A 53738-nucleotide genomic window follows, 5' to 3' on the forward strand; every position below is an offset into this window, starting at 1 on the left:
GGAGGAGCGGAGAGGGTGTGGGTGGGGTGTTCATGGTTGTTATTCTCGTCTTCCTGTGGTGGCATTTTATCTCCCCCCCCCAAACCCCACCCCCCCCCCCCCCCGGGGTGGTTCCCCCCCGCGTCTGCATTTATCCGAGGTGGATGTGGGGAGTGTCTTCGGTGCCGCTGAAGGTCTTGCGGTCGATCCTGATGAGGAGCAACGCAATCGGTGCTATCAGTATCGCCACACCGGCAGCCCACAGGAACACCAGTGAGTAGCCCGAGGTCAGCGCGGCCAGCGTCCCGCCACCCACCGCGGCGGTGGCTGCGGCTGCGATGGTGCTGAAGAGGGCGATGCCCAACGATCCACCGATCTGTTGTGACGCATTGACCAGTGCGCTCGCTACGCCGGCATCGTCCTTGTCCACTCCGAAAAGGGCCAGGTTCTGCATAGGAACGAAGACCATGCCCAGGCCGACGCCCATCAGCACCAGCGCGGGCAGCATGTTGACGGCGTACGTGCCCTCGGGTGTCACCTGGGTGAGCCACAGCATGGCTGCGGCCATGAAGACCGGGCCCAGGGCGCTGGGGATCCTCGCTCCCAGCTTGGGGAGGTTTTTCGCCACGAGGCCCGCGGTGACGATCAGCACCACCGTCATGGGCAGGGATGCGATGCCGGCCGCAAACGGTGCGAAGCCCAAGACGATCTGCAGGTAGAAATTGATGAACAGGATTCCACCAATCAGTACCGCTCCCGCCAGGAATGATGCCAGGAAGGCTGCTGCCCGGTTGCGTTCCGTGGCGACGCGCAGCGGCAGTAGTGGGTTCTTGACCTTACGCTCGACGGCGACGAAAAGTACCAGCAGCAGCACACCCAGGGCAATGAATCCCCATGACTCAATAGCACTCCAGCCGTGTTCGGCATTGGCGAAGCCGTAAACCAGGGAGCCCAAGCCCAGTGCGGCAAGAACGACGCCGGGCCAGTCGTATTTGGTGGAACCCCCGGCTTTGCTTTCGCTCACCAAAGCCCAGACGCCCACGAGGGCGATGATGGCGATGGGGATGTTGACGAAGAAGCACCAGCGCCAGGAAACGAACTCGGTGAGGAAGCCGCCGAGCAAGACTCCTGCAGCCGCACCCACCCCGCTGATGGAGCCAAAGATGGCAAACGCGGTTCCGCGGTCCTTGCCGCCGGGAAAAGCAACGGTCAGGAGCGCCAGCGCCGCGGGTGCGAGCAGCGCTGCGAAGATGCCCTGGAGCGCACGTGCTCCGATCAGTTCCCAGGGCTGCTGTGCCAGTCCGCCGATCAGTGAGGCGATGGCGAAGCCTGCCGAGGCGGTGATGAAGGTCCGCTTCCGTCCCCAGAAGTCCGCGATGCGCCCGCCCAGCAGCAGGAATGCGCCGAAGACCAGGGCGTAGGCGGTGACCACCCACGCCCTGGTGGAGTCGCTGATGCCCATCTCCATCTGGAGGCGGGGAAGTGCGAGGTTCACGATGGTGCCGTCGAGGACAACCATGAACTGCGCCAAGGCCAGGAAGGGGAGGGCTCGCCACCCGATGCCCTTTTTGTTGTGCTGGCCTTGATTGCTGCCTTGGCCCAAAGAGTCCGGAGAGCCCGAAGTCCCGAGTAGTTGTGATGCCACGCGTCACCCATTCTGATAAGTAGTAATACTTATGAAAGTATAAGTACTTTGGCCGGCAGGTGTAAGCCGCAAGGGAGTGACGTTGGTCCTAGTGTTGTTCGGGTGCCTGCGGCTGAGGCTGATCCGGGGCGCGTTCCGGCACGCGTTCAGGCATACGTTCAGGTTCCGCGAGGATTGAAGCGAGCCGCTCCAAGGCAGGCAGGCTGGCCGCGATCTGCTCGCGTTCTTCGGGGGACAGGCGCTCGCTGGCTTTCGTCAGAGCATCAGCCCATGCGCCTTCGAGGAGCGATTTGATGCGTTTCGATTCGTCCGTGGGATGGAGGGAGACGTATCGCTTATCCGCGGCATCCTTGACCCGCGTCACCAGTCCGGCCGCCACGAGCTCGCGCAACTGGACACTGACATTGCTCAGTTGCCGCCCCAGGCGTGCGGCCACCTCGGCTACCGTAACTCCGGGGTGGCTTTCGATGACCCTGAGGATCTCAAGTACGCCGTTGGATATGGGGCGGAGGCCTGTTTCGTTGAGTGACTTACGGCGGATGTCAGACGAGATATCGATCATGCAGACGGCCAACGCCACATGGTTCACTGGCTTTTCTCCCATCCGTCAAGCATAGGTGGGTGCTGCAAGTCTACCGCGGAGTCGCGGCCATGGGCCGGTGCACCGCCTGACGATGCGCTAAGTATCGCTGTCCTGGCACCGGGGAGAGCGGTATAGTCGGCGCATGATCTCCCTGCGTCGATTTACTTGCCCCCGACCGGTCTCCGGTCGCGAGGGCTGTTTGGCGCGCGCCTAGGTCCTGGCACTGGAGTGAGTCGGGGGAGGAAGCCTCCACCCATTCCAATCCAAGGACCAGCAATGCCTATTTATCTCAGCCCTATAGAGCTACACGACGCCATGAGCATCCGGGACCTCTCCAACCCGCAGTTTAGGGGGCGGTCCGATTGCTAGGCTGGAGTCATGACCCGTCGCCTCGCCGCCCTGTCCGCCGTCCCCCTGATGTTGCTGCTCGTCGGCTGCGGAGCCGTGGAGGAAGCAGCCACAAACGCAGCCAGCGACGCCGCATCGAAGGTGGCTACGGCCGCCGCCGATGAAGTGACCAAGCAGGTCTGCGCCGTAGTCCAGGACGGATTGGTCAGCGTTCAGGACAAGCAGTTGCTGGCCGGCTTGGTTTCCACCGCGAGTGCTGCTGGCGTCCCCGCAGAAATCACGACGCCGTTGAACCGGATTGCGGAAGCAGGAGACGAGGTCCCGGCCGAGTCGGTTCAGGCGCTCAAGGATGCCTGCGCACCGTAACAGGAGTTCACCGGTCCGGGACGCATCAGCGGTCCAGGATGCCGGATGCCCCTGCAAACTATCCCACCTGTACTGAGCTAAATCCTTCTATACTAAGCAACCTTATGATATTTTCGGGTTGACTGGAATTGAGCAGACGGTTCCGGTCACGACAACCAGGATCTTGAGCCGTTTGCCAATAGAGGAGAACTCATGACATCCACCAACAGCCCCGCCCGAGCGCGATCAACCATCCAACGAGCAGCACAGATTGTGGGAGCAGTATTTCTCCTCGTTGGAGTGCTGGGATTCATCCCTGGAATCACCTCGAATTACGAGTCACTGTCCTTCGCGGGACATGATTCAGAAGCACTCTTGTTGGGAATCTTCCAAGTTTCCATCCTGCATAACATCGTGCACCTGCTCTTTGGTGTTGCAGGCATTCTCATGGCCCGTACGCCAGGACAGGCCCGCAACTACCTCATTGCTGGTGGCGCCGTGTACCTGGTGCTTTGGATCTACGGTCTGGTCATCGATCAGGAGTCCAGCGCGAACTTCGTGCCGGTCAACAATGCCGATAACTGGCTGCACCTCATTTTGAGCGTTGGCATGCTGGCGCTCGGCCTGGCGCTCAGCCGACGGACCACCACTACCCGTACGGGATCCGTTACTGGAAGGTGACAGGCGCCGCGTCTCCCGCCCTTGTTCGCCCCACTCACCGTTGTACGGGTTGTGCAGCAAACGAGTGCGGGTCTCGTAGCCAGGGCGGCGCACAAACGCTAGCGCCCGGCCAGCACTGTCCGTGTCCGCACTGTAATCGCAGCACCGAGTACCAGGGCCGCAGCAATGGCGGCCGCGATCGCCGTCGGGAATGATTCGGGTGCGTCGGCGCTTCGACCGACCGTAATCCACACGAGACCCCACGCAATGGCGGCTGCGAGGGCAAGTCGCCCGTGGCCCTTGATGGCCAACGCGATGCCCACCACCGCCACTACCACCAGAACAGCCACGGACCAGACTTCCGGACGCAACCCGAAGCCCCCAAACCCTGAGGCCTTCAAAGCAGCAGCGATGTTGGCGCACACGGCCACGCTGGTCCACCCGAAGTACAACCCGAGAGTTCCATCGACCACAACTGCCTCAACCCCTGAGGATGTCCGGCTCTGGCTGTAGCGGAGGAACGCCAACACCAGCGTCACCAGCAATGCCAGGATCACCAGGACGCTCAACGCAAGGAGGCCGGCCTGCACGGACAGAATCCACGCAGCATTGAGGATCATTGAGGCAGCAACTATCCACCCGAGCGAACGCTGCCGGGGATTGGAACGCTGTGACGGCAGCCATTGCCAGACCGTGAAAGCGGCAAGCCCGGCATAAACCACGGACCAGATGGAGAACGCGGGTGTGGCCGGGGCCAGAAGTGTTGAGTCGGCAGCCAACGCTCCGCCGGCTGCCTGGGCTATCGGCGTGCCACCGAAGACTCCGACGCCGATCATCGAACCAACAATGCAGACCACCAAGCTCACGGTGACCGCGATCTGCCGCTTCAAATCTGAGCTTCGAGTTGCCATTTGCTGAGCCTCTTTCCTTGTGGGATGTGCGGTGTCATGCATTCGCGCGGTACGTGACTTAGTATCAAAATGCTAGTGAAACGAGCTTTACGCTTATCGAAGGAACACCGGATGGACGCGGAAGGCCACGCAAAGGGCTATTGGTACGGCAAAGACCCAGGTCAGAAGGCCATTGCCATTGATGTCCTGAACGCGTTGCGGGATTACCGCGCCTCCGAGCAAGCGATGCGCCGCAGGACCCGTTCGTCCATGGGGATGGGTGAGAAAGACCTGCTGGCCCTGCGCTATTTGTTTGAAGCCGAGGCCGCAGGCAAAGTGATGAAACCGAAGGACCTGGGCGACAAACTCGGCATAACGTCGGCATCCATGACAACATTGATCGACCGTTTGGTGGAGTCCGGCCACATTCGACGTGAGCCCCATCCCACTGACCGCAGGGCTCTGATCCTGAAGGCAACTCCCGGCTCGGACCAGGAAGTGAGGCACACCCTGGGCGGGATGCACCGCCGGATGCTGGACGCTGCGTGTGCCTTGAGCCCGGACGAGTCGCAGGTGGTGGTGAACTTCCTGCAGCATATGCGCGAAGCGTTGGACACCATCGATGAGGAACCTGAGGCCCCCGAGCACACGCCGCCTTCATCACGTGAGCGTCCATTGCAGGATGAAAATGAGCGTCACCAGGAATCCTGAACCGTAGTTAAGCCAGATGAACCGTCGCCACGCCACATTGGTGCGCGCCGCCGTCGTATCCGTGACGTTCCAGTAAGGGGCGCAGTTGATGATGTACGGGACGGCGATGATGGCCGCGAGCGGCCCCGGCCACGGCGTTGCCAGCATCGCGAGGCCGGCAACAGTCCAGAGTCCGACGGCGAGCCTCACCGTCCGGTGGGCACCGATGACGGTTGCTATGGAGCCGATACCGGACTGCCGGTCGGGTTCGATGTCCTGGACGGCGCCGAAGGCGTGGGCTGCCATTCCCCACAGGAAGAATGCGGCCAGCAGGATCAGCAGACCGGGCGTCACGTTAGCGCCGGCCAGCGCCAACCCCACGACGGCGGGACTCACGAAGTGCGTGCTGGACGTCAGCGAGTCCAAGACCGGGCGTTCCTTGAAGCGAAGCCCGGCGACCGAGTAAGCCACCACGGCGAAGGCGCTGACGGTCAGGCTGATCCATGCGGCAGGCCCGCCCGCCGATGCCAACAGCAGCAGGAACGGAACGTTGGTGATAGCGGCGAGCCACAGCATGGGCCGGTGAAGATGCGGCTGGAGGAGCGCGCCTTCAATGCCGCCCTTGCGCGGGTTATTGAGGTCCGACTCGTAGTCGAAAACATCATTGATGCCGTACATGGCGAGGTTGTAGGGGATCAGGAAGTAAAACGTGCCCACGATCAACACCCAGTCGATTTCCCGGGTGGTGAGGAGCATGGCTGCGGCGAAGGGGTAGGCGGTGTTGATCCAGCTCACGGGTCGGGACGCGAGCAGGGCCTGGGGGACGAGGCGCTTGAGCTCAGGTGACGAACTGGACCCGGCACCCTTTCTCTTGCGTGTCAGCCACATCCACAGGCCAGGCAGCGCCACGACCCCCGCCAGCGGATAAGCGAAATCCTCGATCGGCGCCAAGCCAATTTTGACGCCGAGAATGTGTGAAGCGTCGTAGTGGAAGAGTTCCATTCCGATCATGACGGAGTCGAACACGGCTGTCAGGACCGCAAGGACCCCGAATGCAAGGCCCACAGCCTTCCAGTGTTTGCCGGCCTCGCCGGGCCGGGCGCCCCGATGCGCGAAGATCACGCCGGCAATGGCCGCCGCGGCGATGAAGGCGAGTGCGAGCCACAGGTACGTCATACGTTCTCACGCTCCCGCTGCTTCTCACTGCGAGCGGCGGGAATCCGGTCAAGCAGCCGCCGGGCTCCGGTATACAGGACCATGGTGCACAGCACCAGGAACAGCAGGAACACGGGTTCCTCGATGGGTAGTTCGGGTGCCAGCAGCAGCCCGGTGGCAATGGTCCCTTCGCCGCGCAGGAAAATCCCCAGGCCGATTCCGGCCACGTCCCAAGCAAGCAGGAACAGCACCCCGACGGCGGTCACGATTGCCGCTGCCTGTGCGTCCCGCCAGAAGAACAGGCGGAAACGGTGATCGAGCAGGAGCATGCAGGTGATGCCAAGCAACAAGGAGACCAAGTAGAGAACGCCCATCAGCCAATCCTGCTAGCAACAGGCCTCACAGTGGTAGGGCCGGTACTGTGATCGCCGCGGATCCGTTTCAGGACCAGTTCGGCACTGATGAGGCACATGGGCACGCCAACGCCCGGAGCTGTCGTGGCTCCGGCGTAGTAGAGGCCGCGAACACGCTTGGAGGCGTTCTGGGCACGGAACATGGCGCTCTGCCGGAGCGTGTGCGCAGGGCCCAGCATTCCTCCGCGCCAGGAGTTGTAATCGCGGGCGAAGTCGGCCGGTCCGATGGTGTGCCGAACCACCACGCGTTCGCGGAGATCCGGGATATTGGCCCACTGGGCGACCTGGTCGATGGCGGCGTCGGCGGTTTGTTCGATCAGCACATCGCCGCTGCCATCGGGCCCGCCGGCTCCCAGTGAGGGGTCGGCGGGGATGGGAACCAGGACGAACAGATTCTCGTGGTCCCGTGGTGCGACTCCGGCATCAGTGGCGCTGGGTTTGCAGACATAGATTGACGCGGGATCCGGAATGCTCGGATTGTCACCGAAAATCGAGGCGAAGTTTGCTTCCCAATCGCGGGTGAAGAACAGGGAGTGGTGAGGCAGGTCCGGCAGGGAGCCCTTCACGCCCAACATCACCAGGACTGCACCGGGCCCACTGGTGCGGCCCTGCCAGTACTTCTTGTTGTAGCTGCGGTCCCTGACGCCGAGGAGCTGTGTTTCGGTGTGGTGCAGGTCGGCGCCGGAGACCACTTGATCGGCAACGCTGTAGTGCTCCGCTCCCGAGTTGTCGCGCCACTTGACTCCGGTGACTTCCCGGCTGTCCTTGCCGGTAAGTCCTGCGGGAAGCTTCAGGCCGTCAAAACGCCCCGGTTTCTTGGTGTGCGTGGCTTCGCGGGTAGTGATCTTCAGGGCTTCGGCCCCTGTGTGGATCCTGACGCCGGCGTCGATGGCCAAGGCTTCCAGGCGTTCAACAAGGGCCCAAAAACCGCCCATGGGATACTGCACGCCGTCTCCCAGGTCCAAAGCACTCATCAGGTGGTACATGGCGGGAGCATCGGAAGGGCTGGTACCCAGGAAAACGGCCGGATAGCCAAGCACCTGCCGCAGCACCGGATGTTGGAACCGCCGGGAAACGTATTTATCCAAGGGCGTCAGGAGCAGCTGTGCGAGCTTCGGGAGGCTGCGCACAACCTCCGGCTGAAGCAGCGCCTGCAGTCTGGTGAACGGGTTGTAAAGGAAGAAACGTTCAGCCATCTCCGTAGTGTGCCGGGCGGAGGCGAGGTAGGTCTTGAGCTCCTTTGAGCTCCCGGGCTCCACGCGTTCGAAGGTCTCCAAAACCTGCTCGCTGCCGAGCGGGACGGTCAGCGGCTCCGGCCGCACGCCGTCGTGGTTTGGTTCGCTGAAGATACGGTACGCAGGGCTGAGCGTGCGCAGATCCAACTGTTCAGCGGTGCTGGTGCCTAGCAGGTTGAAGAAGTGATCAAAGACGCCGGGCATCAGGTACCAGGAGGGGCCCGTGTCCCAGCGGAAGCCGTCCCGCTCGAGGCTGCCGGCTCGGCCGCCCACCCGCTCGCGCTGTTCGAGGAGCTGGACCTCGTGTCCTTCGTGGGCGAGGAGTGCGGCGGTGGCAAGCCCAGCGATGCCACCGCCGATCACTACTGTCCGGGTCATCGGTGCAGCTCCATCCATGTTGAGGCGACGGCGCGGGCCGCGAGCCCGGCTTTCACGGCGTCCGGTACGCGTACCCGGGAGCGGTAGAGATCATCCACGGTGGTGTGTTCGATCCTGTCCGTGAGTGCCTGGAACAACGCCAACGCACTCCGGACAGCGGCCCGGGCATCACGCGGCAGCATGGGAATGACGGCGCTGGCATCGGCCAGTTGCGCTCGGATGGTGTTGACCCACTCCATGCGGTCGCGGTCCTCAAGATGGTCCGAGGTCCCAAGGTAGCTGCGGCCCAGGCGGGTGGTGTCATCGGCCAGGTCCCTGAGGAAGTTGATGTTCTGGAAAGCAGCGCCCAACCTGCTGGCACCGTGTTCCAAAGCCGCGGCGTCGCCGTCGCGGATGTTTTCGTCCCGCATGAAGACGCGCAGGCACATCAACCCCACCACCTCGGCGGAACCGTGGACGTAGCCGTCGTGCGCGTCGGCGTCGAAGCGGAGGGGAGTATCCGCAGCGGGGTCGGGAAACGCACTGTGCTCGAGAAACTCAGTGCGCTCGCCGAGGTCCATGCGCATGGAGGCAAAGAACGGATCGATCAGCGAGGCGTCGATCCCGGCGGTTCGGGCCGTCTGGGCGAAGGCGTGGATGATGAGGTCGCTGCTGTAGCCGAGTTTGACGGCCCGGTGTGTCTCATCAATGAAGTGCGTCAGGGCGTCGCACTGCTGCTGGTAGCTCAGGCCGGCTTCCGCCGTCACTCCGTCCACGAGTTCGTCGGCCACCCGCACCAGGGCATAGATGTTGCGGACGTGCTGGCGGTGCCTGGGTCCCAGCAGCCGGCAAGCCAATCCAAAAGAGGTGGAGTAGGCGGAGATGACCTGGTTGGCGGCGCGTTCGGCCGTCCGGGTGAAATGCTTGAACGAGGTATCTGTGGCGACGCTCATGATTGCCGTCCTTCAAGCTGTCCTGCGAGGTCAAGCAGGACGTTGCGCACGCCCGCCGGAATGGTGGTGGTCAGCTGACTGTTGAATGCCTGCATTTGTTCTTCGATGAGGCCTTGGACGAAGGCTTCGGCCCCGCAAGCGCTGAGATGCCGCCGGACATGCGCGCCGTCGTCGACGCTGAGCTCAGGTTTTCCGAAGAAGGACTCGATGTCCGGCCAGGCGTTTGTGGTCCGTGCATGGGCGATGATGGCCGTTTCCTTGCCCTCGCGTAGGTCCGAAAAGGGATCCTTGCCGTGGCGGCGAGGATCCCCGAAAGTGGACAGGAGGTCGTCTTGGAGTTGGAAGGCGAGCCCCAGATGCCTGCCGGCTGTTGCGAGCGCATTCTCGACGGCGAAGTCGGCACCAGCCAGCGCAGCGGCGGCACGTAGCGGGAGTTCGAAGGTATATGTGGCGGTTTTGTAGCCACACATCACCAGGATCGTCCGGAGGTCCGGGGCAATGACGCCGTCGCCAAGTCCCACATCCAGCTGTTCACCGGCCACGGTCTCGTTGATGGTGTGTTCCAGGAGGTCGAGTAACCGCAGCCGCAGCTCGTGGGGGAGATCCGCCCGGGCAAAGGACTGGTGCGTCGCAGCGAGGAGCATGTCGCCCATCAGGATTCCGCCGGTTTGAGCCCAGTGGAGGTCGCTTCCGGCGCGGGTTCCGTCAGTGCCGTCCCTGCGGGCGGTTTCGCTGGCTTCGGCGAGGAGGGAGCCGATCAGGTTCGGGTGTCCGCGGCGGACGAGGTCGCCGTCGATCACGTCATCGTGCAGCAGGAAGGCATAGTGCAGGAGTTCGATGGCGGCGGCGATGCTGATGGCGGTCTCGCGCCGTCGTGTTTCCGCAGGACCATGTTCATGATGGCGCTGGCGGAGTGCGTCGTATGCTTCCATGAGCAGCAGCGGCCGGACGAACTTGCCGCCCAGGACATTCTTGCCTGCGAGCGCCCATAACCGGGCGAAATCGGCACCGTAGGCCGTTGCGGCGCTGGCTCTCTTGCCGATGAGTCCGCTTAGTTCGTTTTCGATCGCGGAGCAGAGGTCCGTGCGGCTGCGGACGGCGCTTGAGGTGATGGTCATGCTTCAGCGCCAGCTTGGAGCGGCAAGGCGTTCGCCTCGAGGAGCTCCGGGAATTGGAGTCCGAGCCAGGGGCTGAAAGCGGACGGCGTGTGCTGCAATGCATCCGCGAGGAGTGCCGGCGAAATCCAAGCCCAGTCCGCCACTTCGGAGGGATTCGGTTTCAGTGCCCCCGTGATGCGCGCTATGTACACGGGGCAAATCTCATTCTCGACGATCCCCCTTGGATCTACCGCCCTGTAACGGAAGTGGGGGAGGACCAGTTCGATCATGGTGGCGTCCACTCCAAGTTCGAACCGGGCGCGCCTGAGCACGGCATCCTCGAACTCTTCACCGGGCCCCGGGTGCCCGCAGAAGCTGTTGGTCCAGACTCCGGGCCACGTTTTCTTCTCGGGTGAACGGCGGGTCAGGAGGACTTCCCCGGCATCGTTGAGGAGGTAACAGGAAAAGGCCAGGTGGAGGGGCGTGTCCAGTGTGTGGACATCCGCTTTGGGAGCCTCCCCAATGGGCATTCCGGCGTCGTCAAGGAGGACCACCATCTCTGTCGCGTTCATGTTGCGCCTTCCTCCACACCCTTGTTTCTGTCCAAGACTTGAATATTGCTAGACAAGCTAGAAGAAAGGCTACCATGTAGGAAGTTAGGTGTAACATACCAATCATGTCCAGTCCTGAAGAGATACCTGAAGAAGCCGGGACTCCGGTTTCCGCTGGCATCTACGACTTGGACGCCAACGATCCCCATCAGGAACTTGTGGATCGATCCGGCCTCTCAGAAGCCGATGTCCAGCAAATAAGCCACCTGATGGCAGCGTTGGGAAGACTGCGCGACGCCGAACAGCGGCTTTCCGACGCTTCACTCCGGTACATGAAACTCAATCAGTCCGACATGCGTGCCCTGCACTATCTGATTGTCTGTGCCAACCATGGCGTGATTGCCACCCCCGGTGCAATAGCCTCCCGGCTCAATATTTCGACGGCGTCAACCACCAAGCTGCTCGACCGGCTGGAACGCGCCGGCCATGTGACCCGACATGCCCACCCCTCCGACCGCCGCGCACTCGCCATTGCGATTACTCCCGAAACGCACCGGGCCGCCATGAGAACTGTTGGGCGGCAGCAGGCCAATCGGTTCCTCGCGGCGGTCAGGCTCAGCCCTTCCGAGCGGGAATCGGTGATTCGGTTCCTTGATGACATGGCACAGGAAATTGAAGTTTCCAATGAAGCCTGGGCCGGTTCAGGGACGTAGCCCGGTTCAGGGAGCTAGGCCCGGTTCGGGGAGCTGGGCCCGGCGCTATACCCGGTGACGCGCTAGTACAGGAAGATCGGCAACCAGTCCCGGTTGTGCGCATGCACCAGCGCGAGGAACAGCACCAAGTCGAAGAGCAAGTGCACGGACACCACGTATGAGAACGATTTGGTGAGCTTGAAGGTGTAGGCCTGCAGCAACGCGAACGGGAACGTCAAGAGCGGACCCCACGACTGGTAGCCGATCTCCCAGAGGAATGATGAAAAAACCACCGCTTGCAGGAGGTTGGCCAGCCAGTCCGGAAAGTGTTGGCGCAGCAAGGTGAAGGTGGTGCAGATGAAAAACAGTTCATCCCAGATTCCCACGGCGTTAACACCCAGGAAGAGCCGCCAGAAGATCTCGGGATCGGAAGCGTCCGGCCAGTTTTGGTAGGCTCCCGTTCCGATCAGGTACACCGGCAGGATGAAGTACCCGAGGGCAACGACGCCGATCAGGTACAGCTTCGCTGCCAAAGGCCATTTGCGGCCTGTGTTGACGGGAAACCTGATGATGTCTTCGCGGTAGGCGAACCGTGACACCAGCCAGGGCACCAGCACAGCCAATGCCAGGGCGCCGCCCATGAGGGCCATGTGCTCTGTGCTGAGGTCGGCGTTGAGGGGTACCAAGCTGATGATGGTCACGCCGGCCGCGATCAACGCAAGGTGTCGCATTAGCCGGTGGTCGATGAAGGCGGCCGTCGCCACGCTTGCAACCAGCAAGCCATAGCCGAGCAGCCCATTGCCCAGCACAAAGAGCGGCACGCCGGACAGGGAAAGCAATGCCGCGGGCAGAAGCTTCCAACTGAGTGCGGTCCTGGGTGATTCCGTTGAAATGGATGTCACCCCTCCAGCATGCCAGGGCATGACGGCCCATGACATGTTTTCCGTCGTCAGGATGTCATCGTTGTACCTCGGGTGCTCTCATTCCTCTGTAAGATTCGTGACAGGGCCCACACCCTTTGGTGGAGGCCATGTAATGGCTGGCTTGGCCAGTGGGGGACACACAAAGGAATAATTAATGGCTCAAGACGCGGGCTCTTTTAAACCGGAAAGCGGCAGCTCACCGAAGGACGGCGCTGCGGCGAATAACGCTGCGGCCTTGCCTGCCGGCGAAGACCTGACCATGCGGGAGCAGGTGCTGGACATTATCGAATCCATCCTGGCTGATAACGATGCCCGGAGCGAAAGCGCACGGAAGAACCTTCGCGCGTTGCTCGATGCCCGTCCCGACGATCCCGAGCGTGCGTTGTTGGAGCACCTCCTCAAGACCCGCAAGACGCCTGGCTCAGCGGTCAAGGTTCCGGTTCAGCGTGAACCGGCCAGCCTGCACCTGGAGTCTCCGGATACGGCCCGGACCGTGTCGGTCCCTGTCAGCCACGAAGTCCGCGAAGGCATCCAGTCGATCCTCGCGGACAAGCTCCTGCTCACAGCCTTCCAGCCTGTCCATGCGCTGCCTGGCGGCGAGGTGGTGGGCGTGGAGGCGCTGACCAGGTTCGTCGGCGAGGATGGGGCCGGAGCCGATGTGTGGTTCAACGAGGCTGCGGCGGCCGGCTTGGGCACGGAGCTTGAGATCGCGGCACTTCATTGCGCACTGACGGCCGCACACGATGTCCCGGACAACATGTCCGTGGCGTTGAACCTCACCCCTGCAACGTCCAGCGACCCTCGTGTGCGGAACCTGCTGGCCGCGGCGGCGCTGGCCCCGGACAGGATCATTGTTGAACTGACGGGCAGCTTGGAATCCGTGGAGGGACAAACCGGCGACGACGGCCTGGGGCCCCTGCGCGCCCTCGGCTTGCGGCTGGCCATCAGTGCGTCCGGAGCGGCTTTGGTTTCCATGGAGCGGATTGAACAACTGCGCCCGGACATCATCAAGCTGGATCGCCACTTGATTGAAGGAATCGAAAGCAGCGACGGCCAAAAAAGCCGGGCCAGGGCCATCGTGGAGCTTGCGCGGGAGATCGGCGCGGACATCATCGCAGAAGGCATCGAAACAGCTGCAGAGCTTGATGAGGTCACCGCGCTGAAGGTCACGGCAGCGCAGGGATACCTCCTGGGGCGCCCCTCCGTCCACCCCCTGGATTGGTCGGCATGGAGCATCCGCGCGCAGACCGAAGCCCAGCCCGCAGGCTAGGCAACTGCCGGGCATTTGGGTGACTCGCGTAAAGTAGCATGCGGGGGTTTTTCGGTCCCATGAAAATTGGGGATTGCTGAGGCAAGGACCCACCTAGCCAGGAAGTTCTTCGTTGATGGACAGTTTCTTCAGTATGCTCGCGGAAATTCGCGGTAAAACAATCCCAGCGAGGTTGGCGTCAGGCATGAACTCCCCGCGAGGCCTCTTGTGGGGCTTCGTGGTGATTCACCTGGTGTTCCTGGTCTTTGGGGCCATTCTCTCGTTGCGTGGCGAAGCCTTCAGCGACACCTTTATCTACCGTGAATGGGCCCTGGCGGGATTCGATGAAGCGAACCTGACCGGAGGACCGAGCCCTTGGGTCTACCCCATTCTGGCCCTGATTCCCATGGGCTTGGCAGCAGTGGCCGGTCCTGGCCCTTTCTTCTTCCTGTGGGTCTTGCTCACGACGCTCCTTAACGGCTGGGCGGTGCTCAAGCTCACCGACCGCGGACGTCGGCAGGAAGCAATCCCGGCCGCTTGGTGGTGGCTGGTCTTCGTCTTCCTCATGGGCTGGTTGGGCTTCGCCCGCGTTGACGGACTGACTGCCCCCATTGTCCTGGTGGCCCTGGTTTACGGCGTCACGCGGCCCTTCGTCGCATCTGTCCTGCTGAGCGTCGCCACCTGGGTGAAGGTATGGCCTGCTGCTGTCATGCTGGCCCTGTTCGCTGTGGTCAGGAAACGCCTGCATGTTGTTGCGGCAGGAATTGCGACGACGGCGGTAGTGATCGGGTTGGCTGCGGCAGTTGGTGCCGTCCCCAAGTTGCTGAACTTCCTGACGCAACAGGGTGACCGTGGAATGCAGCTCGAAGCGACCTTCACCACCCCCTGGTTGTGGTTGTCGGTCCTTGGGGTGGGGGATTCCCGCATGTACATGAACACGGACATCAACTCCATGCAGGTGGACGGACCCGGCACTGCGTTCATGTCGGTGCTGATGCAGCCGCTCCTGCTGCTGGCAGCGGCCGCCGTCGCTGGTTTGACCTTCTGGGCCTTGCACCAAGGCAAGCTCAACGGCGGGGTGGACCGGACGGAACTTCTGCTTTCAGGAGCCCTCACGCTGGTCACCGCCTTCATCGTTTTCAACAAGGTTGGGTCGCCGCAGTTCATGGTGTGGCTCGCGCCTGCCGTAGCTGTGGGACTGGCGCACAACTGGAAAGAGTGGCGCGTTCCGGCCACCATGCTGATAGTGATCGCGGTTGCCACCTACTTCATCTACCCGCTCTTCTACGATGCCTTGAGCCACAACAATCCTTGGATGGCCCTGGTCCTCACCATCCGTAACGTCCTGCTGGTGGTCCTCTTCTTCTGGTCGGCTCGTCGCCTGTATTCGCTGGGCCGTAAGCCCTCCATGGTCACCGCGCCAGCGGGCAAGGAGCACTAAGATTTCCGCGACGTTCTTCGACCAGCTGGTCCGTATCCGCAGCCGTGTCCTGCCTCCCGCAGCAGTGGCGTGGTTCGCCCGCCCCTCCAGCGTGTGGTGGGGATTCGCCGTGGTCCATTTCTACTTCCTGTGCTGGATGGCGTCCTTCTTCCTCAGCGGCAACACCTTCAGTGACACTGAGCAATACCGTCAGTGGGCCATGGAGGGCTATAACCCGGAAAACCTCACCGGAAAGATCAGCCCCTGGGTTTATCCGGTGCTGGCCCAGATTCCCATCTTCCTGGCGGGCATAGCCGGTCCGGAGCTGTACTTGTTGGTGTGGACCCTGATGATCACGGCCCTCAACGCGCTGGGCCTTTGGTACCTGACGCGTGGCCCACGGCGGTTCACGGGGATTGCGCCCGCATGGTGGTGGCTGTTCTTCACCCTTTTCATGGGCTACCTCAGCTTTGCCCGCGTTGAAGGCATCACCACCTCCATTGTGTTGATCGCCTTGATTTGCGCCGCCCAAAGGCCGGTTGTTGCCTCCGTCCTGCTGAGCATCGCAACGTGGATCAAAGTATGGCCCGCAGCGGTGCTGGTGCCCATCATCATCGCTTCCCGCAACCGGCTGCAGATGATTGCTGCCGGGGTGGGCGTCACCGCCGTCGTAGGTTTCGGAACCTACCTCGCTGGCGGCTTCAGCCACATCCTGGACTTCCTGATCAACCAGGGGGAGCGCGGTATGCAGCTGGAAGCCACCTTCTCCACGCCCTGGGTGTGGCTGAGTGTCTTCAACATCGCCGGATCCAAGATGGCCGACAACACAGCCATCAACTCCACGGAGGTCTATGGGCCGGGTGCCGAAATTGCGGCCTTCCTGATGCAGCCGCTGCTGATCGTTGCAGCGATCGCAGCCGCCATCCTCCTGGTCCGTGCACTCAAGCGCGGAGCGGAGCGCGAGGAACTGTTCCTCGAAGGTGCCTTGATGATGACAACGGCGTTCATCGTGTTCAACAAGGTGGGCTCGCCGCAGTTCATCATCTGGCTGTCACCGGTGATCATCGCGGGACTGACGCACGACTGGAACCGTTGGAAGGTACCGGCCGCCCTGCTGATGGGGATCGCCATGACCACTTTCGTGATCTATCCGCTGTTCTACACCCCGCTCATCCACGCCCACCCCGTCATGGCCGCTGTGCTGACCACCCGGAATGTCCTGCTGGTGGTACTGCTGTGGTGGTCCGTGAAGCGGACTGTTGAATTGGGGCGGCGCGTGCCTGTCAGTCCGAGGGCGCTTTAGCGGATAGTCGGAGGACGGTGGAGCAGGCGACGGTCGGTCTGCCCCACCCAGCGCGACAGCTTGCCTTGGACCAGCAGCCTGCGGGTATGTATATCCAGGAACACCAGGTAGAACGCGAACAGCAGCGCGATGGCAAAGGCCAGTGAGGACAGGTCCACGGAGACTTCCACGAAGGACCACACTGACAACTGGTCTTGCGCACCAAACACCACAAAGAATGTCACGCCGACGTAAAGGCACCGCATCTGCCAGTCGTCCCGAATCCCTGTTACGGCCAGGAAGGGGACGAACCAGAGGATGTACCAAGGCTGGATGATGGGGGAGAGCAGCACCATGGCGGCGAACGCAAGGGCCATGCGCCGCACCACACGGGAATGGTCTCCCCGGAACATCAGCACGAGGACCAGGGCCACGGCGCCCCACTTCATGACCGCTCGAAGGATGTCCGCCATCGCATTGCCTGGCAGCCCCAGGGCGTTACCGAGGAACTCGATCTGCTGGCCAAGGAATCCCGACGGCGAGTAGCCGGTGAACCCCGGGGTGGGGTCCGTGATGGCCCACGCCCAGCCCAGGCCCAGGCCGTAAGGGAGGCCGCTGATCACCAGAATGGCGAAACTGATGCTCGCGGTGGCGGCCCAGATTCCAAACTTCCGCGGCCAAGACGCCCCGGCACCGGCCCACATCAGCCCAATGAAGGGCAGGAGCAAAACGGTGGCCGGTTTGATTCCGATGGAAAGTGTTACCAGCAGGATGCCCAGTAACGGCCGCTTGGTGGCTGCGAAGTAGGTTCCTGCAACGGCGAAGCCCACCATGATGGCGTCATTGTGGGCGCTGGCTACGAAGCTGATCAGGAAGAGCGGGTTGGCCACGGCGATCCAGAGCGCCCGGGCACCGTTGATCCCGTGAAGCTCTGCGAGTTTGGGGACGTACACAACGCACAACAGCACCCCGCCGGCGGCCAGGAGCCGGAACAGCAGCACTGAGACGTCAGGCTGGGCGCCCGTAATGGCCACCACGGCGTGGGCCATCCACAGGAAGTAGGGTCCGTACGGAGTCCGGGCTTCCGCCCAAGCCGGGTCCGCACCCAAGGCGAACCAGTTGTTCAAAGCCGAGATGCCGACGTCGTAAGGGTCTTGGCCCTCCATCATCAGCCTGCCCTGGCCTATATACGCGTAGACGTCACGCGAATAGACGGGCACGGCGAACAGCAAAGGAAGGGACCAGGCTGCGATCGCGGCGACGATCGGTTTGAGGGAGTTGCCCTCCCAACTGCCCATTCGTTGGCCCAGCCTCAGCCAGGACCGAACCAGCAACATTGCGCCAACTGTCAAGAGGACAGCGGAGATCGTGACGCCCCAACCCTCAGTGCGCAGGGCGATGACTATGGGGTGCCGGATCATCGGGGATCCGTTGGCGATCCATCCGATGCCAATGGACCCGGCAAACATGAACAGCGAACCAAGGAACCCCTGCAAAATGGCCGGGTAAGCTACGGGCTTTGTCGCAGGAACTGTTGGTTGCGGGGCCTTCGTAGCAGTGGAGGAAGGCGGGTCGGTGGCTGCTGAAGTGCCGGGACGCGGACTGGGGGTACTACCTGCCGTCATGACTGGTCGGTTCCCCCACTCACGGTATGGCGCTCCTAAGAAATAAACGCGGATTGATGCCGAAGAGCTTGTACTTGCGGCAAGTGAAATTTTAGCGTCGATCCTGCCAACACCACTACAGGCGCGGCAAAGGGTGACGGACTCCATAGCCACGCCATGTAATAGCCGGGGGCTTCATCCCCGTTCCGGGCTATTACGGGGGTCTTGGCCTATATATGCCCCGGGAGGCATACTCGCTCCGAAGACGGGGCCGGGCTCCGGCCGCTTAGGGTGCCGGCCGTCGTCGGCGTTTCGCTGCGTCAAGCGCCGCACAACCCATGGGAAGAGATGCTCCCTGGCCCAAATGATGTCGCCCACCCGCGCCTCACGCCAACTGCGCTCGGGTAAGGGTTTGGGTGTCAAAGGCTCCAGAGTGTGCGGGACGTTAAGGGTATCGAGAACCATCATGGCGATGGTGTGTTGACCAAGCGGGGAGAAGTGAAGCCTGTCCGGATCCCACATCCGGGGGTCCGTGAGTTGGCGCAGTGCCCAGAGATCGGCGATCACGGCGTCATGGCGGGCGGCGACCACCCGGATGTTCTCGTTGTAGATGGCTACCTTCCCCCGGGTGCGGCCCAGCACCGGGGTTGCGCCCCAGTCCGGGCCTGTAAACAGCACGATGGTGGCGCCGGTGGATGCCAGTTTTTCCACTGCCGCATCCAGCTCGAGGGCAAGCTTGTCCGGATCACTCCTATGGAAGAGCACGTCATTACCGCCGCCGTTAAGGGTGATCAGATCAGGTTGCAGCTCGATTGCCGGCTCCACCTGCTCTTCGAGAATCTGGTGAAGCAGCTTTCCGCTGATGGCCAGGTTGGCGTAGGCGAAATCCTCGTGCCCGGCGCTCAATTCTTCGGCGACCCGGTCCGCCCAGCCGCGGAGGCCGCCGGGGCTCCGCGGCTCGGGATCGCCCAAGCCCTCAGTGAACGAGTCGCCCAACGCCACATAGCGGCTCCACGGGTGCAGGCCAGCCCGGAAGCTACCGGAACCACCCTGCGCGCTGGCACCGGGAGCGTTCATGCCTCCATAGTGCGCTTACTGAACGCCGAGCACCATGGGTGGTGTTCGGATGCCCGTTTTGGTTGTCACTCCCATCGCCTACCATGGCAAACACCGTCGAAGGAGAAAATATATGGGCGCCATGGATGAGCTGGTCAATCCCACTGTGGTCACCCAACTGCAATCCATACTCGTGGGCGTTGAGCCCGGCCTCGAACTGCCAACGCTGGAGCGCTCACGTAACTCCCTTGACGGACAACGCCTCCGGCAGCGGGTTGACATTGTCAGGGATGCGCTCCTCCAGGACCTGCCGGCAGGCTACCTCGCTGTTCAGGAGATCGTGCTCGATGCTCTTGATGACCCTCGCTTTGCGGGCTGGATGCTCTGGCCAGTCACCGAAGTCGTGACCGGCAGGGCACTACAATCCGGGTCGCTCACCCACTTTGATGCCGCTCTTACGGTCCTGTCCCGCCTGACGAGCAGGTTAACGGGAGAGTTCGCTGTCCGTGACCTCATAGCCGCCCGGCCGGAACGAGCCATCGCCACAATGCAAACCTGGACGAATCACGACGACGAAAACGTCCGCCGGCTCGCTACCGAGGGCTCCCGCGCCTACTTGCCGTGGGCCAAGAGAAGCTCACATCCCGCCGGATTCTCCCGGGTGAGACCGTCACCGTCGCAAAGGCACACTCCTTCCGCCCGATAACAACCCGTACCTACTACCCGGGCCAGCATTACGTGGTAGTCCAGGCAAATGGCGTCGCGTCGGCGCCTGCCCACTTCGTCGTTAACAAGAGCGAGCCCAGCTAGACCCACCTTCCGCCGCAGGTCCTCACGTGCTTCAGGTGCCCATCAGCCGCTGCATCTGCTCGCCCGCATCACTACCCGGCGCTGGCGTATAGACAACGATATGGAGGTCCGGCCTGTCCGAGGGTGAAACCTGGTGATGCTCAAGCTGCAGCACGCCAACCGCCGGGTGGTGGAACTGGCGCTCGCGTGATTCGAAGCCCAGGATGTCGTATCGGTCCCAGCTTTCCTGGAACTCCGGACTGGATTCCTTGAGCCGATCCACCTGGTACGCCACGTCCGGATCGCCAAGCCGTTGCCCGGTTTCGGCCCTGAACTCCGCCAAAAAGCGCTTGCTCGTGACGTCCCAGTCCGGAAGTAGGTCGCGGATGTAGGGGTCTGTGAAGACCAACCACAACAGGTTCCTGTCGGCGGCGTCGAACGTTCCGATGTTGGGGTACAGCGCCTCGTATGCGCGATTCCAGCCGGCTATGCCCCAGTCGGGGGAGAGCGCGTAGGAAGGGTTCGGGTCCAAGGCATCCAAGAGCCGCTGCACGTGAGCCGGCGCATCTGCCGCTACGGGGCCCTTGGGGAGCGCGGACGAGTACCCGCCCAGGGAGAGAACGTAGCTCAGGCCTGTATCGGACAAATGCAGGGCCCGCGCTATGGACTCAAGGACCTGCCGCGACGGACTGATGTCCCGGCCCTGCTCAAGCCACGTGTACCACGTGACGCTGACCCCGGAGAGGAAGGCGATCTCCTCCCGGCGGAGGCCGCGCTCGCGGGAACGCCCTACAGGTGGCAACCCGTAATCCGAACGCAGGGCCTGGTTGCGGCGGGTTCTGAGGAAGAGTCCCAGTTCCTTACGCCTCTCGTCTTTCACGGACTCAACACTATTACTCTGGTACTTTCACTACTAGTAGCAGCACCGTCTTCCGCCGTGCGTAGAAGAACAGCAGGATGGTACCTATGCCTGCACTTCGCTCCAGAACAGTTACCCACGGCCGCAACATGGCCGGAGCCCGCGCACTGCTGCGCGCCTCCGGCGTCGCGAACACAGATATCGGCAAGCCGATCATCGCCGTGGCCAACTCCTTCACCGAATTCGTCCCCGGCCACACCCACCTCGCCCCCGTGGGCCGGATCGTCTCCGACGCGATTCTTGCCGCGGGCGCTGTCCCGCGCGAATTCAACACCATCGCCGTGGATGACGGAATCGCCATGGGCCACTCGGGCATGCTCTACTCCCTGCCATCCCGTGACCTGATCGCCGACTCCGTTGAGTACATGGTCAACGCACACTGCGCCGACGCCCTGGTTTGCATCTCCAACTGCGACAAAATCACCCCCGGCATGCTCATGGCAGCGCTGCGCCTGAACATCCCCGTGGTATTCGTCTCCGGTGGTCCCATGGAAGCCGGCCGCGTGACCCTGACTGACGGTTCCGTGCGCTCCCTGGACCTGGTGAACGCGATTGCCGACGCCGTGGACGAGTCCATCTCCGATGAAGACATCAACCTCATCGAAGAGAACGCCTGCCCCACCTGTGGCTCCTGCTCCGGTATGTTCACCGCCAACTCCATGAACTGCCTTGCCGAGGCCATCGGCCTGGCCCTGCCGGGCAACGGCTCCGTGCTCGCGACCCACACCGCCCGCAAGGCGCTGTATGAGAAGGCCGGGGCCACCGTCGTCGAGCTCGTCAAGCGTTATTACGACGGCGACGACGAGTCCGTTCTGCCGCGCTCCATCGCCACTGCCGAGGCTTTTGACAACGCCATGGCACTGGACATCTCCATGGGCGGCTCCACCAACACCATCCTGCACCTGCTGGCAGCAGCCCAGGAAGCGGGCGTGGATTACGGCCTGGCCGAGATGGACGCCAAGTCCCGCCAGGTGCCCTGCCTGGCCAAAGTGGCCCCGAACGTCGCCGGGGACAAGAGCTACTACATGGAGGATGTGCACCGCGCCGGCGGCATTCCCGCCTTGCTGGGTGAGCTGAACCGCGGCGGCCTCCTGCACAAGAACGTCCACTCGGTGCACTCCAACGATCTTGATGGTTGGCTGGACGACTGGGACATCCGCGGCGGCAAGGCTACTGAGGAAGCGCAGGCACTCTGGCACGCCGCTCCCGGCGGCGTCCGCTCCTCCACGGCGTTCTCCCAGTCGAATCAGTGGACCTCCTTGGACACCGATGCCGAGGGTGGCTGCATCCGTTCCGTGGAACACGCATACTCCAAGGATGGTGGCCTGGCCGTGTTGCACGGCAACGTCGCCGTGGACGGAGCCGTGGTCAAGACCGCAGGCGTGGACGAGTCCATCTGGATTTTCGAAGGCCCCGCAGTCGTGTGCGAATCGCAGGACGAAGCCGTGGAAAAGATCCTGAACAAGTCCATCAAGGAAGGCGACGTGGTGGTCATCCGCTACGAAGGCCCCAGAGGCGGCCCGGGCATGCAGGAAATGCTCTACCCAACCTCGTTCCTCAAGGGCCGCGGCCTGGGCAAGAAGTGCGCCCTCATCACGGACGGCCGCTTCTCCGGCGGCACCTCCGGCTTGTCGATCGGCCACATTTCCCCGGAGGCTGCCTCCGGCGGCGCCATCGCCCTGGTGGAGGACGGAGACATCATCAGCATCGACATCACGCAGCGTTCCCTCCAGTTGCAGGTGTCGGACGAGATCCTCGCTGAACGACGCGAAAAACTCGAAGTCAACGGCGGCTACAAGCCGAAGGACCGCGAACGCCACGTTTCTCCGGCGCTGCGGGCTTACGCTGCGATGGCCCTATCCGCTGACAAGGGCGCCGTGCGTGACGTCTCGCTGGTGGAAAACCTCTAGGGCGCCTGCTTGCCTTGAGAGCTCCGCGGCCGCGATTCGCCTTCCGCGTACGTGTCCAGCAACGTCCGTGCGTGCTCACCGTCACTGCCTTCTTCAGCCAGTGCGGCGCGCATGCCCTTCAACTTCTCTGCTCCGGCAGGGAAGGGTGGGAGCAGCGGGATGTTTGGATCGGTGAGGACTTCGATGACTGCAGGGCGATCCACCGAAAACGCGTAGTCCCAAGCGTCGCCGAGCTTGGCGGGGTCCTCCACCCGGATCCCCGCCAAGCCCAGCAGCTCAGCATAGGCCGCGTAAGGGAAGTCCGGGATTTCCTGGCTGGCAGGGAAGCGCGGTTCGGCCTCCGTTTCACGCTGTTCCCAGGAGACTTCGGCGAGGTCGCGGTTGTTGAAGACACAGACGACGAACCTGGGATCCGCCCAATCGCGCCAACGGTGGGCCACCGTGATCAGTTCAGCCACGCCCAGCATCTGCATGCCGCCATCGCCGGCGAAGGCCACAAGCGGCCGGCCGGGATGGGCAAGTTTCGCCGCCAGCCCGTAAGGGATGGCACAACCCATGCTGGCGAGCGTGCCGCTCAGGTGCGCGGGGACTCCGGGCGGAAGAGTCAACTGGCGCGCGTACCAGTAAACACAGCTGCCGACGTCGATACTCAACTGGGCGTCGCCGGGGAGCCTGCCGTTGAGCTCGCGGACCACCAGTTCCGGATTGACGGGCTCGGCGGGGACGTTGGCCCGTTCCCCTGAAAGGCGACGCCACGCGCGGACCTGGGTTTCGACGTCGGAACGCCACTGGGTGCGTGATGGCTGGTTCCGTGATTCGAGGCGATTACCGAGCGCGGTCAGTGTCTCTGCTGCGTCACCCACCAACCCGACCTCCACCGGGTAGCGGTTGGCGATCTTGCGGCCATCGATGTCGATTTGGACGGCCTTGGCGGTGCCGGGCTTGGGGTAGAACTCGGTCCAGGGGTCGTTGGAGCCGATGATCAGCAGGGTGTCGCAATTTTCCAGCAAGTATGCGCTGGCGGTGGTGCCCAGGTGGCCCATGGTTCCCGCCGCGAAGGGGAGTGTCTCGTCCACGTAGGGCTTGCCGAGCAGGCTGGTGGTGATTCCGGCGTTCAGCTGTTCTGCCAGTGCCACTACTTCCTGTTGGGCTCCGCGGGCGCCTTGGCCAACGAACAACGCTATCCGTTCACCTTTGGAGAGGATGTCCGCTGCGGCGTCGAGTTCTTTCTCGCGCGGCATGACCCGTGCCGGATGCCAGAGGGGAGCGGTGACCACAATTCCGTGTTCGTGCTCAAGCTCCGGGGCGTCCGCGGTCTGGATGTCGTGGGGCACGATCACGACGCACGGTGATTTGGTTTCGAGGGCTGTGCGGAAGGCGCGGTCGATCAGCATGGGGACCTGCTCGGGAGAACTGGCAAGCTGGGCGAACTGTGCGGCCACGTCCTTGAACAGGGTCAACAGGTCGATTTCCTGCATGTAGGCCGAGCCCAGGACCGTGGTGCTCTGCTGCCCGATGATCGCCACTACCGGAACGCTGTCCATCTTGGCGTCGTAGAGGCCATTGAGCAGATGGACGGCCCCGGGGCCTTGGGTGGAGGTCACGACGCCGACGCCTCCGGTGTATTTGCCGTGGCCCACGGCCATGAAAGCCGCTGCTTCCTCGTGCCGGGCCTGGACGAATTCGATCCTGTCCTCGGAGCGCCGGAGGGCGCCCATAAAGCCGTTGATGCCATCGCCGCTGTATCCGAACACCCTGTCCACGCCCCAGGCTTCGAGGCGTTCCACGATGAGATCTGAAACTGTTCGCTGAGTCATGCCATGGCTCCTCTAGTCAGTAGGTAGGGGTACCGTCCCGCAACCATGGTAAGCATGCTTATTTATCAGGAGGCGTTAGTGCGGGATCTCCAGCTGTCCGCTCAAAGGGCGGCGTCGACGCCAAGGTCTTCGAGTGCCCATGACAGGATGCGCAACTCGAAGGGGTGCCGTTCCTGAATTTCAAAGACGTAGGCGTCGAGCTCGAACGCGGGGGCATTTCCACCATGGGCCCAGTATCTGATCCAGAGGTCTTCAAGATCGATGGTCCGGCTCCGTATGAGGTTCCGTGCTGTTCCTCGTGGATCTTCCATGGCAGTTTTTCCCGGTGGTGGCGGCGGGTCGCTCGATCTGAAATGATCAGGTTACTTACTGTTGAACTGTATCTTCTGCTCGGTTTCCGGGGCAATGGGTGACGGGAAGCCGAAGTGTTCCTACCATTAGGCTCATGGAACCCACCGGAAGTGCTGAACACATCAGAAGCCTGCACGAGCTGGTGGTCGGTAGTTCCGACATCCACGGAATTCTCAATGGCGTGACCAGCTTCGCCTGCGACGCCATGAGCAAGGTGGCCGGTGAAAACATCGACTGCGCCCTGACGTTACGCCGGCGCAAACGAACCGCCACTGTTGCGGGCAGCAGTGAGAGGGCTGTTTATCTGGACAAGATTGAACAGGAGCTCAAACAGGGCCCTTGCCTGGAAGCCTTGGACCTTGGCCGGCCGGTCCTGCTGGCAGACGTTGCCACCGATACCAACTGGCCGTTATACAGCCGGGCCTTGGAAGCTGAAGGTGTCGGCAGCGCCTTGGGCGTACCCATGGACCTCGGAGAGACATCTGAAGCGGTCATCAACTTCTTCGCCCCCACGGCCGGAACTTTCACCGATGTTGTCATGGCTGAAGCTGCCGCTTTCGCCGACGTGGCCGGCAGTACCTTGCGCCTGGCCATCAGGATCGAAACCGTGGAGCAGCTCAACGCGGATCTGAAGACGGCAATGTCCTCCAGGACGGTCATTGACCTTGCCTGCGGCGTCATCATGGCCCAGAACCGTTGCGGCCAGGATGAGGCGTTCAGTGTGTTGACCAAAGCTTCAAGCCATCGAAACCAAAAACTTCATGCGGTCGCCTCGGAGATCATTGCCAACCTCAGCGGCAGTAGTGACAATCAGCTGCGATTTGACGACTGACTGAGCGAAACCACCGATTAGCTGAACGCGGTGCGGAAGGCGGCCAGGGCGGCGTCGCCTGCTTGAATGCCGGGTCCGCCTACAGCTCCCGCCTCCATACCGACCACTCCGGTGAATCCGGTGTCCCGGAGAGCCTTGGCGATTGCAGGGTAGTTGATCTCTCCGGTGCCCGGCTCGAATCTCCCCGGAACGTCAGCCACTTGGATTTCGCCGATGAAGGGCCGGGCCGCGCGGACCAGCTCAATCAGGTTCCCTTCGCCAATCTGCGCATGGTACAGATCCAGCATCATCTTCACCTTGGGGTGATTTGCGGCCTGCACCAGCGCGAGGGTGTCCTTGGCCCGGGCAAGTGGAATGCCCGGGTGGTCGAGAACCGTGTTGAGGTTTTCCAAGGCAAACGTGATGCCGTGCTTTTCGCCAAGTTCGCCCAACTTCTCCAAAGTGCGGAGCCCGGTCAGCCACATCTGACCGGTGGGCCGTTGGGTTGGCCGGACTGCGCGGCCACCCTCGCCAAGTTCGGCGGGATGAACCACCATGCGCTCCACCCCGAGCTGCAGTGCTGTGGGAATCAGCTTCTCAGCCGAGGCCAGGACTTCGTGGGCGCTATCGGGATCGATCACGCTGCCGCCAAAGTAGCCACTCATGGAGGAGAATGTGGCTCCGGTGGCTGCGAGGCCGTCAATATCGCGGCCCCGGGTGTCCCACAACTCAACTTCAAACCCTTGATCCTTGATGCGGCGCACGCGGTCCAGCAGCGGAAGCTCGCCGTAGACCATCTCAGCGCACACGGCCAAGCGGAAACTCATGCTCCAGGCTCCTGCAAGCGAGTTGCGCCCTGCATTCCAGGCTCAGCGGGCCTAAGCTCCGCGATCGAGGAAAGCTCCACTGGCTGTCCGGTTTCGGCTGACTGGCGGGCAGCCAACGCCACGGCCAAGGCATTGCGGGCATCCACCCCGCCAGGAGCTGCAATCCCGGGTGCGGTTGCCGCCGTCGCAGATCCTCCAGGGATGCCGCGACGTGCGCTGACGTCGTCCGCGAAGTGCGCGAGCTCCGCCGTGTAAGCGTCATGGAAAAGGTGAATGTTCAGGCGGTGGGTGTCCGATTCGATCCCTGCGGCGGTATAGCTCGTGGCTGAGGTTGCTTGGACGCTGCCCGCGGTGACCATTCCCGCGGAGCCGAAGACTTCACCGCGGACATCGTAGCCGTAAAGCGCATTAAAGTTGGCTTCCGCTACAGCAATGGCGCCGTTGCTGTAGGTAACGGTCACCACCGCTGTGTCCAGGAGCCCACCGGCTTTGGCTTCAGGCGCCACCAAGGCGTCCGCCACCGCATGCACCCTGATCGGAACCGCGCCGGGATTCAACCAGTTCAGGGTATCGAAATCGTGAATGAGGGTTTCAGTGAAGATCGTGCCGGGGGCGATGCGTTCAGGGTTGCCGATCCCTGCTTCAGTCCCGGGGTCCCGGGTTAGGGACCGGAGCAGTTGGGGAACGCCCACGGCGCCGTTGTCGATCAGCTTCCGCGCGGCCGCGAAGTCGGCGGAATAGCGCCGATTAAAGCCCAAGCGAAGCACGACGCCGGCACGCGTCGCCGCATCGATGGCGGAATCGAGTTCCTCAATGGTTCGCCCGCCGGGCTTCTCGCAGAAGACGTCCTTGCCTGCCCTGGCTGCTGCCTCGATCAGCTCTGCATGGAAGCGCATGGGGGCCGCAATCAGCACGGCGTCTACCTCCGGATCGGCCAGGACGTCCGCGACGTCCGTGCTGATCTTGCTCACGCCCAGTTGGCTGGCGAGTGCTTCGAGGGACGGCAGGACGGGGTCGGTCAGTGCTTCCAACTTTGCGTTGGGAAGGCGTTTCGCAATTGATTCAGCGTGGAATGTGCCGATCCAGCCGGTGCCTATCACGGCGATTCGAACCGGCTGATTCATAGTGGCGGGGTGCTGAAGGTAGGTCATGTACTGCTCCTCAAGGCGGGCTCTAGATCGTTCTAGTTTCCAATGCTCGCATGCGGGAGTGGGTGCCGTCTAGATCGATCTAGTTATCTTGTTTGCTGGCCGCCGTGGGCAAGGTAGCGGCTGCGCGGGTGGATCTGGTGATGTGGAGTGCCAACTGAGCCAACGGTGCCAGCGCCAAAAGGAGGAGGACGCTGGCCGCTGCGGCCACGCCCGTAAGGAAGACCAGGCCCGCCATGACCAGAAGGTAGGTGTCCGGCGCCTCGGCCATGGACAGGGCGGCAGGTGACGTAAGTACGTTGAGGGGATTCATGTTTTGCTCCTGCGGGCATCCGGTGCCTGTTTTTCCGGCTACTTGGAAGTGTTCGGAAGGGCCCAATCGTGTCGGAAAAAATAATCCTCGAAACCCCGCGTCACGTTTCCGCAGGTCAGAGCACATATTGAGTGCCCATGTCGTTGAACTGCGTACTGCGCCGTTGCCCTTTTCGGCTGCGTTGTGGTTCATCGGCGGAGTTAGCAGTGGCGGGTGTGGCGGGTTCTGGGGCCCGCCCGGGGCGCCGTCACTGCGTAAACCGGGCTAGTGCGGTCGGTCGTCTGAGTCGCGACCGACCGCACGATCCGGTGATGGGCTGTGTTGTGAGCGCAATCAACCCTAGACTGTGCCCCATGGCGCACACCCAGCCCCGAACCTTCCGCGCTCTCTTCCCGATCCTCGTTGCTGCAGCCTTCTTGGCCGGCTGTGGCGGTATCGGCACCACGAGTCCGTTTGTTGGTGAATGGGGTGACGCCAAGGACACCAAGCAGCCTTCCCTGAACCTCGCCTCGGACGGCAAGGCAACTGGCACGGATGGTTGCAATCGGTTGATGGGCTCCTGGAAAGAGGATGGAAAAACCATCACATTCGGCGGGTTCAGTTCCACGCGGATGGCCTGCGAAAGCGTTGACACGTGGCTTTCCAATGCTTCAACCGCGAAGATTCAGGAAGACGGGAAGCTAGCGGTGTTCGGCCAGGACGGATCCCAAATCGGAACTCTGTCCGGAAGCAGCTAGCCACGTAGCTGACAGGATTATCCGGCTTTAGATCGTTCTATAGAATGACTCGGAACGAAGGAGAGCCATGACCGGGAAACGGCCCACGCTAATGGATGTGGCTGAGGCCGCGGGTGTTTCCCGCGCCCTCGTTTCAATTGTGATGCGCGGCGCTCCGGGAGCCTCCGAAGCTACCCGCCTCAAAGTCCAGGAAGCGGCGCGCCACCTTGGGTACCGTCCCGACAGTCGCGCACGGCTCCTCCGCAGTAACCGGACCCGTCTCCTGGGGGTCAGTTTCTCCACCGCCCACCCCTTTCACGCTGAACTTGTTGACGCTGCCTATGCCGGAGCCGCCCTTCGCGGCTATGACATCGCCCTGAGTGCCGTGGCCAACGGAAGGCCCGAAGCGCGGGCCGTTGAATCGCTTCTGGACCTCGGGTGTGAGGCCCTGATCATGATTTCCCCAAGTCTGGCTGAGCATGAATTGGCCGCGTACGCCATACGATTACCCGTGGTCAGTTTGCTCCGCGACGACGTCGGCCACACCTTGGATTCAGTCAGCAGTGACGATCAAGCGGGCATGCGCATCGCCGTGGAGCACCTTTCCTCGCTGGGACACCGGCGGATAGCGCACGTTGATGGCGGAGACGCCGTCTCAGGGCCGCAGCGCCGCGAAGCCTTCCGCACCGAGATGGCGCGCCGCGGGCTGGAGAGCCGCATTGTCCCCGGTGGCGCTACGGAGGAAGACGGGCAGCGCGCCGGCCGCGAATTGCAGGAGGACCTGCCCACCGCCGTCGTGGCCTTCAATGACCGTTGTGCCTTGGGCGTTTGGGAAAGTTTCAGGGCCGCAGGCCTCCGCGTGCCTGACGATGTGTCCGTCCTGGGTTACGACGATAGCCAGTTCGCCCGTCTCAGCTACGTTCAGTTGTCCTCGATCAGCCAGGACGCCCCCCTCCTGGCGCGCGTTGCCGTTGATCGTGCCGTGGATCGTCTGGAGGGCTCGACGCCGGCAGCGCACGTCGTGCGAACACCGCACCTGGTAGTCAGAAATACCACTGGCCTGGCGTCGTCAGGCGCCAGCTGAGTTTCCGTGGCCCGATCCTTGTGTTCGTCGGCGGCACCCAGGATTACTTATACGGAGTCGGGCTGCGCGTCTGCAGATTCTGAGTCCACGTTGTTGGAGGTCAAGGGGTTCTCAATTTCATCCGTCATCATGCGTGCCGCGAAGAGCGCCATGAAGGCCATGATGGGGCACACCAGACCGGCGACGAAGAAGATGAGCCAGATAGGAACCACCTCAGCCAAAGGTCCGGCGAGGGCCACGGACACCGGCATAAGGGCCAACGAAACGAAGAAGTCCAAGCTCGATATCCTGCCCAGCAAATGCCGTGGCACCCGACGTTGCAGGAGCGTTCCCCAGATGACCATGCCCACTCCCTCGGTGGCACCGAAGACCAGCATGGCGGCACCGAGCATCCAGAAGCTGTCCATGAACCCGATCGCCGCCACAGGCAGGCTTCCCAGGCCCCACGTCACCACCATCACCGTCAGGTATCGCCGGGGAAGACGGAACGTTGCCGTGGCCAGCGCGGCAGCGGCACTTCCCACCCCCATGACTGCCAGCAGGAAGCCGAACGTCCTCGAGTCACCACCCAGCTGATCCCGGACCACAAACGGCAGCAGGACTTCTATTGGTCCGATCAGGAACAGCACGGACAGGCATGCCCAAATCAGTGTCCACAGAAGCCAGGGTGTGCGGATCGTGTAACTGAATCCCTCCCGGAGATCCTTGACCAGGGACGAATTCGCCGGCGCCTCACTCGATGCGGAAGTGTCCGGCCCCAGCCCTTGGTGACTCAGGAAATTCACGATCCCGAACGCCAGCAAGTGGCAGACGGCAACCCCGGCCACAGCGTGCGCCGGGGAGAGCGCTGCTACCAATACTCCCGCAAGGGCAGGGCCGGCCGCCTGCTGCAAAACGGGCCTGACTGTGCCTTCCAATCCGTTCGCTGCCAAAAGATCGTCCGCAGGCAGGATACGCGGCAGTATTGCCGAGTACGCAGGAAAGAAGAATGCCTGGCCCACACCCAGAATGAAAGCGCCGATGGCCAGGTGCCACAGTTGAAGGACGTTGAACATGGCCAGCGCTGTGATGGTGGCAATGACTGCCAGGTTGGCGCCCTCCACTGCGATAATCAGGAACCGCTGCGGAAACCTAGACCTGCGCCATGACACTGTGGCAGAGGCGTGGGTGCCGTGATTGGCGTACCGGTGGTTGGTGCCGTGGTTGGCGTCCCGGTGACCCGAACGAAGTCGGGGAGGAAGCTAAGTTATGAAGCGCCCGACGGCGGGGCGTCGTCGTCGTCGATGTCCGGACCTTCCGCAGGGTCTTGGCTATGCAAGCCGGTATCGTGCGAAACCCAGCCTTCCGTTTCACCCTCTGCCGGGGCGTCGGTGTGGTGCCGGATGACATGCTCGGTCTTGTCTGTCGCTTTCATGGGGGATGCTCTCTGTCCTGGCGTGGACTGCTTCCGTGAGTGCATCCCAGTCTACGCCGCAGGACGGCGGTTTTGGCGTCCGCTCTGCGCGGAAAACTGTCCACATAAGCCCATGAACAGCCCTCGCCAGGTGAGGGCGTGGCATAGGCTGAAGCCAGCAGTTCCCCGTGAAACGACTAACTGCCAAGGAGAGGTGAAGATGCCCAAGCGCCCCAACCCGGCGGTGAAGATCGCCCAGGAAACAGCCCACAACGCAGTCTTTGACGCCGAGGGCAATGCCAAGCCCGGAGTGCACAATGTGCTGCTGAAGGCCGTCGAAGTCCAGCGACCCTTGGTCCTGGCCAACCTTCGCCGGCTCCAACGCAGGTACCCCCATGATTCACCGGCACAGCTTGCCGCCAAACTTGAGCGCCACTACCTGCTGGCCATCTCCGGCGGTGGTGCTGCGGTGGGCGCTACCGCCGTCGTGCCTGGTATTGGAACCGCGGCGTCCCTGGGACTTTCCGCGCTCGCAACAGTGGGCTTCCTGGAGACCACTGCACTCTATGCTTCGTCCCTGGCGGAGCTCCACGGCATCCGGCTGACAGACCCTGTGCGTGCGCAAACCATGGTTATGGCCATCATGCTGGGAGAAGAAGGCACGTCCATGTTGGGCGCCCTGAGCGGTCAATCGCTGGGTCGCGGCAAAGGTGTGACCAACGCGTGGGGCCGGACGCTCACCAAGAAGATTCCCGGAAGCGGCTTCGGGGTCATCCGTGACTCAATCCAGCGCGCGTTCCTGAAGAACCTCCTGAAACGGCAAGGGACCGCGTTCCTCGGCCGTGCCCTGCCGTTCGGTGTGGGCGCCGTAGTAGGTGGAGCAGGAAACCTGATGATGGGCCGTGCCGTGGTGTCCACTGCCAAGGATGCGTTCGGACCCCTGCCGGATACCATCCCTGGCGAGTTGCTCCCCAACGCACCAAAGAACGTCTTGAACAACACAACCCTGGAAGGCGGTAGCGGTGGATCTGAACGCTGACCTGGGGGAGTCTTTCGGCTCCTGGACCATGGGAGACGACGCCTCGATGTTCCGCATCGTGAGCAGCGCCAACGTGGCCTGCGGCTTCCACGCCGGAGACCCCCTCACCATGCTGGACAGCTGCCGGGCGGCGTTCGAACTGGATGTCCGCGTCGGTGCCCATGTTGGGTACAGGGACCTGGCGGGCTTTGGCCGACGCTCCCTGGACATGACGTTCGACGAACTCTTTGGCGATGTTCTCTACCAATTAGGCGCCCTGGACGGCATGGCCCACGCGGTGGGAGCTTCGGTGGATTACGTGAAGCCCCACGGTGCGCTTTACAACAGGATTGTCCGGGACGCTGAGCAGGCCGAAGCCGTAGTGGCTGCTGTCCATGCTTACGATCCCGGGCTGCCGGTCCTGGGTTTGCCCGGATCAGCGTGGCTGACACTCGCCGAAGAATCCGGGCACCCTGTGTTCCGCGAAGCGTTCGTGGACAGGGCCTACCTGCCCGACGGAACACTGGTACCGCGAACGCAGGAAGGTGCTGTGCTGCATGACCCGGACGCCGTCGTGGCCCAGGCCGTCCGGCTTGCAACGCGCAAGGAAGTGCTGGCCATAGACGGAACCGTCGTTCCGGTGCAGGCGGAATCGCTGTGCATCCACGGTGATACGCCCGGTGCGGTCAACATGGCAGCTGCCGTTCGGGAGGGCCTTGAACAGGCCGGCGTCCAGATTGAAGCCTTCGCGTAACTCTGTCTCTGGGGAGGCCCTATGGGTGCGGTAGTGGTGGAGCCGGGTTCGGCCACGCTGGTTCTCGATCCTGGGCAAGTACTGGACCGCGCGTCCATGCACTTGGCAAATGCCCTCCTGGGTAACCCTGGCTCTGCAGCCGGACTTGAAGTGCTGTTGGGCGGGCTGAAGCTCAGGTTCGTGACGGGCTCGGCAGTGGCTGTCACCGGTGCCGAAGGCATGGTGACCCTCAACGGCAACGAGCTGCCCTTCAATAAGGCTGTACGGGTGGCGCCCGGCGCAGTGCTTGAGCTCGGCCCTGCCCTGTTTGGGCTTCGATACTACGTGGGGGTCCAAGGCGGAATTTCGGCACAGGCGGAGCCTTTGCAGGCTGGTGCGGCTCTGACATTCGGGCGGTCGCAAGCCCACGCATTCCCGGAGGCAACCCAGCCAGCCCGGCGAGCTTTGGACCCGGAACGTCCTGTGGTTGCCAGGGTTTCGCGCGGGCCCCGGACCCGGAATTACGACGCCGGGACGTGGCTTCGATTGACCAGTGAACCGTGGATTCTCTCGCCGGAGTCGGACCGGGCAGGCGCGCGGCTGGCGGGCCGGCCGCTTGACGTAGATGCGCCCTCCGAGGTTGCTGCAACTGAAGAACACCAGCCCCAACGGCTGATATCAGGCTCTGTCCTGTTGCCGCCGTCGGGCCTTCCGGTTATCGCTTTGGCAGGCCACCCGGACACTGCCCACTCGCCGGTGATCGCAATGGTCCGGGACGAGGACCTGGACTTGATCGGTCAAGCACGGCCTGGCCAAATGGTGCACCTGCTGGGCTGATCAGGAGAAGAGATTTACGCTGTACACCCGCATCCGTCCCTGAGCTACGTTCTCCCTTTCCCGGTCTGAAAGCATGTCGCCCGCTGCCAGGACGCCGCGTTCTTCCCCTCATAGCTTCTGCGCCAACATGACCAGGATGCCGCTGGGGCCGCGAAGATACGTCAGCTTGTAAATGTCCTGGTAGTTCGCCACGCCACGGAGCGGATGGCACCCGTGTTTTGCGGCAATCTGAAGGGCCTGGTCGATGTCGTCCACCGAAAAGGCCACCCGGTGCATGCCGATCTCGTTGGGAAGGGTCGGATTGGTTTCGATCGCGTCAGGGTGGAGGTATTCGAAAAGTTCGAGTTGGCCGTTGCCGTCCGGGGTTTGGAGCACCGCAATTTTCGCGTGGTTGCCATCCAGCCCTACCGCGGTGTCGGCCCACTCGCCGCTGACAGTGTCCCGGCCCACCACGGTGAGGCCGAGATCCGTGAAGAAGGCGATTGTTTCTTCGAGATCCCGGACCGCAATACCGACGTTTTCAAGTTTGATTGGCATGCGTTGAAGTTACCAAGGCCCACTGGATAGCTCCAGGGTCCCGTTACCCAAACAGCAGATGCGCCACAGTGAAGATCGCCAGCCCGGCCAGGGCACCCACCACGGTTCCGTTGATACGGATGTACTGCAGGTCCTTACCCACCTGAAGTTCGATCTTCTTCGAGGTTTCCTCGGCATCCCAGCGGGCTACGGTATCGGAGATCACGCCAGCGATGTCTGAACGGTATGTATTCACCAGATACCCGGCTGCGTCGCCAATCCAGGCGTTGACCTTGCCGGCCAGTTCGTCGTCGTTGACTAGGCGCGCTCCGAAGTCCCGGACGGCGCTCTTGAAACGCTGGCTCAGTTCGCTGTCGGGATCGTCGACGGCGTTGAGCAGCGCGGTCTTCACCGTTCCCCACGTGCGGGATGCCAGTTCCCGAACTTCGGGGTCGCCGAGAATCTGGGCCTTGATGGATTCGGCGCGCTCGATCATGGCGGGGTCGTGCTGCAGGTCTTGGGCCAGATCCGCGAGGTACGCGTCGATCGACTGCCGCACCTGGTGGTTCTGGTCCGCCTGTACTGCGCGAACGAACTTGGACAGTTCCACGTAGACGCGGTCACCCACCAAGCCGTCCACGAACGTCGGCACCCACAGGGGCGAACGATCCGAGACGAGCCTGTTAACCGTTGCATGATTGGCGTCCACCCAGTCGGCTGCCCGGTCAACCAGCAGGTCCACCAAGGTGTGATGGTGGCCGTCCGCGAAGATTCGTTCGGCCATCCGGCCCACGGGCGGTCCCCACGGCGGAGTAAGCAGGTGCTTGCGGACCATGCCCTCGATAACTGCCTGCACGTCGTCGTCGTTCAGGACTGTGAAGGCGCCTCGAATCACCGCGCCGCCTTCCTTGGCAACACGCTCCGCGCCGCCGGGCGCTGACAACCAACGTCCGGCCTTGCGGGCAATGTCGATGCTCGCCAACTTGTCCTGCACAACCTCTTGGGACAGGAAGTTGCTCTCGACGAAGTCGCTGAGCGACTCCCCGATCTGGTCCTTGCGGCGCGGAATGATGGCTGTGTGCGGGATCTTCAGGCCCATGGGGTACTTGAACAGGGCGGTGACGGCGAACCAATCGGCCAACGCGCCCACCATGCCGCCTTCGGCCGCAGCCCTGACGTATTCGAGCCACGGGTACTGCTTCTGGAGTGCGAACGCCACCGTGAAGATCACCGCCATGGCGATCAGCAGCGCCAGGGCCAACCGTTTCATGCGGAGCAGCCCAGCCGCCTTTTCCATATCACCCGCGGAGGGAGCGACGGCGGCGGATGCGCCTCGCGCGGGTGCGGTGCCGGCCGTGGAAGCGGGGTTGGTGACGTCTTCGGTTGGGATTTGTTCAGAGTTCACCTGCATTAGCCCAGCGTAGTCCCCGAGCGTGCAGCGAGGTGGGCTAACGTGTCTGCATGACTAGCGACGACTACGCCCCGCGCCGGCCCAAGGTCTACGCCCACCGTGGCGCCAGCGCCGTCTTTGCAGAGCACACCCGTGCCGCCTATCTCAAGGCCATTGCCGATGGTGCCGACGGTGTGGAATGTGATGTCCACCTGACCCGGGACCAGCATGTGGTGCTTCTGCACGACGCGAATCTGGACAGGACGTCCACCGGCACGGGCCCGGTTGGTGAGCACACCCTGGAGCAGCTCCGGGCCTTGGACTTCTCGTCGTGGAAAGGCGCCCGCATTCCGGATGCCTACGGGGGAGTAGCTGACCAGTTCCTGACCTTGCCGGAGCTGCTGGACATCCTCCGTGGGGCCGGGCGGGACATTGGTTTGGCCATCGAGCTCAAGCACCCCAGCCCGTACGGCCTGAAATTGGAGGATCGTGTACTGGCCCTGCTGGAAGAGGAGGGCTGGACGGCTGCGGAATCCAAGTTGGAGAACATACACATCTCCTTCATGAGCTTTGACACAGACTCGGTTCAGCGTCTGCTGCAGAGCGTTCCCAAGGAATACATCTGCCAGTTGGTGGACGACTTCACGGTGAAGGAGATCCGCCAGGAGCTCGGCCTCGGTTTCCTGACCGGCGGCGCAGTCGCGAACGTCATGCGGGCAACCCAGCTTGAGGCCGAACGTGTCCTGGACGCGGGCGAAGTAGCGATTGCCGGCCCTGGCATCGAGTACGTGAGGGAGCACGCGCGCAACGTTCAACGCTGGTTGGAGTTGGGCAGGATCTTCCGGGTGTGGACGGTTGACTCCGAGAAGGACGTTGCCCTGTGCCAAGGATTGGGTATTCATGAAATCACCACCAACAAGCCGGCCCAGGTGCTCGCGCAGCTGATGGTGTCCAACTAGCTGCTACAAAGTTGGCGTGGCTTTGGGGGCCACCGCGCTTGTGATTGAGTGGTCTCATGTCTTTTCGCTGGTCAGCACAAGCAACCCAAACCACCTCTGCAGTTGCCTTGAGTGCACTGCTCTTGGCCAGCGCCTCCAAGCACTTCCGCACACCCAGGTTCTACTATCCGGTGGTTCCGGAATACCTCTGCCGCAAGGACGAGCCGGGGAGCCGTCCGAATGGACCCCTGGCAGTGATGTCCCGTGAGGAATGGATCGCGTCATCGGGCCTGCTTGAGGTGACCGCCGCCGTCGGACTTTTGATCCCTGCCACCCGCAGAATTGCCGCGGATGCCACCACGGCGATGTTTGCTGCATTCCTCGCAGGGCATATAGACGCACTCCGGCGCGCTTATGGCCCGAAGGGTACGGCCGCTGAACGCCGCATCCACACGGTCCGGCTCCCCCTTCAGATTCCGCTCATCCTGTGGTCCTGGAGCCTGCGGAAATGAGCACCAGTGCTGCCCCGATGAAACTCAGGGAGTCGCCGGCATTCAAAATCGCCGTGTCCTTAAGCATTGCCACGGGTCTCTATGGTGTGTCCTTCGGAGCCTTGGCCGTGGCGTCCGGATTCGACTTCTGGCAAACCATGGTGCTGAGCCTGCTGTTGTTCAGCGGAGGCTCGCAGTTCGCCTTCATCGGTGTGGTTGCCGGCGGTGGTTCCGGAGTGGCCGCTATGACAGCCAGCGCGCTGCTGGGTTTGCGCAACGGCATCTACGGCATGCAGGTCAACGCCATGCTGCGCCCCCGCGGCTGGAAGCGCTACATTTCGGCGCACGTAACCATCGATGAATCAACGGCGACGGCGTCCGGACAGTCCAATCCCGATGAGCAGCGCCGCGGGTTCTGGACAGCCGGCATTGGCATATTCATCTTGTGGAATATCTTTACAGCCGTTGGCGCGCTGGCCGGCGACGCCATGGGTGACCCTAAGCAGTGGGGCTTGGATGGTGCTGCTGTTGCGGCGTTCCTGGCCCTGCTGTGGCCGAGGCTGAAAGGCCGCGAACCTTGGGCAATTGCCGCAGCCTGTGCTCTGGCGACCATCCTGGCCGTGCCGTTCGTCCCCTCCGGAGTCCCTATCTTGGTGGCGGCATTGGTAGCAGGCGTCATCGGCTGGTTCAGCCATGCACGGATGGACGAGGGCCTGGAACCGGACTTGGATCCTTACGCGGAGAAGCACCACCGTGAACACGGGGGCAGGAAATGAACCTCTGGCTGTGGATCCTCATTGCCTGTGCGCTGGCGTACCTGACCAAATTGGTGGGCTACTTTGTCCCGTCCAAACTGCTGGAAAACCCGCGCATCATGCACGTCGCCGGAACCATGACCATCGGACTGCTGGCCTCTTTGACGATTGTAAACGCTGTGGCTTCGGGGCAAGGCTTGGCTCTCGATGCCCGGATCGGCGCCCTGGTTGCTGCCGCTGTCGCCCTGTGGCTGCGCGCGCCGTTTCTCGTCGTAGTGATTTCAGGTGCAGCAGCCGCAGCGTTGCTGCGGCTGCTGGGTTGGGGCTAAAAGTTGGGGCTGAGAGCTACACGGCTTCAGTGAAAGTGACGCCCGGGATGCCTGACTGCTCCGGGAGCGGCCGCGAGGGGCGTTCGGTCCGGATGGCATCCTCAATCAACGCCACGGGACGCTTCCAGGCTTCCGAGCCCGGTTCCATGGTGTCTACTGCGCCGATCAGCATGGCGACGAGACGGACCATGTCCTCGATAGTGATGTCCCGGCGCAGTGAGCCTTGGCCTTGGCCTCGCTCAAGGAGAGCGGCCATGGAGCCGATGAGGCCGCCGGTGATGCCCATGAGGAGTCCGCGTCGGCCGGCGACGGCGTCAAGGAGGTTCGCGTCATCGCTGGCAACCTTCATCACGGCATCGATGACGTTGATGAGTCCTTCCGCAGCGTCCATGCCGTCGAGCGCGGCTGCTGCTACGGGGTCCACGTGCTGGCGGAGCTGGCGCGACAGTGCTGCGAGTACCAGCTGCTCTTTGTCCGAGAAATTGCGGAACAGTGTTGCCGGGCCAACTCCAGCGGTGGCGGCGATGGTCTGAAGGGGTACGTCGGGGCCGTGCTCCCGGAAGCACTGCCTGGCGGCGGTGATGATCTTGTCCACATTGCGTGCGGCGTCTGCCCTGAGGGGCTTGCGTTCAGAGGGCTGTTCCATGCTTGTCAGGGTAGCAACGGAGGCCTCGCGGCCCCTTGTTACGCGGGAGTACGTTGTTATGTGACAAACCGGCACGTGAAACACTGGATTTCATGTTGCTTGCATTCTCAGTCGCCCCTTCGGGCCAGCCCGCTTCCGCCGCCAACGGCGGACCCACCCCCGATGCCTCCGTGCACGACGCCGTCGCTGCCGCCGTCAAGATCGTCCGCGAGTCCGGATTGCCCAACCACACGGACTCCATGTTCACCACCATCGAGGGCGCGTCAGCGCCTAAAGGGGATATGAAGTGATTGTAGCGTTTTCAGTAGCCCCGTCGGGCGCTCCGGCCAGCGGGGAGGCGCCGAGCGACGACTCTGTTCACGACGCCGTGGCCGCCGCAGTAAAGGTCGTCCGGGAGTCGGGCTTGCCCAACCGGACTAGCTCAATGTTTACGGAGATTGAGGGCGATTGGGACGCTGTCATGGACGTCGTCAAACTCGCGACCGAAGCCGTCGGTGCATATGGTTCCCGGGTATCTCTGGTTTTAAAGGCTGACATTCGGCCCGGGTTCACTGGTGAATTGACTGGCAAACTAGATCGCTTGGATCAGGCCATTCGAAACCTCTAGCAGTCGTTTCCACATTTGGAATGTCCTGCGCCCCGGGCGGTCAATCCGTGCTGTGTAGCATTGGTCTTCAATGGGGCAATGGGCCCTTCTGGTGAGGGGACACTTTATGGCGGAAACGCTCCCGTATATGGGTGCATCAGGGCTGGTTTCGAAGATTCTTGACAAGATCAAGGAAGCGAAGACGCCGGACCGTTTTTCTCAGGACTTTCTGGGGTCGGTTCTGGGATTTCCCAGTGGAAGTGCCAAGCCGTTCATACCCTTGGCGAAGAGGCTTTCACTTATCAACTCTGATGGAACGCCTTCCGTCCTGTATAACCAGTTTCGGGGAGGTTCTGATGAGTCTCGAGCTGCCAGGCTGCGGCCATTCGGGCCGGTTACGCTCCTATGTATAAGCGAAATGAGTATGTTGATCGGTTGGACCGCAAGAAGCTCGAAGGGCTAATACGGGAAGTCACCGGCGTCGAGCAAGGGGCAACTGTACTCCGGGCGATAGCCGGGACGTTCGAGGCGCTGAAGCAATATGCGGACTTTAATTCCTCCCTTGAGGACTTCGGAGCCGCCCAGGAAAACCACCTTGAGCCTGCAGAAGCGCCGTCCATGGATAGTCGCTCACCGCTAGACGGTTCACCATTGCGGTTCGGCTACACCATCAATATCAATCTACCCAACACGAATGATATCTCGGTCTTCAACGCGATCTTCAAAAGCCTGAAGGGTCACCTGCTCTGATGAATGGGATTGATCGCATCCAGCTAATGCACATGAGACGACAGTTGTTACAAGTCGAGCTCGACGAAATCTCTGCACGATTTGGCGTCGACTCGGTCTCTCCTGTCGGAGTCGAAGAAGAAACTGTGGAGAACGAGAGCTATTACCTCCAATTTCCACTGAAGATGCCGCATCAGGCCGCCGAGATGGCTACGTACTATCAGATCTTCTACTGCTTGGAGAACTCCATTCGAGATCTCGTGGAGTCGCAGCTCGAAGAGGGGTTTGGCGAAGACTGGTGGGAAACTAAGTGTCCCGAGAACATCAGGACCGCGGTAACAAATAACAAGAAGCGGGAGCAAGATAGCGGTGTAACTCTCCGCTCCTCTCATCCCATCGACTACACAACTTTTGGGGAACTGAACGAGATCATCAAAGCGAACTGGGATATCTTCGGTGCTACCTTCAACAGCCGACGGGGGCTCGAAAAGGTCATGGCGAGCCTGAACTTACTCCGAGGTCCAGTGGCGCATTGTTCTCCCCTTGCGGACGACGAAGTTGTCCGGCTTCACCTCGCCGTTAGAGATTTCTATCGACTTATGGAGTGAGCAGTGTTGCCGGTTTGATTTCCTTGAGAATCCTCGGCCAGCAGTGAGATGTTGGGCTTTGCAAGGTTGGGTCGGGGATCGTTGATGGGTGCGGTGTGTGTGTCTGTGTTCTTACAGTCTTGTTGGGGTTTGCAAGGTTGGGTCGGGGATCGTTGATGGGTGCGGTGTGTGTGTCTGTGTTCTTACAGTCTTGTTGGGCTTTGCAAGGTTGGGTCGGGGATCCTTGATGAGTGTGGTTCGTTGAATGGCGAAGGCGCTTGTTTGGAGGTAGGACACCGCCACCCCGGGCGTCAACTTCAAGCTAGATCGAACAACCTTACAATCCCAATGGACTTATCAAGGTTGTACTACTATCCTTGACGAGTGGATATAAGAATGTTTGAGGCGTCGCCATCCGGGAAGCTCGTTCCCATTTCCGGCACAGACGGCAGGAGCGAGGAATCGTGGACGCATTTCGCCTATGTGCCCAATCCCCTTCCTTCGGAAGTGCACCTGACACCCGAGGCGCAGATTGCCCTAGGCGAAGCCGATAGGGCAGTTGGTGCACTAAACGCATACCTGACCCTGATCCCAGACCCGCAATGGCTGGTTCGGCCCACGCTTTCGAAGGAGGCGGTCAGCACTTCTGCACTTGAAGGAACTTATGCCTCCCTCGAGGAGGTTCTCGAGGCGGACTATATAGACGAGAAAAAATCGACAGCCCAAGTCCGGGAAGTTAGGAACTATTTGCGGGCAGCGGAACGGTCGTTGGAGTCCCTGAAAACTCGCCCTGTATGTCGAAGCGTCTTGGAAGAGCTGCAAGGCATCTTGGTCAAGGGAACTCGCGGTGAAACGTATGATTCTGGCCAGTTAAGGAAGCGCCAGGTCTTCATCGGAAACCATGGACGCCCGGTTTCGGAGGCCCGTTTCGTACCCCCACCCCCAGGGAAGATTCTCGAGGACGGATTTTCTGATTGGGAAAAGTGGATCAATTTGGCGGATCGAGTCCCTCTCCTCATTCGCGTTGCCCTCGGTCACTATCAGTTCGAGACGCTCCACCCTTTCGTGGACGGCAATGGAAGGATAGGACGGCTAGTCATGACCCTTCAACTCATCGAGAGTAAGGTGCTGGACTACCCGATTCTAAACATGGCCTCCTGGCTTGAACCACGGCGAGAAGAATACATTGATCATTTGCTTAGAATGAGCCAAACTGGTGACTTTGATCCCTGGATTCGGTTCTTCATGAAGGGTGTGGCAGAGCAGTCTTTAGCAACAACCAAAGCGATTCGCGAGCTGCTTAGCCTCAAGGAGCTGATGCAACAACAACTTCGGGACGTAAAAGACAAGAGCATCGCAACATCTCTTGCCGCTGACCTAATCGGGAATCCGGTCTTTGATGTGAGTAGCATTGCGCGTCGATATGGAGTTTCTCATCAGGCTGCTAATAATGCTGTCAATAAGTTACTCAAATTGGGCCTCATTGATCAAGTTGGTCAAAGAACCTATGGCAGGCTGTTTGTCTGTAACAGGGCCATGCGCATAATGAGTTCTTTCTGAACGTCTACTCTTTCGGGGAAGGTGCTAGGCGGCTTTATGCTTGCGAGACTGTTGGCATCGACGTCGTCAAGCGCGCCACTGAAGCTGTTGGGCGCTTCGGCAGCCGGGTTTCATTGGTGATCAAGGCCGACATCCGTCCCGGGTACAGCGGTGAGCTGACCGGCAAGGTGGAACGGCTCGAAGACGCCATTTCCGCCACGGACTAGATCCTTTCCCCACGCCGCGGCGAGTGCCAGACTGGGGGCCATGATTGAACACGGAACCGAGCCTGGTTGGGTTGACGTCGAGCATTACCTGACGGACGTCGTCGTGCGTCCTGATCCTGCCCACAAGCGCGCCATTGCATCCGCTGTGGAGGCCGGCATGCCGGCCATTGAAGTAGCCCCCAACGCCGGCAAGCTGCTGCGCATGCTGGTGCAGATGTCCGGCGCCAGGCGGGTACTGGAAATCGGAACCCTCGCGGGCTTCAGCAGTATGTGGATGGCACAGGGACTGCCCGACGACGGCCGGATAGTGACGTGCGAATTCCTCCAAAAGCATGCGGACGTTGCGCGCGCCAACCTGGACGCTGCCGGAGTAGGGCACAAGGTGGACATTCGTGTTGGTGCTGCCCTGGACACCCTGCCCGCGCTGGCAGGCCAGGAATCGTTTGACTTCGTTTTCATCGATGCGGATAAGGAAAATGACGCCAACTACCTCGACTGGGCCATCCGGCTCGGGCATCCGGGCACGGTGATCGTGGTGGACAACGTCATCTGGGACGGCGCCATCCTGGAGCCCGGGAGGGACGAGGTAAACGCGCCCGGCATCCTGGCCATGCTGGAAAAGATGGGCCAGGATCCGCGTCTGGATGCCACCGCCATTCAGACGGTTGGCAGCAAAGGGTGGGACGGTTTTGCGATAGCGCGGGTGAGGTAATGGATTTCACCATTCGCGCCGCAAGAGCGGAAGATGCCGAGGCCATGGCCCTCATGCATGTCCAGTCGTGGAGGGAGAGTTACGGGCACCTGCTGCCACCGGAGTTCTTCCAAAAACAGGAAGCGGCGCTGCCGGATCGCATTGAGCGGTACCGGGCCTTCATCGCCGCAGGCCACACGAGGATCCTCGCCCACGATCCCGATGGTCAGCTGGTTGGCCTCGGTGCAGCTGGTCCGGGGCAGGACGAGGACGGTCCCTGCGAACGGGAGCTCTTCATGCTCTACACCCTGGAACGCATCCATGGCAGGGGAGTGGGCCAGGCCCTGGTGGAGGCACTGATCGGCGACGGACCAGCGTACTTGTGGGTGCTTGACGACAATCCCCGGGCCCAGGCTTTTTATCGTCGCAACGGTTTTGTGCCGGACGGAAAACGGCAGCTTTGCGACCCATCATGGTACTCGCTGCCGGAACATCGGATGGTGCGTCCCGCCGTCGGGCCTTAGCGGATTTCAAACTCACGCGGGCTGTTCCCACAACTGACTCATCTCGATATGGTGATCACGAACCGTGTCGATAAAGATCGTCCGGTTTGGAATCAGGCATCGATCATCGGAGCCTGAGTACGCCATTCGATTCTCGGGAGGAAGCATGACTATTCCAGAGCAGGATCCAAGCGAGCAGGAAGGCCCCGCGGACGGGGGCGCGGCCGGCGTCCCGGGCGCCCACGACGGCGGTGCTGATGGTGGTGCCGACGGCGGCGCTGATGGTGGTGCTGATGGTGGTGCCGACGGTGGTGCTGATGGTGGTGCCGAAGGCCCCGCAGACGGGGGTGCGGCCGGTGTTCCGGGCACTCACGACGGCGGCGCTGATGGTGGCGCTGATGGTGGCGCTGACGGTGGCGCCGGACAACAAGGCAGCTAAGTTTGAGTTCTACCAGCACTGATTTCCAGGACCCCGGCGCTGTCAAGGATGCCGGGGTCCTGGGGACACGCCTGATCGACATCAGCCAAGAAAAGTTCGCCAGCGACGTATGGGGGCGCACCGCGCTACTCACTCGTGGTGTCAGCGACTTCTCCGATGTGTTCTCAGCAAACGCCGTCGATGAACTGATTTCGCGCCGCGGTCTTCGAACACCCTTCCTCCGCGTCGCCAAGGACGGTTCCACACTGCCGGAGTCCTCCTACACCTCCCCGGCAGGAGTTGGCGCCACAATCGCTGACCAACTGGACGACACAGCGCTGTGGCGCAAATTCGGCGACGGAGCCACCCTGGTACTGCAGGCCCTGCATCGCACGTGGGAGCCGGTGCAAAGCTTCAGTACAAAGCTCAGCGGCGAACTTGGACATCCTGTGCAGGCCAATGCCTACATCACCCCGCCTCAGAACCGTGGTTTCGACGACCACTACGATGTCCACGACGTCTTTGTCCTCCAGATAGAGGGAACCAAACGCTGGATCATCCATGAGCCGGTGCATGTGGACCCCCTGCGTAGCCAGCCTTGGACCGATCGCCGACCCGACGTCGCCGAGGCCGCCCAGGGCGAGGCATATATCGATACCGTCCTGGAGCCCGGCGATGTCCTCTACCTGCCTCGCGGTTGGTTACACGCGGCACAGGCACAGGGCAAAGTTTCCATCCACCTCACGCTGGGAATCCACAGTTGGACCCGCCATGCGCTGGCCGAGCACCTCACACAGGCCGCGCTGGCCGCACTTTGCGAGGATCCCGAGATGCGCCGGTCCCTGCCCCTGGGCGTGGATGGCCCCGAAGGGGAGATCAATGCCGTCCGTGAACGTCTCGCAGCCGTGATCATGGAGGCGGATACTACGTCCCTCTTCCACCGTGCCCGGAGGGGACAGGGACGCCCTGCTCCGCTTGGCCCGTTGGCCCAGCTCACGGCCGTCCAGGGCCTCGGCCCGGAGTCGCTGGTTCGGCTTCGGGATGCCCTTGAAGCGCGGCTCGAGGACACACGTTTGACTACCCGCGTGGGTTGGCTCGACTTCCCAGAGGCGGACCTGTCTTCCGTGAGGCGCCTGCTGGACGGCGAGGAGCACAGCGCGGCTGACCTCGGTGTTGAACTTGCGGAAAGGCTGTTACGCGCAGGAGTTCTCGTCCCCGTTGAAGTGTGATCCCGGCGTGAATAGTGACAGCCGCCTGAACAGTGACAGCCGCCTGAACCGTGCCAGCAGCCCGAACAGGGACGCCAGATGGTGACATCCCCCGCGGCTGCAACGGGCCGTTTCTTCTGCGCGGAAAGTGCTCGATTGCGTGGCGACCCGATGGCAGGTACGGCCTCACCCGGCTTGGCTTGGGTCCTCATAGAGTTTCCGGGCGCATGGCCGCCCAATGGTTTCGAGGGCCTTGATCTTGACGCCCGGACCAAGGCTTTGGTCATCTCCGCTGCCCGGACGGCGAATGCGCGGATCCTCCTTGTGCGGCGTCCTGGCCCCCGGCGGCTCGGTGCCCGCCAAATCCATGGTCCGGCCAGTTGGGCAATACTTCGTCATGACAGCTTTGGCGCCCATCAACAGCTTTGGGGCGTGTGGGAGAGGGATGAGGACCTCGCAGAGATTGTTTCAGCCCTGGCATCTCCCGGAGAGCAGGGCTTTCCACCGGTCATCCTGATCTGCGCCCATGGTCAGCATGACACCTGCTGCGCAGTGCGGGGACGGCCCGTGGGGCGCGCGCTCAGTGAGCGGTGGCCTGGATTGGTGTGGGAGTGCTCCCATGTTGGCGGTGACAGGTTCGCAGCCAACGCCGTCATCGCCCCGGACGGCGTGTATTACGGGGGACTCGACGCCGGGTCCTCCGTCGCCACGATCGAGGCGCACCTCGCGGGCGTCATCCATGCCGGGTATCTGCGCGGATATACGGACCTCACCCCACCACAGCAGGCGGCCGTCGCGGCCGTGCTTGGACGGTTCGGCCCTGCCGGTCGGCATGATTATCTGGTCACGGAGACGCTGCGGGAGGGCGAGCAATGGCGCATCCACATCACCGGTAAGCCGCCCCACCCGGCCCATATCGATGTGGAATTGCAGGCCCGCCGGGCGCCTCTGCGTCAGCTGACCTGCCGTGCACCGGCGGAGGGGTCGGTGATAGTTTACGAACCCACGTCAGTCAGGAGAATCTGACACGTGAAGACCGAAATAGGCTACAGGCCCTGGCGCGGTTCCGAATCGTCCGGCTGAGCCATATCCAGCGGCGAACCCTCCAGCGACGAATCCAGGAGGCTCGGCGGTTTGGGCACACGGGCAAGCAGCAGGCAGACGACCGTCAGCCACGCGACTGCCACCGTCAACACCTCCGCCCACACCGATGCTCCGAGTTCCATGTAGAGATCATAGGGCTCCCGAGGGCAAAACGGTAAGTAGCCTTACTTTTGATGTGTCCGTTCGGAGCAATGTGGCGCTCCACTAGGCTTGGAGCATGACTCAGGCAGGGCGGAAGTAGTGGCAAAACGGGGCAAAGCAGGCAGATCCCAGAGGTCGACGGCGGGCGTCGTCGAGGTGCCTTCCGGCACCCGCCCTGACGGTCCGGCCGCAGGGGTCTACTACATCGATACCGGCGACTGCGAGTTGATTCAGGACCAGGACAACTCCAACGGCTGGCTGCTCAAGATCAACGGTGTGATGAGCTCACACATTGACCTCGCGGACCCACTGTTCCTGGATTTTGAGTACATGCGCTGGATCGCTGCCCTGGTTGAATCGCGCTGGCCGCGCGAACAGAAACCGAAGCTCCGCGCCCTGCATCTTGGCGGGGGAGCCTGCTCCATGGCCCGCTACTTCCACGCAGCCTACCCGGAAGCGCGGCAGGTGGTTGTTGAGCTGGACGGCAAGCTGGCTGACTACGTGCGGGGCTGGTTCGATCTCCCCAAGGCGCCCTTGCTGCGGATCCGCGTGGGGGAAGCCCGGCAGGTCACAGAGACCCTCACTGAGGACAGCCGTGACCTGATTATTCGCGATGTCTTCGCCGGAGCCTTTACGCCCCGGGCCTTGACCACCCGGGAGTTCACCGCGCACGCAGACTCGGTCCTCGCCCCTGACGGACTCTACGTGGTCAACTCCGGGGATGCCCCGGACCTCAAAAACGCCCGGGCCGACGCCGCCACCATTGCCGACACGTTTGAGCACACCATGATCATCGCCGATCCCGCCATGCTCAAGGGGCGGCGCTACGGCAACATGATCATGGCAGGGAGCCATGTGCCGTTCGGCGATGACCCCACGCTGGCCCGCAGGCTATTGGGCGGAGGCGTTCCAGCGCACATTTGGGATGACGCCAGAGTGCGCGCGTTCGCCAAGGGAATCCCGGCGCGGCATGATCCGCCGGCCGAACCTGTGAGCGAACCTTCAGTTCCGGCTCAGTGAGCTGTTCCACGCTTCCCAGAGGTGTGCGTAGCGGCCGCCTTCGGACAGCAGTTCCCAATGCGAACCCGACTCCACAATCCGTCCCTGCTCCATGACCACAACGGTGTCTGCGGAAGCGGCTTGGGACAGTCGGTGCGCGATCACTACTGAGGTCCGGCCTGCCAGCGCTGCCTCGGCGGCCTGATCCAGCATCGCGGCAGAACCGGTTCCGGCTTCCGCCGTGGCCTCGTCGAGGACCGCGATGGGCGGATCCTTGAGCATCAGCCGAGCCAAAGCCAGTTGTTGCGCCTGCTCCGGAGTGAGCTGGTGCCCGCCGGCGCCTACGGAGGTCTCCAGTCCGTCGTCGAGCGTTTCAACCCAAGCAGCCCCAACTGCCTGCAGGGCGTGCTGGAGTTCGTCGGAAGTAGCGTCGGGTTTGGCGAGCCTAAGGTCCTCCGCGAGCGTGCCGGAGAAGACGTGCACTTCCTGGCTGACCATGGCAATGCGCCCGTGCAGGTCTGCCGGGGCTGCAGCAGCTGTATTCAGCCCGCCCACCCAGGCAGTCCCGGTGTGGGGATGTTGCAAACCCATGATGACTTTGGCGAGGGTGGTCTTACCGGCGCCCGACGTTCCAACAATCGCCACTCTCTCGCCCGAGCGGACAGTGAGGGACACACCCTTGAGGGCCGGGCGTTGGCCAGGGTAGGCGAAGGTGATGTTGTCCAGGGCGATGCTGGCGTCAGTGGCAGCTGACGACGTCGGGGCGGCGGCTGGCGCTGTGGACATCGTCAGGCCGAACATGCGGCCCAGTCCGGCAGCGGCTTTTTGGAGTTCATCGAACTGCCCCAGGACCAGCCCGATCGGATCGAACAACCGATAGAAGTACAACGCGGCAGCCGTTGCCGCGCCGATGGTCACGGCGCCCTCGGCATGGAGCCAGAATCCCACCAGCAGAACTGCCGACAGTCCGATCAGTTCCGCAAGGTTGAGCCGGTTGTAGAACCGGGTCAGGAAACCCACCCCGCGAAGGGAATGGCCAATGTTTTCGTGGGATGCTGAGGCCACAAGGTCCACATGGCGGGACCCGAGGCCCAAAGCCAAGACAGAACCGGAGCCATGGACGGTCTCGATGATCTGCTCGGTCCGGTTGGCTTCGGTGATCCGGACCGTCCGGTAAATGGGCGCGGTCCGCTTGAGGAACCAGCGAAGGGTGAAGATCTGCAACGGGGCCGCAACCAGCACGGCCACGGCGAAGCGCCAGTCGATCACGCCCAAGCCCAACAAAGTAACTCCGATAGTGAAAGCTGCACTGGTGAACGCGGGCAGCACGCCGGAAATCGCCTCACTGACTGCCTCAACGTCACCGGATACCCGGGCAACGACGTCGCCAATGCCCGCCTTTTCCAGTTCTTGCAGCGGCTTCCGAACGGCTGCCGCGAACACTTCCTGGCGCAGTCCGGCCAAGGCTTCCTCACAGATGCGTGCCAGTAGGTTCTGTCCCAGGATGCCCAACAGGGCTCCGAGTCCACCAGCAATCAACAACCCGATTGCCAACCACAGCAGGGACGTGACGTCCCCGCCAGTAGCTGCGATATTCACCATCACGCCCAAAATGGCCGGGGCAGCCAAGCCGCAGCAGGACGCCGCGAGCAACACGGTGATGGTCAGGGTGAGCTTGCCGGGGCGTTGCGCCAACAGGCGCCACATCGCCTTCCGGGTCTGGCGAGGGGTGGCAATAGGCAGAATCTCCGGGCTCACGAGCCCACCATCTCTCGGTAGCCGGCGGACGTAGCGAGGAGTTCCCGATGTGTTCCGGTTTCCGGCAGGCCGTCAGCTCCGCCCACCACCACGCGATGGCACACGGCCAGCAGGGTAGGGCTGGTGGTGACCAGCACCAGGGCCTTGTCCGGGAAGTTGCGCAGCCCGTCCGCAATGACAGCTTCGGTGGCGGTATCGACGGCGGTGGTGGGGTCGTGCAGGACCAGGACCGGTTGCTGCTGGTGCAGCGAACGGCATAGAACCAGCCGCTGCCGCTGGCCGCCGGACAGGCTTTGGCCGTGCCCGGTGAGGACAGTTTCCAGGCCTTCGGGCAGTTGAGAGACAAAGTCCCCGACGGCGGCGGCCGACATGGCGCGTTCATGCATCTTCGCACCGGCTGCTGCCACGTTTTCGCGGACACTACCGCCGAAGAGAACTCCATCGTGGCTGTCCGCGAAGACCCTGGAGCGTACGTGAAGGGGATCGAGGTCGGCGGCGTCGCGGCCGTCAACGGAGAGGAGGCCACGGGGTGCGGGTACGCGGAAGCCCAACGTGTCCACCAGCTGCCGCGCATGCGTGCTGTCCGGAAGGACGACGCCCACGATTTCGCCGGCCGACGCTGAGAAGGGCGGGAAATTGGCATCCGCAGCGCCTGGCCGGAGCTCCAGCAGCGGAGCCGGTCCGGATGTCGAGGCGAGGTTCGCAACAGAGCCGGCTGCCGCCGTCGAACGTTCCTCTGCTTCGGGTGCGGGCACCGCCTCCGGTTCTTCCAGCAATACTGCGATCCGTGCCGCGGACGCGCGTTTGCGGGCGAGTTCCACGCTGAGGAAGCCAAGCGCGGTCATGGGGCCCTGAACGAACTGCGCCACGCCAACAACGGCCACCAATTGCCCAACGGTGATGCTGCCCTGGAGCGCGAACCACGCTGCGAAGAAGGCGATACCCGCCAGAAAGGCTGCGGACAAGGCTGTGCTGGCTCCCGTGTAAGCGGACTTGGCCCGGATGGCCTTCAAAGCGGAAGCCAGCGATGCCCGGCTCGCGGCGCTGTAGCGGGTTATGGCAGCGTCCTCCGCGCCGAGGCCTTTGAGCGGGCGGGATCCGGTAATGAAATCCGTGGCGAGGGAGCCGGCACGAGCTGCCGTGGACTGCTCCACGTCGCTGCGGTTTTCGAGCGGTTTGGTGAGCCGGTGCATCACCAGCAGCATGACCGGAGTAGCCAGGAGAACGGCAATACCCAGGGGCACTGAAATGAGCAGGAGGGTGACGGCCGATGTGATCACGCCGGCGGCTGCAGCCAAGCCTCCGCTGATCAGCCAGGACAGCCCGGCAACCCTGTCTGCGTCGGAAGAGGCAATGGCCACGATTTCGCCGGGTGCTCGTTGGGCGGCCATCCCGCGGGGATGAAGTGTTCGCTCCACCACCAATTGGCGGAGATCGTGTGAGCCATAGTTGAAAGAGCGCTCGGTGGCCAGGGTGCCCAGCCGCCACGAAAGGGCCAGCACGACGAACACAACAGCCAGGACGCCCAGCCACCCCAGAAGGGCGCCGGCATCGTTCGGTTGGATGGCATTGTCCACCGCGGCGCCGATGGTTGCCGGCACCAAGGCCTCGCTGACCTGATGCAGGGAGAGTCCGGCACAGCCTGCCAGCAGCAGCTTCCAACGTCCGTTGGAGAACAACGTGAACCTGAAAAGCCGGGAGACCTTCCAGGGTGCTTGCTTGTTACGCCCGGGCGGGCAGGGCGGAGTGGCAGAACTGGAGGGCATGGTTACCATACTAAGGGTCGCCTAACTTTGAGACGGCCAGATGGCCCGCCGCTACAGCGCGCCCAGCAGCTCCTCCCGCCGCTTCTCTGCTGGCTACAGACCTGTTTGACTCACTCCGTACTCAGCCTGCTCCGGAGTGAAGCCCTCGAAGAGCAGTTGGTCGATTAAGCCTGCCCTTGAGAACGATGTGAAGTCTAAATAGCTTTTAGCCTTCTTTGCGGCCTGCTCGTTCCAATCTACTTTTACCCTGTCTACGGCCCACGTAGCATCGGTTGCTGAGTACTTTTCGAATTCCAATTGCTTTATGAGTCCCGGATAGGAGAAAGCACTGAATTCCAGGTAGTCACCGGCCTTTCGTAGAGCGTTCCGTTGACTGACGGTCCCGGCTGCTGCCTGGGCCGCCGCCTCTGCAGCAGCTTTCGCCGCAGCATCCGAATCGGCCTTGGCTTGGGCTGCGGCGTCAGCCTCGGCTTTCGCGGCGGCGTCAGCTTCGGATTTTGCCTGAGCAACAGCGTCAGCGTCAGCTTTCGCCTTCGCGGCAGCTTCGGCGTCGGTTTTGGCTTTCACCGCCGCCTCTGCGTCCGCAACAGCCTTGGCCGCGGCGTCGGCATCAGCCTTCGCCTTAGCGTCGGCATCGGCTGCCGTGGCAACCGGCGAAGCAACGGGAGCTGCGGCTGACTCCTTGGTTGTGGAAACAGCCGGGGCGGAGGACGGCGTAGCCCCGCCGCGGGTGGCGTTGAAGATAATGCTCAGGAGGACGAACACACCCGTGACGATCAGAGCCACTTTCTTGTGCTGCTGATAGCCCGCAAGCGGCAGGCCTTGTTTATCCCGGGTTTGATTCGCAAGTACAAGGATGAGGTCAATGAGAGCCCATATGCCCAAGCCACCGATGGTAAAGAGCTTGAGGAGGCCGGTTCCAACCTTGCCCAGATAGAACCGATCCACACCAAAGACGCCAAGGAGAAGCGACAGCAACCACGTCACAAGGAACGACTTGTTGCCTTGCGGTGGTTGCCCGTAGGCCTGGGCTGGAGGGTATGCGGTGGGATAGGGGTTTTGGCTCATGAGAGTCCCTTCATAGGACACCTGACCGACGTGCGATGCGAAGCGTACGGAGTGGGTGCGGTAAGTGGACGCCCTTTGAGGAAAAGGCGTCGATCGCACGTGCGGTTAACCACGCTCGGTACGTTGCGAACAACATGATCACTTCCCCCCAAAAAAAGCGTCACGGGCGTCAATGCCCGTAGATGGATGCTACACGTTGTCTGGGGGAATGGAACCCCAACGTCACCGCGGCGCGAGACGGCAGATAACACCCATGATTTCGTAGAACGTGACCCGTCACCTCGGTGCGCTACTCGGCGCCCAGCAGCTCCTCCCGCCGCTGCTCCGTTTCCTCGCGCAAGGCCTGCACGACGGCGGCCACTGCGGGGCGGCGCATGGAGTCGGGGCGTAGGACCATCCAGTAGGGGAGAAGTTCGGCGAAGTCCGAGGGAAGCAGGCGCACCAAGTCAGTGTGCCGATCGGCCATGAAGCAGGGCAGGAAACCTACACCGGCTCCAGCCCGGGTGGCTTCCACATGCACAAACACGTTGGTTGAACTGAGGCCGTCCCGCATGGTGGGGACCAGTCGGCGCGGAGCGTCCAGGTCGTCCACTTGGAGCATCGAGTCAACAAAGTAGACGAGTTGGTGCTGCGTGAGTTCCTCAATACTGGAAGGTGTCCCGTTGTCGGCGAGGTAAGCGCGCGAGGCATACATTCCCAGCCGGTACTCCCCGAGCCGGATGGCCTCGGCGCGGTGGACTTGCGGCGTCCCCACCACCACCTCGATGTCCAGGCCCGAGCGCTGTTGCAACGCCCGGCGCGTCACCGTCACGATCTCCACACTCAGTCCAGGATGTTCGCGGCGCAGGCGTGCCACGGCCGGCGCGGCAATATAGGCGCTGAAACCATCAGTCGCGGTCATGCGGACGACGCCGGTGATGGGGTCGGGTGCGCGGTCGCTCGGTCCCAGGGCGCTCACCGCAGCTTCGATCCGTTCTGCCACCAACACGGCTTCGGCGCCCAGCTCCGTCACTTCCCAACCGCCGGCCGCACGCGCGAGGACCCGGCCGCCCAGCGCCTTTTCCAGCGCCGCTATCCTGCGCGAAACCGTGGTGTGGTTGAGCCCCAAGGCCTGGGCCGCCGTCGTAAATTTTCCTGAGCGTGAGACGGAAAGGAAGATGAGGAGGTCGTCCGGGTTCGGGTTCATATCTGCAATTCTGCACACATAGGGTGCCACTTTGGTCATTGAGTGCAGAAGAATCTGCAGCAATACTCAGTGGAGCATTTCGTGTTGTGGATCACATCACGTTCAAAAGGGTCAAAGAGGACACTGAGGAGATGGATATGAGCGTAGAGCAGCGCTCCGCATCAAAAGCAGGGAAAGGCGCCGGCGAAGGCTCCGGACTCAAGAAGATCGTCGCGGCGTCGATGGTCGGCACGGTGGTGGAGTGGTACGAGTTCTTCCTGTACGCCACGGCCGCCACGCTGGTTTTCGGCAAGTACTTCTTTCCGAGCACCGGCAACGAACTGGACGGCATCATCCAGGCGTTTATCACCTACGCGGTTGGCTTCGTAGC

The 53738-nt window shown here is 62.4% G+C and carries 60 protein-coding genes and 2 pseudogenes (1 of these 62 running past the window's edge); 33 read left to right on the forward strand and 29 right to left on the reverse strand.

The window, feature by feature from the left end; translation table 11 throughout:
* Positions 1–130: 130 nt before the first annotated feature.
* Both ACLRGI_RS19955 and ACLRGI_RS19960 read right to left on the reverse strand, forming a co-directional pair.
* Complete coding sequence (locus ACLRGI_RS19955) at positions 131–1624, reverse strand: MFS transporter (RefSeq protein ID WP_419203187.1); 1494 nt, start codon at positions 1622–1624, stop codon at positions 131–133.
* Positions 1625–1712: 88 nt separating this feature from the next.
* Positions 1713–2228 (reverse strand): MarR family winged helix-turn-helix transcriptional regulator, encoded by a 516-nt coding sequence (locus ACLRGI_RS19960; RefSeq protein ID WP_419203188.1) that lies wholly within the window; start codon positions 2226–2228, stop codon positions 1713–1715.
* A gap of 357 nt (positions 2229–2585) precedes the next feature.
* Between ACLRGI_RS19960 and ACLRGI_RS19965 the strand changes: the two genes are divergently transcribed.
* Together ACLRGI_RS19965 and ACLRGI_RS19970 are read left to right on the forward strand one after the other, a co-directional pair.
* A complete protein-coding gene (locus ACLRGI_RS19965) occupies positions 2586–2921 on the forward strand; it encodes a hypothetical protein (protein ID WP_419203189.1) in 336 nt (111 codons plus the stop codon).
* Positions 2922–3113: 192 nt separating this feature from the next.
* On the forward strand, positions 3114–3581 hold the full coding sequence (locus ACLRGI_RS19970) for a DUF4383 domain-containing protein (protein WP_419203190.1): 468 nt from the start codon (positions 3114–3116) through the stop codon (positions 3579–3581).
* A gap of 98 nt (positions 3582–3679) precedes the next feature.
* On the opposite strand, the gene ACLRGI_RS19975 is transcribed toward ACLRGI_RS19970, so the two are convergent.
* The gene (locus ACLRGI_RS19975) at positions 3680–4471 is read right to left on the reverse strand and encodes a TspO-related membrane protein (protein ID WP_419203191.1); all 792 of its coding nucleotides are present in this window, start codon (positions 4469–4471) and stop codon (positions 3680–3682) included.
* 111 nt (positions 4472–4582) lie between these two features.
* Here ACLRGI_RS19975 and ACLRGI_RS19980 point away from each other — a divergent pair, with 111 nt between their 5' ends.
* Entirely contained in the window at positions 4583–5161 is a 579-nt protein-coding gene (locus ACLRGI_RS19980; protein ID WP_419203192.1) for a MarR family winged helix-turn-helix transcriptional regulator, read from the forward strand.
* Here the strand turns inward: ACLRGI_RS19980 and ACLRGI_RS19985 are convergent.
* The 6 genes from ACLRGI_RS19985 to idi are packed head-to-tail and all read right to left on the reverse strand — an operon-like array spanning position 5111 to position 10922.
* The gene (locus ACLRGI_RS19985; protein WP_419203193.1) at positions 5111–6316 is read right to left on the reverse strand and encodes a prenyltransferase; all 1206 of its coding nucleotides are present in this window, start codon (positions 6314–6316) and stop codon (positions 5111–5113) included. The two genes, ACLRGI_RS19980 and ACLRGI_RS19985, sit on opposite strands and share 51 nt — an antisense overlap.
* Positions 6313–6669 carry a lycopene cyclase domain-containing protein gene (locus tag ACLRGI_RS19990; protein WP_419203194.1) on the reverse strand — a complete coding sequence of 119 codons (357 nt, stop codon included), beginning with the start codon at positions 6667–6669 and terminating at the stop codon, positions 6313–6315. Before ACLRGI_RS19990 ends, ACLRGI_RS19985 begins: the two co-directional genes overlap by 4 nt.
* Positions 6669–8321 (reverse strand): phytoene desaturase family protein, encoded by a 1653-nt coding sequence (gene crtI, locus ACLRGI_RS19995; protein ID WP_419203195.1) that lies wholly within the window; start codon positions 8319–8321, stop codon positions 6669–6671. Before crtI ends, ACLRGI_RS19990 begins: the two co-directional genes overlap by 1 nt.
* Positions 8318–9253, reverse strand: coding sequence for a phytoene/squalene synthase family protein (locus ACLRGI_RS20000; RefSeq protein WP_419203196.1), 936 nt, complete (start codon positions 9251–9253; stop codon positions 8318–8320). Before ACLRGI_RS20000 ends, crtI begins: the two co-directional genes overlap by 4 nt.
* Positions 9250–10371 carry a polyprenyl synthetase family protein gene (locus ACLRGI_RS20005; protein ID WP_419203197.1) on the reverse strand — a complete coding sequence of 374 codons (1122 nt, stop codon included), beginning with the start codon at positions 10369–10371 and terminating at the stop codon, positions 9250–9252. The genes ACLRGI_RS20000 and ACLRGI_RS20005 overlap by 4 nt, the downstream gene beginning before the upstream one ends.
* Entirely contained in the window at positions 10368–10922 is a 555-nt protein-coding gene (gene idi / locus ACLRGI_RS20010) for an isopentenyl-diphosphate Delta-isomerase (protein WP_419203198.1), read from the reverse strand. The genes ACLRGI_RS20005 and idi overlap by 4 nt, the downstream gene beginning before the upstream one ends.
* Before the next feature lie 104 nt (positions 10923–11026).
* Here idi and ACLRGI_RS20015 point away from each other — a divergent pair, with 104 nt between their 5' ends.
* A complete protein-coding gene (locus ACLRGI_RS20015; RefSeq protein ID WP_419203199.1) occupies positions 11027–11614 on the forward strand; it encodes a MarR family winged helix-turn-helix transcriptional regulator in 588 nt (195 codons plus the stop codon).
* A gap of 62 nt (positions 11615–11676) precedes the next feature.
* Here ACLRGI_RS20015 and ACLRGI_RS20020 read toward each other — a convergent pair whose 3' ends face one another.
* On the reverse strand, positions 11677–12495 hold the full coding sequence (locus ACLRGI_RS20020) for a CPBP family intramembrane glutamic endopeptidase (RefSeq protein WP_419203200.1): 819 nt from the start codon (positions 12493–12495) through the stop codon (positions 11677–11679).
* A 175-nt stretch (positions 12496–12670) separates the two neighbouring features.
* Here ACLRGI_RS20020 and ACLRGI_RS20025 point away from each other — a divergent pair, with 175 nt between their 5' ends.
* From ACLRGI_RS20025 to ACLRGI_RS20035, 3 genes are all read left to right on the forward strand, one after another.
* Positions 12671–13786, forward strand: a complete 1116-nt coding sequence (locus tag ACLRGI_RS20025; RefSeq protein WP_419203201.1) for an EAL domain-containing protein — start codon at positions 12671–12673, stop codon at positions 13784–13786.
* A 115-nt stretch (positions 13787–13901) separates the two neighbouring features.
* Positions 13902–15206 carry a glycosyltransferase 87 family protein gene (locus tag ACLRGI_RS20030; protein ID WP_419203203.1) on the forward strand — a complete coding sequence of 435 codons (1305 nt, stop codon included), beginning with the start codon at positions 13902–13904 and terminating at the stop codon, positions 15204–15206.
* A 109-nt stretch (positions 15207–15315) separates the two neighbouring features.
* Positions 15316–16488 (forward strand): glycosyltransferase 87 family protein, encoded by a 1173-nt coding sequence (locus tag ACLRGI_RS20035; RefSeq protein ID WP_419203205.1) that lies wholly within the window; start codon positions 15316–15318, stop codon positions 16486–16488.
* Here ACLRGI_RS20035 and mptB read toward each other — a convergent pair.
* Together mptB and ACLRGI_RS20045 are read right to left on the reverse strand one after the other, a co-directional pair.
* The gene (mptB, locus tag ACLRGI_RS20040; RefSeq protein ID WP_419203206.1) at positions 16485–18092 is read right to left on the reverse strand and encodes a polyprenol phosphomannose-dependent alpha 1,6 mannosyltransferase MptB; all 1608 of its coding nucleotides are present in this window, start codon (positions 18090–18092) and stop codon (positions 16485–16487) included. The two genes, ACLRGI_RS20035 and mptB, sit on opposite strands and share 4 nt — an antisense overlap.
* Before the next feature lie 174 nt (positions 18093–18266).
* Positions 18267–19148 carry a GDSL-type esterase/lipase family protein gene (locus ACLRGI_RS20045; protein WP_419203207.1) on the reverse strand — a complete coding sequence of 294 codons (882 nt, stop codon included), beginning with the start codon at positions 19146–19148 and terminating at the stop codon, positions 18267–18269.
* A 112-nt stretch (positions 19149–19260) separates the two neighbouring features.
* Here ACLRGI_RS20045 and ACLRGI_RS20050 point away from each other — a divergent pair, with 112 nt between their 5' ends.
* Both ACLRGI_RS20050 and ACLRGI_RS23440 read left to right on the forward strand, forming a co-directional pair.
* Positions 19261–19833, forward strand: coding sequence for a hypothetical protein (locus tag ACLRGI_RS20050; protein ID WP_419203208.1), 573 nt, complete (start codon positions 19261–19263; stop codon positions 19831–19833).
* Positions 19749–19937 (forward strand): YhaZ family DNA alkylation repair protein, encoded by a 189-nt coding sequence (locus ACLRGI_RS23440; RefSeq protein ID WP_503409084.1) that lies wholly within the window; start codon positions 19749–19751, stop codon positions 19935–19937. The genes ACLRGI_RS20050 and ACLRGI_RS23440 overlap by 85 nt, the downstream gene beginning before the upstream one ends.
* Before the next feature lie 31 nt (positions 19938–19968).
* On the opposite strand, the gene ACLRGI_RS20055 is transcribed toward ACLRGI_RS23440, so the two are convergent.
* The gene (locus ACLRGI_RS20055) at positions 19969–20796 is read right to left on the reverse strand and encodes a helix-turn-helix transcriptional regulator (RefSeq protein WP_419203210.1); all 828 of its coding nucleotides are present in this window, start codon (positions 20794–20796) and stop codon (positions 19969–19971) included.
* An 86-nt stretch (positions 20797–20882) separates the two neighbouring features.
* Between ACLRGI_RS20055 and ilvD the strand changes: the two genes are divergently transcribed.
* Positions 20883–22745 (forward strand): dihydroxy-acid dehydratase, encoded by a 1863-nt coding sequence (gene ilvD, locus ACLRGI_RS20060; protein WP_419203211.1) that lies wholly within the window; start codon positions 20883–20885, stop codon positions 22743–22745.
* Here ilvD and ACLRGI_RS20065 read toward each other — a convergent pair.
* Positions 22742–24562, reverse strand: a complete 1821-nt coding sequence (locus ACLRGI_RS20065; protein ID WP_419203212.1) for a thiamine pyrophosphate-requiring protein — start codon at positions 24560–24562, stop codon at positions 22742–22744. The two genes, ilvD and ACLRGI_RS20065, sit on opposite strands and share 4 nt — an antisense overlap.
* 101 nt (positions 24563–24663) lie before the next feature.
* The gene (locus ACLRGI_RS20070; protein WP_419203213.1) at positions 24664–24873 is read right to left on the reverse strand and encodes a hypothetical protein; all 210 of its coding nucleotides are present in this window, start codon (positions 24871–24873) and stop codon (positions 24664–24666) included.
* A 134-nt stretch (positions 24874–25007) separates the two neighbouring features.
* Here ACLRGI_RS20070 and ACLRGI_RS20075 point away from each other — a divergent pair, with 134 nt between their 5' ends.
* On the forward strand, positions 25008–25745 hold the full coding sequence (locus ACLRGI_RS20075) for a GAF and ANTAR domain-containing protein (RefSeq protein ID WP_419203215.1): 738 nt from the start codon (positions 25008–25010) through the stop codon (positions 25743–25745).
* 17 nt (positions 25746–25762) lie between these two features.
* Here the strand turns inward: ACLRGI_RS20075 and ACLRGI_RS20080 are convergent, their stop codons facing one another.
* The 3 genes from ACLRGI_RS20080 to ACLRGI_RS20090 form a co-directional block, all read right to left on the reverse strand.
* Positions 25763–26551 carry a TIM barrel protein gene (locus ACLRGI_RS20080; protein WP_419203216.1) on the reverse strand — a complete coding sequence of 263 codons (789 nt, stop codon included), beginning with the start codon at positions 26549–26551 and terminating at the stop codon, positions 25763–25765.
* Positions 26548–27702 carry a Gfo/Idh/MocA family oxidoreductase gene (locus ACLRGI_RS20085; RefSeq protein ID WP_419203217.1) on the reverse strand — a complete coding sequence of 385 codons (1155 nt, stop codon included), beginning with the start codon at positions 27700–27702 and terminating at the stop codon, positions 26548–26550. Before ACLRGI_RS20085 ends, ACLRGI_RS20080 begins: the two co-directional genes overlap by 4 nt.
* A 79-nt stretch (positions 27703–27781) precedes the next feature.
* Complete coding sequence (locus tag ACLRGI_RS20090; protein WP_419203218.1) at positions 27782–28012, reverse strand: hypothetical protein; 231 nt, start codon at positions 28010–28012, stop codon at positions 27782–27784.
* A gap of 353 nt (positions 28013–28365) precedes the next feature.
* Here ACLRGI_RS20090 and ACLRGI_RS20095 point away from each other — a divergent pair, with 353 nt between their 5' ends.
* Together ACLRGI_RS20095 and ACLRGI_RS20100 are read left to right on the forward strand one after the other, a co-directional pair.
* The gene (locus ACLRGI_RS20095) at positions 28366–28749 is read left to right on the forward strand and encodes an META domain-containing protein (protein WP_419203219.1); all 384 of its coding nucleotides are present in this window, start codon (positions 28366–28368) and stop codon (positions 28747–28749) included.
* A 67-nt stretch (positions 28750–28816) separates the two neighbouring features.
* Complete coding sequence (locus ACLRGI_RS20100; RefSeq protein ID WP_419203220.1) at positions 28817–29812, forward strand: LacI family DNA-binding transcriptional regulator; 996 nt, start codon at positions 28817–28819, stop codon at positions 29810–29812.
* A 47-nt stretch (positions 29813–29859) separates the two neighbouring features.
* On the opposite strand, the pseudogene ACLRGI_RS20105 reads toward ACLRGI_RS20100, so the two are convergent.
* Together ACLRGI_RS20105 and ACLRGI_RS20110 are read right to left on the reverse strand one after the other, a co-directional pair.
* A pseudogene (locus ACLRGI_RS20105) lies at positions 29860–30945 on the reverse strand (MFS transporter); the annotation flags it as partial.
* Positions 30946–31058: 113 nt separating this feature from the next.
* Positions 31059–31226, reverse strand: coding sequence for a hypothetical protein (locus ACLRGI_RS20110; protein ID WP_419203221.1), 168 nt, complete (start codon positions 31224–31226; stop codon positions 31059–31061).
* 199 nt (positions 31227–31425) lie between these two features.
* Here ACLRGI_RS20110 and ACLRGI_RS20115 point away from each other — a divergent pair, with 199 nt between their 5' ends.
* From ACLRGI_RS20115 to ACLRGI_RS20125, 3 genes are read left to right on the forward strand one after another with little or no spacing between them, the layout of a single operon-like run.
* Positions 31426–32244: a hypothetical protein gene (locus tag ACLRGI_RS20115; protein WP_419203223.1), complete on the forward strand. Its 819-nt coding sequence runs from the start codon at positions 31426–31428 to the stop codon at positions 32242–32244.
* Entirely contained in the window at positions 32228–32977 is a 750-nt protein-coding gene (locus ACLRGI_RS20120) for a LamB/YcsF family protein (RefSeq protein WP_419203224.1), read from the forward strand. The genes ACLRGI_RS20115 and ACLRGI_RS20120 overlap by 17 nt, the downstream gene beginning before the upstream one ends.
* 21 nt (positions 32978–32998) lie before the next feature.
* The gene (locus ACLRGI_RS20125; RefSeq protein ID WP_419203226.1) at positions 32999–33793 is read left to right on the forward strand and encodes a 5-oxoprolinase subunit C family protein; all 795 of its coding nucleotides are present in this window, start codon (positions 32999–33001) and stop codon (positions 33791–33793) included.
* A 108-nt stretch (positions 33794–33901) separates the two neighbouring features.
* Here ACLRGI_RS20125 and ACLRGI_RS20130 read toward each other — a convergent pair whose 3' ends face one another.
* A complete protein-coding gene (locus ACLRGI_RS20130; RefSeq protein WP_419203227.1) occupies positions 33902–34330 on the reverse strand; it encodes a VOC family protein in 429 nt (142 codons plus the stop codon).
* Positions 34331–34373: 43 nt separating this feature from the next.
* Positions 34374–35720, reverse strand: a complete 1347-nt coding sequence (locus ACLRGI_RS20135; RefSeq protein WP_419203228.1) for a DUF445 domain-containing protein — start codon at positions 35718–35720, stop codon at positions 34374–34376.
* Positions 35721–35770: 50 nt separating this feature from the next.
* On the opposite strand from ACLRGI_RS20135, the gene ACLRGI_RS20140 reads away from it, so the two are divergent.
* The 4 genes from ACLRGI_RS20140 to ACLRGI_RS20155 are packed head-to-tail and all read left to right on the forward strand — an operon-like array spanning position 35771 to position 38212.
* On the forward strand, positions 35771–36658 hold the full coding sequence (locus ACLRGI_RS20140; protein ID WP_419203229.1) for a glycerophosphodiester phosphodiesterase: 888 nt from the start codon (positions 35771–35773) through the stop codon (positions 36656–36658).
* 56 nt (positions 36659–36714) lie between these two features.
* Positions 36715–37149 (forward strand): DoxX family protein, encoded by a 435-nt coding sequence (locus ACLRGI_RS20145; protein ID WP_419203231.1) that lies wholly within the window; start codon positions 36715–36717, stop codon positions 37147–37149.
* A complete protein-coding gene (locus tag ACLRGI_RS20150; RefSeq protein WP_419203232.1) occupies positions 37146–37904 on the forward strand; it encodes an AzlC family ABC transporter permease in 759 nt (252 codons plus the stop codon). Before ACLRGI_RS20145 ends, ACLRGI_RS20150 begins: the two co-directional genes overlap by 4 nt.
* The gene (locus ACLRGI_RS20155) at positions 37901–38212 is read left to right on the forward strand and encodes an AzlD domain-containing protein (protein ID WP_419203233.1); all 312 of its coding nucleotides are present in this window, start codon (positions 37901–37903) and stop codon (positions 38210–38212) included. Before ACLRGI_RS20150 ends, ACLRGI_RS20155 begins: the two co-directional genes overlap by 4 nt.
* Positions 38213–38228: 16 nt before the next feature.
* Here ACLRGI_RS20155 and ACLRGI_RS20160 read toward each other — a convergent pair whose 3' ends face one another.
* Positions 38229–38858, reverse strand: a complete 630-nt coding sequence (locus ACLRGI_RS20160; protein WP_419203234.1) for a TetR/AcrR family transcriptional regulator — start codon at positions 38856–38858, stop codon at positions 38229–38231.
* Positions 38859–38950: 92 nt separating this feature from the next.
* Here ACLRGI_RS20160 and ACLRGI_RS20165 point away from each other — a divergent pair, with 92 nt between their 5' ends.
* The 9 genes and pseudogenes from ACLRGI_RS20165 (at position 38951) to ACLRGI_RS20205 (ending at position 43741) form a co-directional block, all read left to right on the forward strand.
* Entirely contained in the window at positions 38951–39148 is a 198-nt protein-coding gene (locus ACLRGI_RS20165) for a thiamine-binding protein (protein ID WP_419203236.1), read from the forward strand.
* Positions 39145–39465, forward strand: coding sequence for a thiamine-binding protein (locus ACLRGI_RS20170; protein ID WP_419203237.1), 321 nt, complete (start codon positions 39145–39147; stop codon positions 39463–39465). The genes ACLRGI_RS20165 and ACLRGI_RS20170 overlap by 4 nt, the downstream gene beginning before the upstream one ends.
* A gap of 127 nt (positions 39466–39592) precedes the next feature.
* Complete coding sequence (locus ACLRGI_RS20175) at positions 39593–39907, forward strand: DUF5343 domain-containing protein (protein WP_419203253.1); 315 nt, start codon at positions 39593–39595, stop codon at positions 39905–39907.
* Complete coding sequence (locus ACLRGI_RS20180; protein WP_419203254.1) at positions 39829–40194, forward strand: DUF5343 domain-containing protein; 366 nt, start codon at positions 39829–39831, stop codon at positions 40192–40194. Before ACLRGI_RS20175 ends, ACLRGI_RS20180 begins: the two co-directional genes overlap by 79 nt.
* Positions 40194–40781 (forward strand): Swt1 family HEPN domain-containing protein, encoded by a 588-nt coding sequence (locus ACLRGI_RS20185; RefSeq protein ID WP_419203238.1) that lies wholly within the window; start codon positions 40194–40196, stop codon positions 40779–40781. Before ACLRGI_RS20180 ends, ACLRGI_RS20185 begins: the two co-directional genes overlap by 1 nt.
* Before the next feature lie 363 nt (positions 40782–41144).
* Positions 41145–42320: a Fic family protein gene (locus ACLRGI_RS20190; RefSeq protein WP_419203239.1), complete on the forward strand. Its 1176-nt coding sequence runs from the start codon at positions 41145–41147 to the stop codon at positions 42318–42320.
* Between the two features lie 59 nt (positions 42321–42379).
* Positions 42380–42526, forward strand: a pseudogene (locus ACLRGI_RS20195) (thiamine-binding protein); the annotation flags it as partial.
* Positions 42527–42566: 40 nt separating this feature from the next.
* Complete coding sequence (locus ACLRGI_RS20200; protein WP_419203240.1) at positions 42567–43238, forward strand: O-methyltransferase; 672 nt, start codon at positions 42567–42569, stop codon at positions 43236–43238.
* Entirely contained in the window at positions 43238–43741 is a 504-nt protein-coding gene (locus ACLRGI_RS20205) for a GNAT family N-acetyltransferase (protein ID WP_419203241.1), read from the forward strand. Before ACLRGI_RS20200 ends, ACLRGI_RS20205 begins: the two co-directional genes overlap by 1 nt.
* Before the next feature lie 103 nt (positions 43742–43844).
* On the opposite strand, the gene ACLRGI_RS20210 is transcribed toward ACLRGI_RS20205, so the two are convergent.
* The gene (locus tag ACLRGI_RS20210; protein ID WP_419203242.1) at positions 43845–44147 is read right to left on the reverse strand and encodes a hypothetical protein; all 303 of its coding nucleotides are present in this window, start codon (positions 44145–44147) and stop codon (positions 43845–43847) included.
* Between the two features lie 14 nt (positions 44148–44161).
* Between ACLRGI_RS20210 and ACLRGI_RS20215 the strand changes: the two genes are divergently transcribed.
* Both ACLRGI_RS20215 and ACLRGI_RS20220 read left to right on the forward strand, forming a co-directional pair.
* Positions 44162–45367: a cupin domain-containing protein gene (locus ACLRGI_RS20215; RefSeq protein ID WP_419203244.1), complete on the forward strand. Its 1206-nt coding sequence runs from the start codon at positions 44162–44164 to the stop codon at positions 45365–45367.
* 150 nt (positions 45368–45517) lie between these two features.
* The gene (locus ACLRGI_RS20220) at positions 45518–46372 is read left to right on the forward strand and encodes a ferredoxin family protein (RefSeq protein ID WP_419203255.1); all 855 of its coding nucleotides are present in this window, start codon (positions 45518–45520) and stop codon (positions 46370–46372) included.
* Between the two features lie 20 nt (positions 46373–46392).
* Here the strand turns inward: ACLRGI_RS20220 and ACLRGI_RS20225 are convergent, their stop codons facing one another.
* Positions 46393–46572 (reverse strand): hypothetical protein, encoded by a 180-nt coding sequence (locus tag ACLRGI_RS20225; RefSeq protein ID WP_419203245.1) that lies wholly within the window; start codon positions 46570–46572, stop codon positions 46393–46395.
* Between the two features lie 118 nt (positions 46573–46690).
* On the opposite strand from ACLRGI_RS20225, the gene ACLRGI_RS20230 reads away from it, so the two are divergent.
* A complete protein-coding gene (locus ACLRGI_RS20230; protein WP_419203246.1) occupies positions 46691–47611 on the forward strand; it encodes a spermidine synthase in 921 nt (306 codons plus the stop codon).
* On the opposite strand, the gene ACLRGI_RS20235 is transcribed toward ACLRGI_RS20230, so the two are convergent.
* From ACLRGI_RS20235 to ACLRGI_RS20250, 4 genes are all read right to left on the reverse strand, one after another.
* Positions 47594–49348: an ABC transporter ATP-binding protein gene (locus ACLRGI_RS20235; protein WP_419203247.1), complete on the reverse strand. Its 1755-nt coding sequence runs from the start codon at positions 49346–49348 to the stop codon at positions 47594–47596. The genes ACLRGI_RS20230 and ACLRGI_RS20235 overlap by 18 nt on opposite strands.
* Positions 49345–51114 carry an ABC transporter transmembrane domain-containing protein gene (locus ACLRGI_RS20240; protein WP_419203248.1) on the reverse strand — a complete coding sequence of 590 codons (1770 nt, stop codon included), beginning with the start codon at positions 51112–51114 and terminating at the stop codon, positions 49345–49347. The genes ACLRGI_RS20235 and ACLRGI_RS20240 overlap by 4 nt, the downstream gene beginning before the upstream one ends.
* Before the next feature lie 93 nt (positions 51115–51207).
* Positions 51208–52182, reverse strand: coding sequence for an Ltp family lipoprotein (locus ACLRGI_RS20245; protein WP_419203249.1), 975 nt, complete (start codon positions 52180–52182; stop codon positions 51208–51210).
* Positions 52183–52471: 289 nt separating this feature from the next.
* The gene (locus ACLRGI_RS20250) at positions 52472–53368 is read right to left on the reverse strand and encodes a LysR family transcriptional regulator (protein ID WP_419203250.1); all 897 of its coding nucleotides are present in this window, start codon (positions 53366–53368) and stop codon (positions 52472–52474) included.
* Positions 53369–53505: 137 nt separating this feature from the next.
* Here ACLRGI_RS20250 and ACLRGI_RS20255 point away from each other — a divergent pair, with 137 nt between their 5' ends.
* Positions 53506–53738 carry the beginning of an MFS transporter gene (locus ACLRGI_RS20255; RefSeq protein WP_419203251.1) on the forward strand. 1165 nt of this gene lie beyond the right edge of the window, so only the first 233 of its 1398 coding nucleotides appear in the window; it begins with the start codon at positions 53506–53508; its stop codon lies off the right edge, out of view.

It is taken from the genome of Paenarthrobacter sp. PPS72 (assembly GCF_048537125.1).
In the GTDB taxonomy this organism is placed as follows: domain Bacteria; phylum Actinomycetota; class Actinomycetes; order Actinomycetales; family Micrococcaceae; genus Arthrobacter; species Arthrobacter nitroguajacolicus_E.

What these genes read in the sequence shown, in the direction of transcription:
- ACLRGI_RS20225 (WP_419203245.1), bottom strand. Translation starts at nt 46,572, where the DNA reads ATGGAACTCGGAGCATCGGTGTGGGCGGAGGTGTTGACGGTGGCAGTC.
- ACLRGI_RS19985 (WP_419203193.1), bottom strand. Translation starts at nt 6,316, where the DNA reads ATGACGTACCTGTGGCTCGCACTCGCCTTCATCGCCGCGGCGGCCATT.
- ACLRGI_RS19975 (WP_419203191.1), bottom strand. Translation starts at nt 4,471, where the DNA reads ATGGCAACTCGAAGCTCAGATTTGAAGCGGCAGATCGCGGTCACCGTG.
- mptB (WP_419203206.1), bottom strand. Translation starts at nt 18,092, where the DNA reads ATGACGGCAGGTAGTACCCCCAGTCCGCGTCCCGGCACTTCAGCAGCC.
- ACLRGI_RS20115 (WP_419203223.1), top strand. Translation starts at nt 31,426, where the DNA reads ATGCCCAAGCGCCCCAACCCGGCGGTGAAGATCGCCCAGGAAACAGCC.
- ACLRGI_RS20200 (WP_419203240.1), top strand. Translation starts at nt 42,567, where the DNA reads ATGATTGAACACGGAACCGAGCCTGGTTGGGTTGACGTCGAGCATTAC.
- ACLRGI_RS20065 (WP_419203212.1), bottom strand. Translation starts at nt 24,562, where the DNA reads ATGACTCAGCGAACAGTTTCAGATCTCATCGTGGAACGCCTCGAAGCC.
- ACLRGI_RS20240 (WP_419203248.1), bottom strand. Translation starts at nt 51,114, where the DNA reads ATGCCCTCCAGTTCTGCCACTCCGCCCTGCCCGCCCGGGCGTAACAAG.
- ACLRGI_RS20070 (WP_419203213.1), bottom strand. Translation starts at nt 24,873, where the DNA reads ATGGAAGATCCACGAGGAACAGCACGGAACCTCATACGGAGCCGGACC.
- ACLRGI_RS20130 (WP_419203227.1), bottom strand. Translation starts at nt 34,330, where the DNA reads ATGCCAATCAAACTTGAAAACGTCGGTATTGCGGTCCGGGATCTCGAA.
- ACLRGI_RS20220 (WP_419203255.1), top strand. Translation starts at nt 45,518, where the DNA reads ATGGCAGGTACGGCCTCACCCGGCTTGGCTTGGGTCCTCATAGAGTTT.
- ACLRGI_RS20025 (WP_419203201.1), top strand. Translation starts at nt 12,671, where the DNA reads ATGGCTCAAGACGCGGGCTCTTTTAAACCGGAAAGCGGCAGCTCACCG.
- ACLRGI_RS19980 (WP_419203192.1), top strand. Translation starts at nt 4,583, where the DNA reads ATGGACGCGGAAGGCCACGCAAAGGGCTATTGGTACGGCAAAGACCCA.
- ACLRGI_RS20090 (WP_419203218.1), bottom strand. Translation starts at nt 28,012, where the DNA reads ATGAATCCCCTCAACGTACTTACGTCACCTGCCGCCCTGTCCATGGCC.
- ACLRGI_RS19965 (WP_419203189.1), top strand. Translation starts at nt 2,586, where the DNA reads ATGACCCGTCGCCTCGCCGCCCTGTCCGCCGTCCCCCTGATGTTGCTG.
- ACLRGI_RS20015 (WP_419203199.1), top strand. Translation starts at nt 11,027, where the DNA reads ATGTCCAGTCCTGAAGAGATACCTGAAGAAGCCGGGACTCCGGTTTCC.
- ACLRGI_RS20075 (WP_419203215.1), top strand. Translation starts at nt 25,008, where the DNA reads ATGGAACCCACCGGAAGTGCTGAACACATCAGAAGCCTGCACGAGCTG.
- ACLRGI_RS20100 (WP_419203220.1), top strand. Translation starts at nt 28,817, where the DNA reads ATGACCGGGAAACGGCCCACGCTAATGGATGTGGCTGAGGCCGCGGGT.
- ACLRGI_RS20030 (WP_419203203.1), top strand. Translation starts at nt 13,902, where the DNA reads ATGGACAGTTTCTTCAGTATGCTCGCGGAAATTCGCGGTAAAACAATC.
- ilvD (WP_419203211.1), top strand. Translation starts at nt 20,883, where the DNA reads ATGCCTGCACTTCGCTCCAGAACAGTTACCCACGGCCGCAACATGGCC.
- ACLRGI_RS20080 (WP_419203216.1), bottom strand. Translation starts at nt 26,551, where the DNA reads ATGAGTTTCCGCTTGGCCGTGTGCGCTGAGATGGTCTACGGCGAGCTT.
- ACLRGI_RS19970 (WP_419203190.1), top strand. Translation starts at nt 3,114, where the DNA reads ATGACATCCACCAACAGCCCCGCCCGAGCGCGATCAACCATCCAACGA.
- idi (WP_419203198.1), bottom strand. Translation starts at nt 10,922, where the DNA reads ATGAACGCGACAGAGATGGTGGTCCTCCTTGACGACGCCGGAATGCCC.
- ACLRGI_RS20205 (WP_419203241.1), top strand. Translation starts at nt 43,238, where the DNA reads ATGGATTTCACCATTCGCGCCGCAAGAGCGGAAGATGCCGAGGCCATG.
- ACLRGI_RS20185 (WP_419203238.1), top strand. Translation starts at nt 40,194, where the DNA reads ATGAATGGGATTGATCGCATCCAGCTAATGCACATGAGACGACAGTTG.
- ACLRGI_RS20150 (WP_419203232.1), top strand. Translation starts at nt 37,146, where the DNA reads ATGAGCACCAGTGCTGCCCCGATGAAACTCAGGGAGTCGCCGGCATTC.
- ACLRGI_RS20160 (WP_419203234.1), bottom strand. Translation starts at nt 38,858, where the DNA reads ATGGAACAGCCCTCTGAACGCAAGCCCCTCAGGGCAGACGCCGCACGC.
- ACLRGI_RS20145 (WP_419203231.1), top strand. Translation starts at nt 36,715, where the DNA reads ATGTCTTTTCGCTGGTCAGCACAAGCAACCCAAACCACCTCTGCAGTT.
- ACLRGI_RS20135 (WP_419203228.1), bottom strand. Translation starts at nt 35,720, where the DNA reads ATGCAGGTGAACTCTGAACAAATCCCAACCGAAGACGTCACCAACCCC.
- ACLRGI_RS20095 (WP_419203219.1), top strand. Translation starts at nt 28,366, where the DNA reads ATGGCGCACACCCAGCCCCGAACCTTCCGCGCTCTCTTCCCGATCCTC.
- ACLRGI_RS20005 (WP_419203197.1), bottom strand. Translation starts at nt 10,371, where the DNA reads ATGACCATCACCTCAAGCGCCGTCCGCAGCCGCACGGACCTCTGCTCC.
- ACLRGI_RS20000 (WP_419203196.1), bottom strand. Translation starts at nt 9,253, where the DNA reads ATGAGCGTCGCCACAGATACCTCGTTCAAGCATTTCACCCGGACGGCC.
- ACLRGI_RS20245 (WP_419203249.1), bottom strand. Translation starts at nt 52,182, where the DNA reads ATGAGCCAAAACCCCTATCCCACCGCATACCCTCCAGCCCAGGCCTAC.
- ACLRGI_RS20140 (WP_419203229.1), top strand. Translation starts at nt 35,771, where the DNA reads ATGACTAGCGACGACTACGCCCCGCGCCGGCCCAAGGTCTACGCCCAC.
- ACLRGI_RS20125 (WP_419203226.1), top strand. Translation starts at nt 32,999, where the DNA reads ATGGGTGCGGTAGTGGTGGAGCCGGGTTCGGCCACGCTGGTTCTCGAT.
- ACLRGI_RS20165 (WP_419203236.1), top strand. Translation starts at nt 38,951, where the DNA reads ATGTTGCTTGCATTCTCAGTCGCCCCTTCGGGCCAGCCCGCTTCCGCC.
- ACLRGI_RS20045 (WP_419203207.1), bottom strand. Translation starts at nt 19,148, where the DNA reads ATGAACGCTCCCGGTGCCAGCGCGCAGGGTGGTTCCGGTAGCTTCCGG.
- ACLRGI_RS19960 (WP_419203188.1), bottom strand. Translation starts at nt 2,228, where the DNA reads ATGGGAGAAAAGCCAGTGAACCATGTGGCGTTGGCCGTCTGCATGATC.
- ACLRGI_RS20155 (WP_419203233.1), top strand. Translation starts at nt 37,901, where the DNA reads ATGAACCTCTGGCTGTGGATCCTCATTGCCTGTGCGCTGGCGTACCTG.
- ACLRGI_RS20085 (WP_419203217.1), bottom strand. Translation starts at nt 27,702, where the DNA reads ATGACCTACCTTCAGCACCCCGCCACTATGAATCAGCCGGTTCGAATC.
- ACLRGI_RS20050 (WP_419203208.1), top strand. Translation starts at nt 19,261, where the DNA reads ATGGGCGCCATGGATGAGCTGGTCAATCCCACTGTGGTCACCCAACTG.
- ACLRGI_RS20110 (WP_419203221.1), bottom strand. Translation starts at nt 31,226, where the DNA reads ATGAAAGCGACAGACAAGACCGAGCATGTCATCCGGCACCACACCGAC.
- ACLRGI_RS20250 (WP_419203250.1), bottom strand. Translation starts at nt 53,368, where the DNA reads ATGAACCCGAACCCGGACGACCTCCTCATCTTCCTTTCCGTCTCACGC.
- ACLRGI_RS19990 (WP_419203194.1), bottom strand. Translation starts at nt 6,669, where the DNA reads ATGGGCGTTCTCTACTTGGTCTCCTTGTTGCTTGGCATCACCTGCATG.
- crtI (WP_419203195.1), bottom strand. Translation starts at nt 8,321, where the DNA reads ATGACCCGGACAGTAGTGATCGGCGGTGGCATCGCTGGGCTTGCCACC.
- ACLRGI_RS20175 (WP_419203253.1), top strand. Translation starts at nt 39,593, where the DNA reads ATGGGTGCATCAGGGCTGGTTTCGAAGATTCTTGACAAGATCAAGGAA.